This window comes from Mycobacterium genavense ATCC 51234 (assembly GCF_000526915.1).
Taxonomy (GTDB): Bacteria; Actinomycetota; Actinomycetes; order Mycobacteriales; family Mycobacteriaceae; genus Mycobacterium; species Mycobacterium genavense.
In genome coordinates this window covers 230687-288357 of sequence record NZ_JAGZ01000004.1, presented here as the reverse complement: position 1 = coordinate 288357, position 57671 = coordinate 230687, and the positions used below count along the sequence as shown (strand labels likewise).

The following is a 57671-nucleotide window of genomic DNA, read 5'->3' as shown; positions in this document are numbered from 1 at the left end:
TGGACACCACCGGCGTGTTCTAGCTGACGGCGTTGGTGGACACTTGGTGTGCCACCACGGTCGCGCCGACCGATTTCGACACCGATGCCAACTGAAAGACGGTGTCCGCGTCGACCTTGTTACCCGGGCTGTCACCCTTGGTCGCGTCCTTCACACCGAAACCCTTGGCGTACACAGTCTTTCCGCCGCGCACAATGGCTACGGACACGCCCGGGACTCCGGTGTCGCGCATCAGGTCTTTGACCAGGCCGTCGACCTTCGCGATGGCAGCATCGATGCGCCCGGACGGGATGGTTTAGGCCCGACACTTCGTTGGGGGGCGCCTCAGACAACGGCGACAGCGGGCTCTATATGGGATGGCCGCAGCCACATCCGATTAGTGCCAGCAACATCGCGACAGCGGCGCGGGCCGCGCGTTCGTCATGCCCGCAGACTCTAGCGTGCTTGGCCGATGGGAGTATTTCCATGATGCATTATGAATCGGACATCCTGGCCCCGGGTCTCGACATCGTCTTCTGCGGCATGAACCCGGCGACGACCGCTGCGAACGACGGACACAATTTCTCGAATCGCAGCAATCGGTTTTGGTCCGTCTTGCAGCTGGCCGGATTCACCGACATCCGGCTGCGGCCGGACGAGGAGCGCCGATTGCTCGACTACGGCTGCGGCATCACCGCGGTCGTCAGCCGACCGACCCGCCGGGCCAGCGACGTCTCGACCGCAGAGTTCCGCAGCGCCCGGCCCGAGTTCGAGGCCAAGATGCGTCGCTACGCGCCGCGAGCGATCGGTTTTTTCGGCAAGCGGGCCCTGGCGGCGATGACCGGCGCACCGAAGATCGGCTGGGGTCCCTACCCGCCCGGGTTTGCCGGCACCACGGCATGGGTGCTGCCCAACCCCAGCGGACTCAACAGAGGATTCACACTCGACGACCTGGCCCGCTCCTACACCTAATTACGTTGTGCGATAACTAAAGACGCCACCACGGGTTGAACCGCAGCGGCCCGGACGGATCAAGTCGCTGACCGGGTGCGGGAACCGCCACCGCTGCGTCGGCGGCTTCGGCGGCCACCAGCATCCGCTCGACCGGCTCTTCCCACGGGTGCGGCGCCAGCCGGAAGGTGCCCCAGTGGATGGGCACCAACAGCCCGGCCCCGCCGGGTGTGAGGTCCAGGTGCGCCCGGACCGCCTCCTCGGGGTTCATGTGAATGTCCGGCCACCCCGGGTTGTAGGCGCCGATCGGCAACAGCGTCAGGTCGAACGGCCCGTGCTCGGCGCCGATCTGCTCGAAGCTCTTCGTGTAGCCGGTATCCCCGCCGAAATACGCGCGGTGACTGGGACCGACGATCCCCCAGGACGCCCACAACGTAGTGTTGCGCTCGAAGAACCGGCCCGAAAAGTGCCGTGCCGGAAGGCAAATCAGTCTCAGCTCGTCGACGTGGCCGCTTTCGTTCCAGTCGAGTTCGACGATGCGCTGCCCCGGGATGCCCCACGCGCGCAGGTGCGCACCCACGCCGAGCGGGACGAAGAACGGCGCCCGCTGAGTGCGCGCCAGCGCCAGCACGGTGTCGATGTCGAGGTGGTCGTAGTGGTCATGGCTGATCACCACCGCGTCGATGGCCGGCAGCGCCTCGAGCTGCACCGGCGGCGGATGCAAACGCTCGGGTCCGATCACGTCCGACGGGGAACAACGTCGGCTCCACACCGGATCGGTCAGCACCCGGTAGCCGTCGATTTCCAGCAGCGCGGTGGAGTGGCCCAGCCAGCTGACGGCCAACCGCGCCGGGTCGGCGTCGAACGTGCCCGGGGCACCCAGCGGGATCGGTGCCGTGGGGCGGCTGCGGCCGCGTCCCCCCACGAATTCCCACGCGATCAGCGCCAGCTGCTCACGGTCCAGGTTGGCATTGGAGGCGGGGTCAAGGTTGACGAAGACACCGTCGGAGAAATTGGGCGAGTGCTGCGTCACGGCGCGGATCGACGACGGGTCGGCGCCGAGGGCGGCCGGCGCCCCGTGCAGCGCGTGCAACACCCACCCGCCGGCGGCGAGCGTGACCGTACCGGCGGCCAGGCGAAGCGCTGCGGGCACCGTCAGGCCCCCTGGAACCTCGGCGGCCGCTTCTCCACCCGGGCGACCTGCGCCTCGATGACGTCCTGGCTTGCCCAGGCCTTGTCGAACAATTCCTTGTGCACCGGCCAGGCCTCCTCGATCGCACCGTCGTCGTTGAGTACCCGCTTGGCGTGCTGGATCGCCAGCGGCGCCAGCCCGGCGATCTCGGCGCCCCAGGCCTGGGCGTCTTCCAGCGTCCCGATCCGGTTGGCCATCCCCGTCTGCAGCGCCGCCTCGGCGGTCAACTTCTCCGCCGCCAGCAGCATCGCGCGGGCGCGGCCGTAGCCGACCAGCGACGACAGCCGCCGGATGCTCCAGTTGTCCAGGGCCAGACCGTATTTCGAGGTGGGGAATTGGAAGAACGCTTCCGGGGCCACCACCCGCAGATCACACTGCATGGCCAGTTGCAGTCCCGCGCCGATGGCCGGGCCGTTGATGGCGCCGATCACCGGCATCGGTGCGGCGTCCAGCGCCTTGTGCAGCTCGATGAGCCGGTCGGGGTAGTCGGCGGCGAACGCTTCGCCGCTCAGGTCCGCGCCGGCGCAGAACACCGTGCCCTGGCCGGTCAGCACGATCGCGCGGGTGACTCCATCACCGGCCTTCAGCACCGCCTCCCGCAGCTCGTCGACGAGCTCGGAGTTCAGGGCGTTGCGGCGCTCGGGACGCTGCAACTCGATGGTCATTACGGCTTCGACCTGCGTGATACCGATCATGGGCGCCAGCCTATATAGCCTGTGCGCGTGAGTCGCATCACGACCGAACAACTGCAGGACGCGGTGCTCGACGAAGGCTCGTTCGTGAGCTGGGACAGCACCCCGTTACAGATACCGATCAGCGACACCTACGCGCGCGAGCTCGCCGAGGCCCGCTCGGCCACCGGCCGCGACGAAGCGGTGCTCACCGGTGAGGGGCGGATACACGGGCGCCGGGTGGCGATCGTGGTGTGCGAGTTCGGCTTCCTGGGCGGGTCGATCGGGGTGGCGGCGGCCGAGCGGATCACCACCGCGGTGCAGCGCGCCACGGCCGAACGGCTCCCGCTGCTGGCCTCGCCGAGCTCCGGCGGCACCCGCATGCAAGAGGGCACCGTCGCGTTCCTGCAGATGGTGAAGATCGCCGCGGCCGTCCGACTGCACAAGCGGGCGCACCTGCCCTACCTCGTCTACCTGCGCAACCCGACCACCGGCGGGGTGTTCGCGTCGTGGGGCTCGCTGGGCCACATCACCGTCGCCGAGCCGCGCGCGCTGATCGGGTTCCTCGGGCCACGCGTCTACCAGCAGCTCTACGGCGAACCGTTCCCGCCGGGCATCCAAACCGCGGAGAACCTGCAGCGGCACGGCGTGATCGACGGTGTCGTCGAAATCGACGAGCTGCGCCGGACGGTGGATCGCGCGCTGACGGTCATCGCCGACGCGCCAGGGCCGCTGCCCGCCGCACCGCCCGGCGAATCGATACCCGATGTGCCGGCCTGGGATTCGGTGCTGGCGTCGCGGCGGCCGGACCGGCCGGGCGTCCGGCACCTGCTGCGCCACGGAGCCACCGACCTGGTGCTGCTGTCGGGTACCGGCAGCGGGGAGGCGGCGACCACCCTGTTGGCGCTGGCCCGCTTCGCCGGCCAGCCCGCGGTGGTCCTCGGCCAGCAGCGCCTCACCGGTGGACTGGTCGGCCCCGCCTCGTTGGCCGAAGCCCGCCGCGGCATGGCGCTGGCCGCCGAACTGCGGCTGCCGCTGGTGCTGGTGATCGACACCGCCGGCCCCGCACTGTCGGCCGAAGCCGAGCAGGGCGGACTGGCCGGCCAGATCGCCCAATGCGTGGCCGAACTGGTGACACTGGACACCCCGACGGTGTCGGTGCTGCTGGGCCAGGGCAGCGGCGGGCCGGCGCTGGCGATGGTCCCCGCCGACCGGGTGCTGGCCGCGCTGCACGGCTGGCTGGCCCCGCTGCCACCCGAGGGCGCCAGCGCCATCGTCTTCCGCGACACCGTGCATGCCCCCGAACTCGCTGCGGCCCATGGTATTCGGTCGCTCGATCTGATGAAGTCCGGAATCGTGGACGCCATCGTGCCCGAGCATCCCGACGCCGCCGACGAGCCGATCGATTTCTCGCAGCGACTGTCCGGGGCGATTGCCGCGGAGGTGCACGCGCTGCGCGACATCCCCGGCGACGAGCGGATGGCCGCGCGACTGCGGCGCTATCGCAACATCGGATTGACGCCGGAGACTGTTTGACAGTGCTTGCGGGACAACATCTTCACGCTGCCGTTAACGGCCGACCTCGGCGGGCGTCAGCAGCTGCCAGTCGTCGGACAGGCCGCGCGTCTTGGCCGTCTCGCCCTCGGCTTCCAGGTGCACGGTGCTGGAGCCCAAGCGCAAATTGGTCAACGTGATCCGGCCCCACTCGACCGGCAGCCGCGGCGAGATCGACAGGATACGGTGCGGCACGTGCGGGTCGAGCCCCAGGATCGACCGCAACAGCAGCAGCGGGGCGGCGCTGGCCCACGCCTGCGGCGAGCAGGAAGTGGGATAGGGCACCGGCGCGGCGAACTGCGTACGGGGGAAACCGCAGAACAACTCGGGCAGGCGCCCGCCGAAAGCCATTGCGGCATCGAGGAGTTCGTTCGCCAGCCGTTGCGCCAGCTGCACCGCCCCGGGCACGTGGCCATAGCGCAGCAAGCCAACCACCGCGATGGCGGTGTCGTGCGGCCACACCGAGCCGTTGTGGTAGCTCATCGGATTGTACGCCCCCATGCCGGTGGCCAGCGTGCGCAGCCCGAAACCGGAGTCCATCTCCGGACCGGACAACCGCTCCACGATCGCCGCGGCATGTTCGTCGGTCGCAATTCCGGTCCACAGGCAATGGCCGACATTGCTCGTCAACGCGTCCACCGGGCGCTTTTGTCCGTCTAATGCGACCGCGTAGCAACCCTTCTCGGGTATCCAGAACTTCTCAATGAACCGGTCCCGCAGCAGCTGGGCCCGCTCGCGCAGCCGCGCCGCGCGGCCGGAATCGCCCAGCCCCTCGGCGAGTTCAGCCCGCGCCAGCAGGGCGGCGTACACGTAGCCCTGCACTTCGCACAGCGCGATCGGCGGCTCGGCGAGGCGGCCGGTGGCGTCGTTGATGCCGTCGAAGCTGTCCTTCCAGCCCTGGTTGATCAGCCCCCGGTCGGTGGCGCGCTGGTATTCGACGAAGCAGTCGCCGTCCCGGTCGCCGTACTCTTCCGTCCAGGCCAGCGCGGCGTCGGCCGCGGGCAGCAGCGCCCGGATGACCGCCTCGTCGGCGCCCCACCGCCAGCATTCCGCGAGCAGCATGACGAACAGCGGCGTCGCATCGGCCGTCCCGTAATAGACGCCGCCGCCCAGCACGTCGGCACTGTCCGGGCCGTGCCTGAGCTCGTGCATGATGCGGCCGGGCTGTTCCTCGGTGACGGCGTCGACGCGCCGGCCCTGCAGCGCGACCAGCCGTTGCAGGGTGCCGATCGAAAGGCCGACGTCCAGGGGGAGGGCCATCCAGGCGGTCAGCAGGCTGTCCCGGCCGAACAACGTCATGAACCAGGGCGCGCCCGCCGCGACATACGACCGGCGACCGTCGGCGTCGTGAATCAGCAACGCGCCCAAGTCGCTTTCGGTTTGGCTGAGCACCCGGGCCAGCGCGGTGTGGTCGGTATCGACGGTGGTCGCACTGTCACGCCAGGCCTCGATCTTGCGGGCCGGTGCGCTTTTTCGGGCGGTCTCGCCGCGCGGGGCGCGGGTCCAGACCTTGTGGTCCGCCCACGTCGGCTGCACCGTGATCTCGGTCTGCCAGCGCCCCCCGGGCGGCACCACCACCCGCCAGTTCAGCGACCCGGGCACCACCACCGGGTCACCGGTGGCCGATACCGTCAGCCCGCGCAGCCGGTCGCCCCGGCCCCGCAGCACGAGTTCGGATCCGGCCACCGTCTTCTCGGCCCCGCCGACCGGTACCCGTCCCTCCTTGACCGCAAACAGGTCCGCGAAGTCCGCGTCGGCGTGCAGCTCGAGGGACACGACGGTGCTTTCCTTGTCCATGTTCTGCAGCCAGATCGTTTCCCGCAGCCCGTCGGTCACCAGCCGTTCGCGCACCACCAGCAGCGTGCTGTCCGGCCCCGAACGCGGCGGCCGGCGCAGGATGAACTGCGCGGCAAACGCTTCGGTCGATTCCACCGACAGCGCGTCGGCGGTTTCACCGTCGACCCGCAGCTCCCACCGCGACAGGACCCGCGCGTCGCGGAAAAACAATCCGTGGGACCTGCCGGCCAGCACGTTCCCGTAGCGGTCGGACAGGCAGAATGTCGCGCCGTCGACCAGGGTCACCGTGTCGCCACCCGAGCCGATCTTGACCGGCGAGGTGCTGTTGAAGGGTGTCGGACCCGTCACACGGCGGCCTTGTGGACGAACTCATGGGCTCGCCTGCCTGGCCCGAAGGACTCGACCACCGCCTTGCCCCGGCCGCCGCGGTAGGCGTCGGCCGCGCGGCCCAGGACGCCACGGTAGATCTGCTCGTACGCCGAACCGAACTGTGCCACATCGAAATTGGCGGCGACGTGTCGCCGGCACGCATGCGGATCCAACGCTTGCGCCCGGTCGATCGCGGCGGGCAGCTCGGCGGCGTCCTCGCACACGACGCCCGTCACACCGTCGACGATTACTTCCGGTACGGCCCCGCCGCGCAACGCGACGACCGGTGTGCCGCAGGCCATCGCTTCGATCATCACGATCCCGAACGGCTCCTCCCACCCGATGGGGAACAGCAGACAGCGGGCGCGCGACAACAACTTTCGCTTGCTGACCGCGTCGGCCTCGCCGAACACGTGGTCGCTGTCGGTCAGCAGCGGGCGCACGCACTCCTCGAAGTATTCCTTCTCGGCAGGCTCGCTGCATTTGCCGGCGAGCACCAGCGGGATCCCGGCCTCGTGCGCCGCCCGCACCGCCAGATGAGCGCCCTTGTACGGCGCGTAGCGGCCCAGGAACAGCGCGTAATTGTGCTTCTCGGTCTCGAACGGCCATTCGTCGATCCGCAGCGCATTGTGCACGCTGCCAACCCAATTCAGATCGGGGGCCAGCTCTTTCTGCCGGTCGCTGATCGCCACCAGCCCGACATCGCCGCTGAGCTCCCGGTAGTACGGGTACAGATCGTCGTCGATGGGCCCGTGCACCGTGACCACGGTCGGCACCCGTAGCGCGTGATAGGCCGGGGCGTTGATGGGTCCGGCGAAGGTGTGGTCGTGCACGATGTCGACACCGTCGGTTGCGGCGATCCGGGTGACCGCGCTGCGGACTTTCAACGCGTGCATGACTTCCGGATACGGCTGGCCCAGCCGGTCGGGCAGGGTGCGATCCCACAGCGGGACGAAGTCGGCCGCCGTGCCCGGCTTGCCGGCGCCGAGCAGCGTAACGTGATGACCGCGGGCTACCAGCGTGTCGGCCAGGTCGGCGACAACCGCCTCGACACCGCCGTAGCCGCTGGGCGGAACGTCGAAATACGGCGGCGCGACCAGCACGATCCGGATCGGGCGGTGGGAATCCGCCGGGGTGGTCGGTAAGACGAAATCGGCAGCGCGCATTGACGTTCTCCTCCTCACAGCTTCACCACACGCGTTAGCAATCTCATCCGCTGAGTGCTAATTATCGCCGATGTCGGCCCGTCCGCAAACGCCGAGGTGCGCTGCGCCACTGCGGTTTCGCCACAATGAGGCATGCGTTCTCAAGACACGACGGCGGTTTCCCGGCGCGACCGGGTCGCGCTGCAGGCGCTGAATTTCTTCATGGCGGATATGGAAGCCGGCATGGGTCCGTTTCTCGGCGTGTTGCTCGCCGGGCGCGGCTGGACCACCGGTACCATCGGCGCGGTCATCACCCTGGGTGCGATCGTCGGCATGATCACCGTCGGTCCGGCCGGTGCACTGGTCGACGCCACCTCCCGTAAACGGACCTGCGTCATCGTGGTCGGCCTCGGCGCCGTCGCGGCCTCGGCGGTCATCCTGACCTCCGGGCACTTCTGGGTCGTCGCCGCCGCGCAGTCCCTGATGTGCATCTCGGGGGCCACCATCGCTCCGGCCGTCATCGGCATCACCCTCGGCCTGGTGGGACAGGTCGGCTTCAACGCCCAGAACGGGCGAAACCAGGCCTACAACCACACCGGCAACATGGTCGGCGCCGCCGCGTCCGGGCTGGTCGGCTGGATCTTCGGGTATGCCGGCGTGTTCTGGCTGGCCGTGGGATTCGCCGGACTGTCCATCCTGTCCGTCCTGGCAATCCCCGCCGGCCGGATCAACGACCACGTCGCGCGCGGCGAGGCGGCCGCGGGCGCGGGCACCCCGATCTCGAAGATGCGCGTGATGCTCGAATCCAAACCACTGCTGACCCTGGCCGCCGCCCTGGTGCTGTTCCACCTCGGCAACGCGGCAATGCTGCCGCTGTACGGGCTGGCGGTGGTCGCCACCCACACCAACCCGTTCATCACGGTGGCCGAGACGGTCGTCGTCGCGCAGGGCGTGATGATCGTCGCATCGCTGGCGGCCATGCGGATCGCCCAGACCCGCGGTTACTGGCTGGCCATCCTGATCGCGTTCAGCGCGCTGCCGGTGCGCGGGCTGCTCGCCGCGGGCGTCATCACCAGCTGGGGTGTCATCCCGGTGCAGGTGCTCGACGGCGTCGGGGCGGGCATGTTGTCGGTGGCGGTACCGGGCCTGGTGGCACGGATCCTCGACGGCACCGGCCACATCAATGTCGGCCAGGGCGCCATCATGGCGGCACAAGGTCTCGGCGGCGCGCTCAGCCCGGTCCTGGGCGGAGTGGTCGCGCAGCATCTCGGCTACCCGGTCGCCTTCCTGATGCTCGGGGGCCTGTCCGTGGGATCGCTGATCATCTGGCTCAGGTTCGCCGACACGCTGCGCAGGGTCGATACCGGCGCCGCCCGGCTTCCCGCGATCGCCGACACCGCCTGAGCGCGCCGTCCTGGGCGGCCTCCCGCAGCCGACGCCAAGAATCCGGCAAAATGGAATCCGGCAAAATGGGCGGCATGGACTCTGGTCTCAGCTCACCTCGGGTCTTGGTCGTCGACGACGACTCCGATGTGCTCGCCTCACTGGAACGCGGGCTGCGGCTGTCCGGGTTCGAGGTGTCGACCGCCGTCGACGGCGCGGAAGCCTTGCGCAGCGCCACCGAGACCCGGCCGGACGCGATCGTGCTCGACATCAACATGCCGGTGCTGGACGGCGTCAGCGTCGTCACCGCCCTGCGCGCGATGGACAACGACGTGCCGGTCTGTGTGCTCTCGGCACGCAGCTCGGTCGACGACCGCGTCGCCGGCCTGGAGGCCGGTGCCGACGACTACCTCGTCAAACCGTTCGTGCTGGCCGAGCTGGTCGCACGGGTCAAGGCGCTGCTGCGCCGCCGTGGCGCCACCGCGACGTCCTCCTCGGAAACCATCAACGTGGGTCCGCTGGAGGTCGATATTCCCGGCCGCAGGGCCCGGGTCAACGGCGTCGACGTCGACCTGACCAAGCGCGAGTTCGACCTGCTGGCGGTGCTGGCCGAGCACAAGACCGCGGTGCTGTCCCGCGCGCAGCTGCTGGAGCTGGTGTGGGGCTATGACTTCGCCGCCGACACCAACGTCGTCGACGTCTTCATCGGGTACCTGCGGCGCAAGCTGGAGGCCAACGGCGGTCCCAGGTTGCTGCACACCGTCCGCGGCGTGGGGTTCGTGCTGCGGATGCAGTAATGACGCGGTAGGCCAGCACAGCCATGAATTTCCTGTCGCGAATCTTGGCCCGTACGCCCTCGCTGCGGACTCGGGTGGTGCTCGCGACAGCCATCGGTGCCGCGATTCCGGTCCTGATCGTCGGGGCCGTCGTCTGGGTCGGCATCACCAATGACCGCAAGGAGCGGCTGGACCGCCGGCTCGACGAGGCTGCCGGTTTCGCGATCCCGTTCCTGCCGCGCGGCCTCGACGAGATCCCGCGCTCGCCCAACGACCGTGACGCGATCATGACGATGCGGCGCGGCGACCTGGTGACGTCGAACTCCGATGTGACGCTGCCCCGCTCCGACGTCGACTACACCGACACCTACATCAACGGCGTGCGCTACCGGGTGCGCACGGTGGAGATTCCGGGGCCGGAGCCGGCCTCGCTTGCCGTCGGCGCGACCTATGACGCCACGCTGGCCGAGACCAACAACCTCCATCGCAGGGTGTTGCTCATCTGTGGGTTTGCCATCTTCGCGTCGACGGTGTTCGCCTGGCTGCTGGCCTCTTTCGCGGTGCGCCCGTTCAAACAGCTTGCGCAGCAGACCCGATTGATCGACGCCGGCGACGAGGCGCCGCAGGTCGAGGTGCACGGTGCCACCGAGGCCGTCGAGATCGCCGAGGCCATGCGGGGCATGCTGCAACGCATCTGGGACGAGCAGAACCGCACCAAGGAGGCGCTGTCGTCGGCGCGTGACTTCGCCGCGGTGTCCTCTCACGAACTGCGCACACCCCTGACCGCGATGCGCACCAACCTCGAGGTGTTGTCGACCCTCGATCTGCCCGACGACCAGCGCAAGGAGGTGCTCGGCGACGTCATTCGCACGCAGTCCCGGATCGAGGCCACGCTGAGCGCGCTGGAGCGACTGGCGCAGGGCGAACTGTCCACCTCCGACGATCACGTGCCCGTCGACATCACCGAACTGCTGGACCGCGCCGCCCACGACGCCACCAGGGTCTACCCGGACTTGGATGTTTCGCTGGTGCCGTCGCCCACCTGCATCATCGTGGGGATGCCGGCCGGGCTGCGCCTCGCGGTCGACAACGCGATCGCCAACGCCGTCAAACACGGCGGCGCCACCCGGGTTCAGCTGTCGGCGGTCAGCTCCCGGGACGGAGTGGAAATCGCCGTCGACGACAACGGCAGTGGCGTGCCCGAAGGCGAGCGCGAGGTGGTGTTCGAGCGGTTCTCCCGCGGGTCGACGGCCTCACACTCCGGATCCGGCTTGGGGCTGGCCCTGGTGGCCCAGCAGGCGCATCTGCACGGCGGGACGGCATCGCTGCAAGACAGCCCGCTGGGCGGTGCGCGGTTGCTGCTGCGCCTGCCCGCCCCGAGCTAAACCCGGTGCGGTCGAGCGTCGACTTGTCGGGCGAAATCACGTGAAGTTGGCCCAACAACTCCACGTTCGGCGGCGGGGTTGGTTTCGTCGGGCACACTAGAGCAATGGGCAGTAGACCGACCGACAGCGAGACCCTCGAGCACATCCGCACCCTGGTCGCCGAGGAGAAAAAGCTGCGGGCCCAGCTGCAGCATCGCGACATCTCCGAGTCCGAGGACACGAACGGCTCCGCCGGGTCGAGGTCGAGCTCGACCAGTGCTGGGACCTGCTGCGCCAGCGGCGCGCACTGCGCGAAACCGGTGGTGATCCGCGGGAGGCCGCGGTGCGCCCCGGCGACCAGGTCGAGGGCTACCTGGGCTAGACATGTCCCTCGGTGACGCGCCGGATGCCGACCCGGATTCCGACGTCGTCGTCGTGGGTGGCGGCCACAACGGCCTGGTGGCGGCGGGCTACCTGGCCCGCGCCGGCCTCAGGGTGCGGGTGCTCGAGCGGTTGGAGCACATCGGCGGGGCCGCCGTTTCGGCGCAGGCGTTCGACGGCGTCGAGGTCCGGGTGTCGCGGTACTCGTACCTGGTCAGCCTGCTGCCACCACGCATCGTCGCGGACCTGGGCGCCGAGGTACGACTGGCCGGTCGACGGTTCTCGTCGTACACCCCCCAGCCGGCGACGGGCGGGCGCAGCGGCCTGCTGGTCGGATCGCCGGATTCCTTCCGCGCCGTCGGCGGTGCCGACGACGAGCGCGATTTCGCCGAGTTCTATCGGCGTACCCGCCTAGTGACCGACCCGCTGTGGCCGACGCTGACCCAACCACTGCGCACCTGCGAGCAGGCCCGCCGCCACGTCATCGACGCCGGCGAGCCGGATGCGGCCGCAGCGTGGCGGGCGATCGTGGACGAACCGATCGGGCACGCGATCGCCGCCGCGGTGCGCGACGACCTGGTCCGCGGTGTGATCGCCACCGACGCGCTGATCGGCACGTTCGCGCGTCTGGACGAGGCGTCGCTGCGCCAGAACATCTGCTTCCTGTACCACGTGCTCGGCGGAGACTGGGACGTCCCGATCGGCGGGATGGGCGCGGTAACGGCTACCCTGGCCGCCGCCGCTGTCCGTCATGGCGCCGAAATAGTCACGGGCGCAGAGGTTTACGCGGTGGACCCGACGGGCGAGGTGCGCTACCGGCACGACGGCGACGAGCGTGTCAGCCGGGGCCGGTTCGTGTTGTCCGGGGTAACGCCAACGGTTTTGGCTCGCCTGCTCGGTGACCGACCGCCGGCCCCGGACCAGGGTTCACAGTTCAAGGTCAACATGGTGCTGCGGCGCCTGCCCCGATTGCGCGACGACACCGTCACCCCGAACAGGCATTCGCCGGCACATTTCACGTCAACGAGACGTGGAGTCAACTGGACAGCGCGTATGCGCGGGCGACCGCCGGAGCGGTGCCGGATCCGCTGCCGTGCGAGGCGTATTGCCACTCGTTGGCCGACCCGAGCATCCTGTCCAGCGAACTGCGCGACGCCGGCGCGCACACGATGACCGTGTTCGGCCTGCACACCCCGCATTCGCTGTTCGACGGCAACTACTCCGGCGCACTGCGTGACCGGCTGACCGAGTCGGTGCTGGCGTCGCTGAATTCCGTTCTGGCCGAACCGATTCAGGACGTCCTGATGGCCGACGCACACGGCCGGCCGTGCATCGAGACGACCACCACGCTAGACCTGCACCGCAATCTGGCGATGACGGCCGGCAACATCTTCCACGGCGCCCTGTCTTGGCCGTTCGCCGACGACGACGATCCGCTGGACACCCCGGCCCGTCGATGGGGTGTGGCCACCGCCCACGAACGAATCATGTTGTGCGGCTCGGGTGCTCGCCGCGGTGGTGCGGTGTCGGGCATCGGCGGCCACAACGCCGCGATGGCGGTGCTGGCCTCGCTGGGCTCGAGCTGACTAGCGCCCGTCGATGGGTGCGTAGTCGCGCTCGGTGTAGCCGGTGTAGATCTGGCGCGGACGGCCGATCTTGCTGTCGCCCTCGTCGTGCATCTCCCGCCAGTGCGCGATCCAGCCGGGCAGCCGGCCCAACGCGAACAGCACGGTGAACATCCGGACCGGGAACCCGAGGGCCCGGTAGATCAGCCCGGTGTAGAAGTCGACGTTCGGGTACAGCTTGCGCTCGATGAAGTAGTCGTCGGTCAGCGCGGCCTCTTCGAGCTGCTTGGCGATGTCCAGCAGCGAGTCACCGCCGAACTTGGCCAGGATCTTGTCGGCCTGCTCCTTGACGATCCGGGCCCGCGGATCGTAGTTCTTGTAGACCCGGTGGCCGAAGCCCATCAGCTTGACGCCCTCTTCGCGGTTCTTCACCTTGCGGACGAATTCGCCTACGTCGTCGCCGCTTTGGCGGATCTGCTCGAGCATCTCCAGCACGGCCTGGTTGGCACCGCCGTGCAGCGGCCCCCACAGCGCGTTGATGCCACCCGAGATCGAGGTGAACAGGTTGGCCTGCGACGACCCGACCAGCCGAACCGTCGACGTCGAGCAGTTCTGCTCATGGTCGGCGTGCAGGATCAGCAGCATGTCCAGCGCCCGTACCACCTCGGGGTCGGCGTGGTACGGCTCGGCGGGCAACCCGAACGTCATCCGCAGGAAGTTCTCCACCAGCGACATGGAGTTGTCCGGGTAGAGGAACGGCTGTCCGACCGACTTCTTGTAGGCGTAGGCCGCGATCGTCGGAAGCTTGGCCAGCAACCGGATCGTCGACAGCTCGACGTCCTCGTTGTCGCCGGGGTCGGGGGAATCCGGGTAGTACGCGGACAGCGCGTTGACGGCGCTGGACAGCACCGGCATCGGGTGCGCGTTGCGCGGGAAGCCGTCGAAGAACCGCTTGAGGTCCTCGTGCAGCATCGTGTGCAGCTGGATGCGCTTGGTGAAGTCGGCCAGCTGGTCGCTGGTGGGCAGCTCGCCGTAGATCAGCAAGTACGAGACCTCGATGAAGGTCGACTTCTCCGCGAGCTGATCGATCGGGTAGCCGCGGTAGCGCAGGATGCCGGCGTCGCCGTCGATGTAGGTGATCGCGCTCTTGCACGCGGAGGTGTTGACGAAGCCGTTGTCGAACGTCGTGTAGCCGGTCTTGGACAACAGCGGGCCAAGGGCAATCCCGTCGGCGCCTTCGGTGGCGTTGACGATCTGCAGGTCGATCTCACCGCCTGGGTACTTCAGAGTTGCGGTGTCGTCGGTGTCGGCCACGAGAACCCCTTTGCGCTCTGGCTGGTATGGCTGCGCCTTGGCTAGGTGCGTACAGCTGAAGGTAGTCGTTATCGCGGCGACGCGCCTGCCCGGGGTCTGCTCTGCGGCCCTGACGGCTTTCTTTGGGGTAAACCCCGCCTTATCGTGCGGTGTTAGGCCGCATGGGTGTGATCAGGGCTGCAGGCGTTCGACGCGACCGCCGACGACGCGAATGCGGTTATGCAGGCGGTTTTCCCGCCCCTGCCAGAACTCCACCACCTCGGGCGCGATCAGGTATCCGCCCCAGTTCGACGGCACCGGGATGCGTTCGGAATCGGCGAAGCGGGCGGTCACCTCGGCCGCCTGATCGAGCAGCGCCGCACGGGATGCGATCGGCTGCGACTGCTGCGACGCCCACGCGCCCAGCTGTGAGCCGCGCGGCCGCTTCGACCAGTAGTCCTCGGTCGCCTGCGGGTCCACCTTGGTCACCGCGCCCCGGACGTGGACCTGGCGCCCCAGCAGGTACCAGGGAAAGGTCGCCGACGCATACGGCGTCTCGGCCAACTCGATGCCCTTGGCCGAGTCGTAATTGGTGAAAAAGGTGATTCCAGTCTCATCGACGCCCTTGCACAGCACCGAGCGGCTCGCGGGCCTGCCGTCCGCGACCGTCGCCAGCACCATCGCGTTCGGCTCGGAGGCCCCGAAACGTTCGGCGTCGTCGATCCACTTCCGCAGCAACGCCAGCCACCCGTCGTCGAGCCAGGACACGTCCAGGTCCGAGCTGGCGTCGCGCTCCACCGACCCGTACTCCACGCGCATTCGCTGCAGGTGATCTTTGTCGGTTGCGAAGTCTGGTCCGGCCACCGGGATCACGCTACCGGTGGTAGCTACCAGCCGGTAGCGTCGGCAGGAAGCCGAGGTGCAAGAATTTTCCTATGTCTGTGGTCCCGGAAAACTTTGTCCCCGGTCTCGAGGGCGTCGTCGCCTTCACCACCGAGATCGCCGAGCCGGATAAAGACGGCGGCGCGCTGCGCTATCGCGGCGTCGACATCCAAGACCTGGTGAATCAGCAGGTGACATTCGGCGATGTGTGGGCCCTGCTGGTCGACGGTAGGTTCGGCCACGGTTTGCCTCCCGCCGAGCCGTTCCCGCTGCCGATTCACACCGGCGACGTTCGCGTCGACGTGCAGGCGGGCCTGGCGATGCTGGCACCGATCTGGGGCTACCAGCCGCTGCTCGACACCGACGAGGCCGTCGCCCGTGACCAGTTGGCCCGCGCGTCGGTGATGGCGCTGTCCTATGTCGCGCAGTCCGCGCGCGGCATCTACCAGCCGGCCGTGCCGCAGCGGGTTATCGATGAATGCCAAACGGTCACAGCACGTTTCATGACCCGCTGGCAGGGCGAGCCCGACCCGAGGCACGTCGAAGCCATCGACGCCTACTGGGTGTCGGCCGCCGAGCACGGCATGAACGCCTCGACCTTCACCGCGCGGGTGATCGCGTCCACCGGCGCCGACGTCGCCGCGGCGCTGTCCGGCGCGATCGGGGCGATGAGCGGCCCGCTGCACGGTGGGGCGCCGGCGCGGGTGCTGCCGATGATCGAAGAGGTGGAGCGCAACGGCGACGCGCGCGGACTGGTCAAGAAGATCCTGGACAGCGGCGACAAGCTGATGGGATTCGGGCACCGCGTCTACCGCGCCGAAGACCCGCGGGCCCGAGTGCTGCGCGCCACCGCCGAGCGACTCAAAGCGCCGCGCCACGAGGTCGCGGTCGCCCTGGAGCAGGCCGCGCTGGCCGAGCTGCGCGAGCGTCGTCCGGACCGGGCGATCGAGACCAACGTCGAATTCTGGGCCGCGGTCATCCTGGACTTCGCGGAGGTGCCGGCCAACATGATGGCGGCGATGTTCACCTGCGGGCGCACCGCGGGCTGGTGTGCACACATTCTCGAGCAGAAGCGGCTCGGCAAGCTGGTGCGCCCATCGGCCATCTACGTGGGTCCCGGGCCGCGCAGCCCGGAGTCCGTCGAGGGCTGGGACCGGGTCCTCACCCACGCGTAACCCGCTTGTCGGTGACCGGCGTTTGAATGGGTCTCGCCGATGAATTCGAGTCGCGGAGGCAGTCAATAACTCGTGAGCCGGTCCCGCCCGGGGCCGGCCGCGAAACCGACAGCAAGGAGACCACAATGGCGATCAAAATCGAACCCGCAGTTTCTCCGCACCTCGTAGTGGACGACGCCGCCGCAGCGATCGACTTCTACGTCAAGGCTTTTGGCGCCGAGGAGATCGGACGTGTGCCGCGGCCGGACGGCAAGCTGGTCCACGCCGCGCTGCGCATCAACGGTTTCCTGGTCATGCTCAACGACGACTTCCCCGAAATGTGTGGCGGGAAGTCGATGACCCCGACGTCGCTGGGCGGCACGCCGGTGACCATCCACCTCACCGTGACCGACGTCGACGCCAGGTTCCAGCAGGCGTTGGACGCGGGCGCCACCGTGGTCACTCCGCTGGACGACCAGTTCTGGGGCGACCGCTACGGCGTGCTCGCCGACCCGTTCGGCCACCACTGGTCGCTGGGTCAGCCGGTGCGCGAGGTCAGCATGCAGGAGCTGCAGGCGGCGATGGCCGGGCAGAGCAGCTAGCCGAGCAGGCGTGCCAGCAGCCGGCGTTTCGGCGCCTTGGGTGCCGTCGCCGCGGCCGCGAGCATGTCGGCGACGTCGGTGAACTTCTCGCGCGGGCGGCCATCGTCGATGCCCCGCGCGATCTCGGCGGCATCGATGGCGGCCCATCCCGCGGCGTCGACAACGTCGGGTTGGCGGGCGCGCACCAACTGCTGCAGGCCGTCGGGCGTGCTCACCGGGTCGGTCAGCCTGCCGACGTTGTAGTCGGCGACCAGGGCCTGGACGGTTTGGAACGAACACGACTTGTTGGTGCCGATGAATCCCGTCGGGCCACGCTTGATCCACCCCGCGACGTAGGCCCCGGTCACCGGCCGGCCGGAGTCGGGGTCGACGACGCGGCCGCCGTCGTTCGGGACGATCGACGCCGACTCGTCGAACGGGAGGTCGCGAATCGGCTTGCCGCGGTAGCCAATTGACGTCAGCACCAAACCCGCGTCGATGCGGTGCAGCTCTTCGGTGCCGGTGACCGTGAACTCCACGGCGCCGGCACGCTGCTCGCCCAGCACACGCGCGGGCGTGAGCCGATAGGCCAGTCGGATGCGCGGGCGAGCGCCGGCAACCGACGCGTCGCCGAGCTTGCTCAGAATTTCAAGCTTGTTGCGGGTCAACGTATCCGAGGTGGCGGCGAGATCGCGTGCCATCAGCTCGTGGTCGTCGGCGTCGAGCACGACGTCGGATGCGCCGGTCAGCCCGATCAATTCGGGCAGGGTGAACGCCGAGTGGGCCGGGCCACGCCGCGCGGCGATCACCACCTCGCGGACCGCCGAGTTGCGCAGCACCTCCAGCGCGCGGTCGGAAATGTCGGTGCGGGCCAAGTCCTGCGAGTCGGCCGTGAGCACCCGCGCGACGTCGAGCGCGACGTTGCCGTTGCCGATGATCACCACCCGCTCGTGGCCGAGATCGACCGGCAGATCGACGAAGTCGGGATGCCCGTTGATCCACGCGACGAGCTCGGTGGCGGTACCGGTGCCCGGCAGGCCCATGCCGTCGATGTCGAGGCGACGGTCGTGGGGCGCACCCACCGCGTACAGCACGGCGTGGTGGTGGGCCAGCAGCTCGGCATGGCTCAGATGCTTGCCGACCTCGACGTTGAGGTAGAAGCGGAAGTGGCGATGCCGCGACACCCGGTCGAACAGCCGGGTCACCTTCTTGGTGTTCTGGTGATCCGGCGCGACCCCGGCGCGCACCAAACCGTAAGGTGTGGGCAGCTTTTCGAAGACGTTGACCCGCACGCCATGCTGGGTGAGCAGTTCGTCGGCGGCATACATCGCCGCCGGCCCGGACCCGACGATCGCCACGGTCAGCGGCCGGCGGCGGGCATGCACCTGCGCGGCCGGGATCACCGGTGCCAGCTTCGACGTCGGCGGCAGTTTCACGCCGGCGGGTCGCTCCGGGTAGAACGACGCGTTGATCTCGACGAACGGCAGCTGCTGGCTCTCCAGCCGATTGTCGGGCGCGATCGCACCCACCGGGCAGGCGCTCACGCAGGCACCGCAGTCCACGCAGGCGACCGGATCGATGTAGAGCATCTCGGTCGTCGCGAAGCCCGGCTCGTCGGGCGTCGGGTGAATGCAGTTCACCGGACAGGCGAAGACGCAGGACCCGTCGTTACAGCACGACTGGGTAATAACGTGCGGCATAACCGAACTCGCGGGCCTCAGGCGGCCGGAACGGCGGCCAGGTGCTGACGCTGCGGCTCACTGCGGTAGCGCGACGGCTTGCCGTCGATCTTGCAGATCCGCCACATCAGCCGCGCGGAGCGATTTTCCATCAGGCCGGTGTCGTAAGCCAGCATCCGCACGTCGCCGAACATGTCGGACAGCCACTTGCGCGATTCCGGCGACCGGAAGAACAGTTCCTTCTTGACCTCGCGCGGGATGTCGAACTGGCGCCAGAAAGACTTGGGCGGCACCACAATTGCCCGGCACAACAGCCTCATGGTCAGCGGTAGATACAGCGCGGTCCAGAACCGCTGCCGCCTGGTCAGCTCCGGCAAGCGCTTACGTAGGAACTCATGCGCGAACGAGATGTGGCGGGCTTCCTCGGCCACGTGAATCGCCATCACCCGCTCCATGATCGGATGCAGCGACTTGCCTTCGCGCAGAACATTTTTCTGCGTGTGATCGATGGGCTCCTCGCCGGCCAGCACACCGATGAAGAACGCCACCGGCAACGGCCCGGCCACCAGCGGCACCGCCGGCGAGAGCCACTTGAGCAGCCGCGGCATGCCCGGCACGTCGGCGCCGATGTGGTTGACCATCTCCTGGAACATCATCGTGTGGTTGCACTCTTCGACTGACTCGTGCAGGCAATACCGGTACTCCGGCGAACCGTTGGGCACCCAGAACGTGTAGTTCATCAGACCGCGGATCAGGATCGACTCGAAGTGCAGGCCGACCTTGGCCACGTTCGCCTGGCGCCACATGCCGATCTCGATCTGACGCTCTTGCGACTGCGCCTGATACCAGGGGTGGCGGCCCAACGGGTCGGTCGCCGGGAGAATCCACCGCGGGTCGTTCTCGGTGACGGCGAACTCCGGTGAGTCCCAATCGATGTCGGTGTACGGGTTGAAATGCCGCCGCACCGACCCCTCAGACAGTGTGGCGAGCATCTTCACGTACTCGGCGTCGTCGCGCACTTCCATCTTCTTGCGCCACCGCCGGACTATCCGTGTCCTAGCCATATCCAAGCCCTCCCCAACGGGGTTTACATTAGGACGTCGTATGTCCAAACAGTACCGCAGGTACCGGGAACTGACCAGGGGCTTGGCAACCACTGTTGCCAAGCCCCTGGTCAGCGCGAACCTGTGGTCCGCATCACACCGAACGATCGTTGTCATCTGTAAGTAGCCGCCGGCGGGGCCGAACAAACGGCCCGCCCCGGCGCCGTCACCGGTCGGCTCACTACCCTGATGAGCATGGCTGACCAGCTCCAGATTCCCGCTGACCTCAAACCCCGTGACGGCCGCTTCGGCTGCGGCCCCTCCAAGGTCCGAACCGAGCAACTGCAGGCGCTGACCACCACCGCGGCCGCGCTGTTCGGCACCTCGCACCGGCAGGCGCCGGTCAAGAATCTGGTGGGCCGGGTGCGCAAGGGGGTGGCGGAGCTTTTCTCGGTGCCCGACGGGTACGAAGTCATCTTGGGCAACGGGGGTGCGACGGCGTTCTGGGATGCGGCCGCGTTCGGGCTGATCGACAAGCGCTCGCTGCACCTGACCTATGGCGAGTTCAGCTCGAAGTTCGCCTCGGCGGTCGCCAACAACCCGTTCGTCGGGGATCCGATCGTCGTCACGGTTGACGCCGGCAGCGCACCCGAGCCGCAGACCGACCCGTCGGTCGATCTGATCGCGTGGGCGCACAACGAGACGTCGACCGGCGTTGCCGTCCCGATCCGGCGCCCGGCCGGCTCGGGCGATGCGCTGGTCGCCATCGACGCGACGTCCGGGGCCGGCGGGCTCCCGGTCGACATCACCGACACCGATGCCTATTACTTCTCGCCGCAGAAGAACTTCGCCAGCGACGGCGGGCTGTGGCTGGCCGTCATGAGCCCCGCGGCGCTGGCCCGCGTCGAGGCCATCGCCGCCTCCGGCCGCTGGGTTCCCGACTTCCTGTCGCTGCCGATCGCGATCGAGAACAGCCTCAAGGACCAGACCTACAACACCCCCGCGATCGGCACTCTGGCGCTGATGGCCGAACAGCTGGACTGGATGCTGGGCAACGGCGGACTGGACTGGGCGGTCAAGCGAACCGCCGACTCGTCGCAGCGGCTGTACTCGTGGGCCCAGGAGCGCTCATACACCACACCGTTCGTCACCGACCCGGCGCTGCGCTCGCAGGTGGTGGGCACGATCGATTTCGTCGACGAAGTCGACGCCGCGGCGGTCGCCAAGATTTTGCGGGCGAACGGGATCGTCGACACCGAGCCGTACCGCAAGCTCGGCCGCAACCAGTTGAGGATCGCGATGTTCCCGGCGGTCGACCCCGACGACGTCAGCGCATTGACGCAATGCGTCGACTGGGTCGTCGAACGGCTTTAACGCCGGCCGTCGGCGCGAAAACCGCCCAGCGTGTCAGCACAGGTTGTGGGCGTTAGCTGGACTAGAGTGCGGCACAGTGACGGGTCGTCGCTGACCTGCACAAAGCCTGCGAGGAGAAGCCATGCGGGAACTCAAATTGGTTGGGCTCGACGCCGACAGCAAATACGTTATCTGCGAGGGCGACGGCCCCGACGACCGGTTCAAGCTGGCGGCCGACGAGCGGCTGCGTGACCTGCTGCGTGGCGAGGTGGCGCCGCCCGAGCAACCGCACCTCGACATGGAAGTCACCAACATGCTGAGCCCCAAGGAGATTCAGGCGAAGATCCGGGCCGGCGCATCCGTCGAGCAGGTGGCCGCGGCGTCGGGCTCGGACCTGTCCCGGGTTCGCCGGTTCGCCCACCCGGTATTGCTGGAGCGCTTCCGCGCCGCCGAGCTGGCAACCGCCGCGCATCCGATGCTCGCCGACGGCCCCGCGGTGATGACCCTGCTCGAGACCGTGTCCGCGGCGATGGTCACCCGCGGCCTGAACCCCAGCGGCCTCAGCTGGGACGCGTGGCGCAACGAAGACAACCGCTGGACTGTGCAGCTGGCTTGGAAGGTCGGTCGCTCCGACAACCTGGCGCATTTCTTCTTCATTCCGGGAGCCCACGGCGGAACGGTCACCGCGGCCGACGATGCGGCCAGCGAGCTGATCGACCCGGACTTCGAGCGTCCGCTGCGACCGCTCGCGCCGGTGGCCCACGTCGCGTTCGACGAGCCCGCGCCGACGGCGGCCGTCGAGCCGGTCGCCCCCGCTCCGACCCCGCACCCGCCGGTGCACAGCCGCCGCGGCAAGCCGGTCATTCCGACCTGGGAGGACGTGTTGCTCGGGGTGCGGTCGGGCGGGCAGCGCTGACTAGGAGAGCGTGAGCGCGAGCAGCGCCAGCCACGCGATCGTCACACCCACTCCAGCGCCGAGCACGAACCAGCGCAGCACCGGGGTGCGCCGCCAGCCCCACAGCGTCGGCGCCAGTCCGCCGGCGGCCACCACATTGAGCCCGACGGCCAACAGTGGATGCACCCGGACCAGCCCGAGGCTTAGCACCACAATCGCGACGCCGGTCACCGCGGCGACAAACCCAGCGACCGTCAAACCCGTTGCCCAGGGCACAGATTGGGTGCGCGGCCCGAGTTTGTCGCTCATTCACCGAGCCTAACGCGCTCGTCGAACGCCAACGCCGCGGCGGTCGCGACGTTGAGCGAGTCCGTGCCGCGTGACATCGGGATGCGTACGCGCACGTCGCTTAGTCTCAGGGTGGCCGGTGTCAGGCCAGGGCCCTCGGCGCCGACCAGCACGGCGATCCGGTCGTCGCGCGCGGCCGCCATCACCTCGGCCAGCGGGCGGGCCTCGCCGTCCGGGGTCATCGCCAGCAGCCGGAATCCGCGTGCCTTCAGCATGCCGAGATAGGCGGGCCAGTTCGCCGAGCGGGCATACGGCACCAGCAGCGCGTGCCCCATCGACACCCGCACGGCGCGGCGGTAGAGCGGATCGGCGCAACCGCTGCCGAACACGACCGCGTCGACACCCAGGCCCGCCGCGTTGCGGAAGATCGAGCCCAGGTTCTCGTGGTCGTTGACCCCTTCGAGCACGGCGATGGTCCGCGCGCCCTCGACGAGCTGTTCGACGGACGGCTCGGGCACCCGGCGCGCGGCGGCCAGCACCCCACGGTTGAAATGGAAGCCGACCACCCGGGCCATTACCTCGGCGGTGTTCGGTAGTACGGGGCCCCGGCGCCTCTCAAATCGTCTTTGAGTTCGTCGAGGCGTCGCTCGGTGCCCAGCAGCGCGTGCGGGGTGAAGCGGGACGCCAGCATGCGCTGGACGACCAGCACACCCTCGGCGATCACCAGGCCCTTGCCGGTGGGCAGGTCCGGGCGCCGGTCGATGCTGTTGAGATCGCGGAAATCGTCGAGCCGCGGGTCGTCGGGATCGTTGACGTCCTGGACATCCAGGCCCGGGCTCACGGGCTTTCGTCGACCAGCGCCAGCATCAAGTCGGCGGCCTCGCGAAGGGTGGCCCGCTTGTCCTGGTCCATCGTCGCGAGCTGCTCGGCCAGCCATTCCTGGCGAGCGCGCCGGGCCGCTTTGACCAATTCGGCGCCCGACTCGGAGACCGAGACCAAGACCTGCCGGCCGTCGACGGGGTGTGGGGTGCGGTCCACGAAGCCCTCGTCGGCGAGCGAGGCGATCACCCGCGTCATCGACGGAGGCCGGACGCGTTCGCGAATCGCCAGGGCGCCGGGTGTCATCGCGCCCTCGTTGGCCAGGGTCGTCAATGCCGACAGCTGCGAAAGCGACACCGGAGAGGACGGATTCCGGAATCGCAGTTGGCGCGCCAACCGCATAACCGCCAACGACAGGTCGGCCGCCAGCCGCGCATCGCTGTCAGGCATGGCGCGAGGTTACATCGGAACCGCAGAATTCGAGCCGAGAAACGTCGAACGGTGGCCTATCACCCATTCGCTGGGACGGCCACCGCGGCCCGCGCCGCGACCACTGCGGTTCCGGGATAGATTGATCGCGATGAGCGCCGAGCCTAATCGGAGTCCCGAGCCGCCACCGCTGCCACCCGTGCTGCTGCAGGTGTGGCCGTTCATCACCATCGGCGCCGTGGGCTGGCTGATCGCCGTAGCCGTCGCGTTTCTCGTTCCCGCCCTGGAGAGTTGGCGTCCAATTGCGCTGGCCGGATTGGGCACCGGTGTCCTCGGCACGACCATCTTTTTGCTGCAACTCGCCGGTGCCCGCCGAGGCGAGCGAGGCGCGCAGACGGGCCTGGAAACCTTTCTCGATCCTAAATAGCTTCCGTCCGGAGGAAACGATGGTAGCCCCGCTACTCCAAGCGCAGATCGACATCGACGCGCCGCCCGCGACGGTCTGGGCGTTGATCTCCGATTTCCGGCGGATGCCCCAGTGGAGTCCGCAGTGTCGCTGGATGAAGTCGTTCGGACCGCTGCGTCCCGGCACCCGCACGCTGAACCTGAACCGGCGCTCGGGCCTGTGGTGGCCGACCACGGCCACGGTCGTCGAGGTCATCCTGGAGCGGAAGCTGGCGTTCCGGGTCGACACCAACCGCACGATCTGGACCTATGAGCTCGAGCCCCACGGGAATGGGACCCGCATGGTCGAGAGCCGGCATGCCGAAAACGGCGTCAGCGCGTACTCGAGCTTGTCGATCAACGCGTTCCTGGGTGGGACGACGAACTTCGAACGCAAGTTGCTCGAGGGCATGAACGCCTCGCTGGCGAGGATCAAGTCCGCCGCCGAGAACAGCTAATCGGGCGAGTCCATCGCGGATTCCGGTGAGTCCGAAGCGGTTTCGGGCGGCTGTGGCGTGTCGGCCGCGTCGTTCGTTTCCGCCGTTTCGTTCGTGTCGACCGTTTCCGCCGTTTCGGCCGTTTCGGTTACAGTCTCCGGCACCCCCGGCGCCTCCGCCACAGCCTCGGGCGGTTCGGGCACCTCTTCGGGCGCCCCGGCCGTCTCAATCGGGGGGGGGCGGGCGGCTCCATGACGTCGAGGACGCCGTCGTCGTAGGGCTCGAACGCCGGCGAGCCGCTGCCCGCGGGGCGGGTGTGTCGGAATGTGCGCCGCAGCCGTATTGCTTGTCGACGACGTGCCCGTCGGCGGACAGCTCGTTGCCGCACACCCCGAACATCGCGCCCAGCGATCCGGCCAGTGGCAAAAAGAAGCCGCAGTCGCAGCACACCCGCTTGGTGGACCGCGCCATCGCCGAGTCGGGACCGTAGTCCCCGGTGTGCCACCGCTCGGCGGCGTCGGCCCGGCCCCACACACTCATCACCCAACGCCGGCCCAGCCCGACTTCGGCGGCGGTCTCGTCGACTTGCGGGTCGCCGCTGGACATGAAACCGGGAACCAGCCGCTCGTCGTTGGCCGCCGGCGGCAGCAGATCGCCGGGGCTCAAATCGCCCTGCCGCACCCGCTGGTCCCAGGGCACCCACTCGGGCGCCAGCAGCGATGTCGGCCCGGGGACCAGCACGACCTCGCTGATCGTTGCGTGGTCGGCGCCGGGGTAGGCCGCGACGACGACGGCCCACTGCCACCCGCTGTAGCCGGGCAGGTGAGCCAGGAAGCGGTGGGTGGCGGCGTTCGGATCTTCGTAACTGACGCCCAGGTAATCCCCGACCGCGTCGGGGCCGCTGAACTCCTCGACGGCCGCCCGGGCCCGGTCGACGGCGCCCCGAAGCACCGCCGCCAACCCTTCGGGCCACTCGGCCACGGTTGCCACGGCGGATTGCTCGGTGAGCCCGGTCACGCTGTCTTCTCCATGCATCGCGTCCCCAATACTAGGTTGGCGAGATGCACCGGGTTGCTTCTCGGTATAAGTTGGCGAGCCACGCCCGGTTGCCCCCCGGCATAAGACAGAATTGATTTGTGTCTGGACGGCGGCGTGATGATCCGGGCCGAGCGGCCCGCAACCCTGGCCGCCGGACCCGCAATGAGTCGGCGAATCAGCACCCGGGCATGGCCAATTACCCCACCAACGACGCGGACTATCGGCGCTCGCGCCGCCCACCACCGCCGCCCAGCGCCAACCGCTACCTGCCGCCGCTGGGCCGGCGGCAAGAACCGACCCGCAACGACCCGCCGCCGCGCCGCTCCTCCCCCGGCGAACGGATCACCGTCACCCGCGCCGCCGCCATGCGCAGCCGCGAAATGGGCTCCCGAATGTATTGGATGGTCCAGCGCGCGGCCACCGCCGACGGTGCCGACAAGTCCGGCCTCACGGCCCTGACGTGGCCGGTGGTGGCGAACTCTGCGGTCGACTCGGCGATGGCCGTTGCGCTGGCGAATACGCTGTTCTTTGCCGCGGCCAGCGGCGAAAGCAAGTCCAAAGTCGCGCTGTACCTGTTGATTACGATCGCGCCCTTCGCGGTGATCGCACCGCTCATCGGTCCCGCGCTGGACCGCTTGCAGCACGGCCGCCGCGTCGCGCTGGCGCTGTCGTTCGCGCTGCGCACCGCGCTGGCGGTGCTGCTGATCATGAACTACGACGGCGCCAGCGGCAGTTTCCCGTCGTGGGTGCTGTATCCGTGCGCGCTGGCGATGATGGTGTTCTCGAAATCGTTCAGTGTGCTGCGCAGCGCGGTGACACCGCGGGTCATGCCGCCGACCATCGACCTGGTGCGGGTCAACGCCCGGCTGACGATGTTCGGTCTGCTCGGTGGCACGATCGTGGGAGGTGCGATCGCCGGAGGCGTCGAGTACGCCGGATCGCACCTGCTGCAGCTGCCCGGTGCGCTGTTCGTCGTCGTCGCGGTCACGATCGCCGGCGCGATGCTGTCGATGCGGATACCGCGCTGGGTCGAGGTGACCGCCGGTGAGGTTCCCGCCACGCTGAGCTACCGCCAGGACAGCGAGCCGCTGCGCCGCAGCTGGCACAAAGAATTCAGCGGGGCCTTGCGACAGCCGTTGGGTCGCAACATCATCACCTCGCTATGGGGAAATTGCACGATCAAGGTGATGGTCGGGTTCCTCTTTCTGTATCCCGCTTTCGTCGCGAAGTCGCATCAAGCCAACGGGTGGGAACAGCTGGCGATGCTGGGCATCATCGGCGCCGCGGCCGGGATCGGCAACTTTGTCGGCAACTTCACCAGCGCGCGGCTGAAGCTGGGCAGGCCTGCCGTGCTGGTGGTGCGCTGCACCGTGGCGGTGTGCGCGGTCGCCCTGGCCGCCGCGGTGGCCGGCACCCTGATGGCAGCCGCCATCGCCACGCTGATCACCTCGGCCGCCAGCGCCATCGGCAAGTCGTCGCTGGACGCATCCCTGCAAGACGACTTGCCCGAAGAATCCCGGGCGTCGGGATTCGGGCGCTCGGAGTCGACGCTGCAGCTGGCCTGGGTGCTGGGGGGCGCGGTGGGGGTGATGGTCTACACCGAGCTGTGGGTAGGGTTCACGGCCATCAGTGCGATCTTGATCCTGGGGCTGGCGCAGACGATCGTCAGCTTCCGCGGCAGCTCGCTGATTCCGGGCCTCGGGGGTAACCGGCCGGTGATGGTCGAGCAGGAAGGCGCGCCCCGCGACAGCGGCATGACCTCGGCGGTGCCGAAGTGAAACGTGGTGTGACCGTTGCGCTTGCGGTCGTGGTCGTGCTGTTGGCCGGGGGCGCCGGGGTCGGCACCTGGTGGCTGCTGCGCGATTCCGGCCCGCAGCGCCTGGAGATCAGCGCATATTCGCACGGGCACTCGGTCCGGGTGGGGCCCTACCTCTATTGCAACCCGCTCAACCTCGATGACTGTCAGCAACCGCAGGCGCAGGGCGAGCTGCGAGTCAGCGGCAGCCATCCGGTGCAACTGTCTGTGCCCGAAGCGATTTCGCGCGCACCCTGGCGGCTGTTGCAGGTTTACCAAGATCCCGACAACACCGCGACCAGCATGTTCCGGCCCGGCACCCGGCTGGCGGTCACGGTCCCCACCGTCGACCCGCAACGCGGGCAGCTGACCGGAATAGTCGTCCAGCTACTGACTTTGGTGGTCGACCCGTCGGGCGAGCTGCGCGACCTCCCACACGCGGAATGGTCGGTACGGCTGACCTATTAACCTTCCGGCCCAACGTCGAATTGTTGTGGAAAACCAGGCCGTTTGAGCCCGACAACTCGACGTTGGGCGTTAGGACAGAGCCGGCACTCGCTCACCATCGACCGGCGGCCCGGGCGGCATGCCGTCGCCGAAAGGCCTGCCCCCCAAGGCTTCCCGGCCGTGGTCGGTAAGCCAGCCGCTCAAATCCGGGCCTTTGGGCACGATACGGGTCGGGTTGATGTCGGCATGCACGATGTAGTAGTGCTGCTTGATTTGGACGAAGTCGACCGTGTCACCGAAGCCGGGCGTCTGGAACGGATCCCGCGCGTAGGCCCACAGCACAGGCATCTCGCACAGTCTGCTTCGGTTGCATTTGAAGTGACCGTGGTACACCGGGTCGAACCGGGCCAGCGTGGTGAACAGCCGCACGTCGGCCTCAGTGATGGTGTCGCCCACCAGATATCGCTGGCCCGTTAGCCGATCACCCACCCAGTCCAGCGCGGTGAACAGTCGGTCGTAGGCGGCATCGCAGGCATCCTGCGAGCCCGCGAAACCGCAGCGGTACACCCCGTTGTTGATCTCGGTGTAGATCCGCTTACTCACGTCGTCGATCTCGTCCCGCAGCCGCTCGGGGTACAGCTCGGGCGCACCTTCGCGGTGATACGTGGTCCACTCGGTGGACAGGTCCAGGGTCATCTGCGCGAAGTCGTCGGTGACGCCGGCCCCGGTCGGAACGTCGACGATCGCCGGGACGGTGATCCCCTTGGGGTAGTCCGGGAAGCGCTTGAAGTAGGCATCTTGTAGCCGCGGGATCTTCAGGACCGGGTCCACGCCACCCGGGTCGAGATCGAACGTCCAGCTGCGCTCATCGTGGGTTGGTCCGCAAAACCCAATGGAGAGAGCATCTTCCAGGCCCAGCAAGCGCCGGACGATGATGGCGCGGTTTGCCCATGGGCAGGCCCGTGCGACGATCAGCCGGTACCGGCCTGCTTCGACGGGATAGCCGTCTCGGCCGTCGGCGGTGATGCGGGTACTGATGTAGTTGGTGTCGCGGGTGAACTCACCGGCCCCGGCAACGTAGGTGGCCACGGCAGGCAATTCTGCTACTTGGCAATCGGGCCGGTCGACGCAGACGCCGTCAGAAACCGTCGGGCCAGGTTGGCCTCGGTCGACTCGCCCGCTTCCCAGTGCGCGATCCACGGCCCGGTGCCCTCCGACTGGTCGACGATCCCGTCCTCCAGCCAGCGGTACTGCCCCTGCAGCACCTCGTGGGTGAGCTGCACATCGCTGGTGTCGGTGTTGGTCCACAGCCCGTCGAACAGCGCGTCGACCCGCAACGTCGCTTGCTGGCAGAAGGCTTCGGCCAGCTCGTAAGCCTGTTGTCCCAGTTGGGGATCCGCGACGCGTTGCCCTTCGGCGCGCACGCACGCCGCAGACATCGCGAGCAGCTCGGCGCAGATGTCGACGATGCGCCCCAAGAACCCCTGCTTTTGCTCGAGCTTGGCCTGCCCGCGCGCCATCCCGTAGAAGGTGTTGCGGGCCAGCTTGCGGGTGGAGCATTCGACGAACCGCAGGTGCGACGCCAGCGGACCGAATTCGCTGTACGACCTGGGCCGTTGCCCTTCACCAAAAACCAGCTGCTGCAACCACTTTGCATAGAAGCCGCTGGCCCCCACCGCCGCGGCGGCCTTCTGTCGCAACCCCGTGTCGGGTTTGGCGAGGTCACCGGCCGCACTCAAGTGCGCGTCGACGGCCTCGCGGGCGATCAGCAGCCGCATGATCTCGCTGGACCCTTCGAAGATGCGGTTGATCCGCAGATCGCGCACGGCCTGCTCGGCCGGCACCGCGCGCTCCCCGCGCGCGGCCAGCGACTCCGAAGTTTCATAGCCGCGGCCGCCGCGGATCTGCACGAGCTCATCCGCGATGAGGCACGCCATTTCGCTGGACCACAGTTTGGCCAGCGCGGCCTCGATGCGAATATCGTTGCGCCCTTCGTCGGCCATCTGTCCGGACAGTTCGAGCACGGCATCCAGCGCGTGGTTGGTGGCGGCGATGAAAGAGATCTTGCCGGCCACCGCTTCGTGTTTGGCCAGCGGCTTGCCCCACTGCACTCGCTCGCCGGACCATTCGCGGGCGATCTTCAACGCCCACTTCGACGATCCCGTCGCATTCGCGGGAATCGACAACCGTCCGGCGTTCAGCGTGGTCAATGCGATCTTGAGGCCGTCGCCTTCGCGCCCGATCAAGTTCTCGCTGGGCACCCGGAGGGCGTGCAGCCGCGTCACACCGTTCTCGATGCCGCGCAGGCCCATGAACTTGTTGCGTCGCTCCACGGTGATGCCGGGCGAATCCGCCTCGACCACGAAGGCGCTGATGCCGCCGCGGTGGCCGTCGCCCTTGGGTACCCGGGCCATCACCACGAGCAGTTCGGCGACCACGCCGTTGGTGGTCCACAACTTCACCCCCTCGAGCTCGTAGGCCCGCCCGCCGTCGACCGGCGTCGCGGTGCAGGCCAGCCGGGCGGGGTCCGAACCGACGTCCGGCTCGGTGAGCAGAAAGGCCGATATCGCACCGGCGGCACAGCGCGGCAAGAACTTCCGCTTCTGCTCGTCGGTGCCGGCAAGCTTCAGCGGCTCGGGCACCCCGATCGATTGATGCGCCGACAACAGCGCGCCCAGGCTGGGATAAACCGAAGAGATCATCATCAGCGCCCGGTTGTAGGCGACTTGCGACATGTTCAGCCCGCCGTATTCGGAAGGAATCTTCATGCCGAAACAGCCCAATTCGGCTAACCCCTTGACGTATTCGTCGGGAATTAGCGCATCGCGTTCGATCAACCCACCGTCGACGGTCTCGAGGAATTCGCGTAACCGGGCGAGAAACTCCCGGGTACGTGCCTCGTCGGCATCCGACGGTTTGGGGAACGGGTGTATCAGCTCCAACGGGAAATGACCGAGGAACAACTCCTTGGCGAAGGACGGTTTATCCCAACCACTTTCGCGGGACTCTTCGGCGAGCGCTCTCGCTTGCTCCTCGGTGACCTGCGCCTGCTGTGCCATCGCAGCCTCCTCGCTACACGACTGTCGCGAGGGGTGAGTACCCAAACTGGGACGCGGTACTCGGGGGTCAGGCGTCGAGCTCCCGGGCCACCGCCTTGACCACCTCGGAGACGCGACGGGCGACCTTGCGGTCGGGGTAGCGGCCCTTGCGCAGCTCGGGCTGCACCGTGCTCTCCAGCAGCGTGATCATGTCCTCGACCATGCCGTGCAGCTCGTCGGGGTTGTGCTTGTGCTCGACAGATGCCTCGCGCCGCGTCTTGGCAAGGCTAGGCGGTGGGTCGATCAGCTTGAGACTCAACGCCTGCGGTCCGCGCCGGCCGGAAGCCAAGCCGAATTCCACCTTCTGCCCTGTCTTCAGCCCCTCAACGCCCTCGGGCAACGCCGACGCACGGACGTAGACGTCCTCGCCGTCTTCCTGCGATAGGAAGCCGAACCCCTTTTCGGCGTCATACCACTTAACCTTGCCGGTCGGCACTGGTCTCACCTGCTTGTCTGACGGAAACAACTAGGAATGGACAACATAAGAAGCGTCCCGCCTGTGCAGGACGCGATGCGGATCAGATCCTACTCGGGTGGTTGCCCGGCCAGCACCCCTGTTTCGTTGTCACTCGCTAGGCTGGCAGTACTGCTGAAGGTGATATGCGCCTGGTTCTGAACATAATCTGGCTGATATTCGGCGGCCTCTGGATGGCCGTCGGATATCTTGCTGCGGCGCTCATCAGCTTCTTGCTCGTCATTACGATTCCGTTCGGATTTGCCTCGCTGCGCATCGCCTCGTACGCGTTGTGGCCATTCGGCCGGACGATCGTCGACAAACCGACCGCGGGAACCGGTGCCCTGATGGGAAACGTCATCTGGGTGCTGCTGTTCGGCATCTGGCTGGCGATCGGTCACCTGGTGAGCGCGGCGGCCATGGCGGTGACGATCATCGGGCTCCCGCTGGCGCTGGCCAACCTCAAACTGATCCCGGTGTCGCTGATGCCGCTGGGCAAGGAGATCGTCCCGGTCGCGTCGGCGGCCCCGTTGGCGCGGGTGCCCGCATGACGCTGACGGCGCTGGGCGTGCCGACGGTGCCGAGCCTGACGAGCGGCGCAGATCTCGTCGCCGGAATGCCAACGGACGGCCCGCTGCTCGACACCTACGGCCGGGCCGCGACCGACCTGCGCGTGTCACTCACCGACCGCTGCAACCTGCGGTGCAGTTACTGCATGCCGGCCGAGGGCCTGGATTGGCTGCCCGGCGAGCAACTTCTGAGGCCCGAGGAGCTGGCCCGGCTGATGCGCATCGCCGTGACCCGGCTCGGCGTGACCAGCGTGCGGTTCACCGGCGGTGAGCCACTGTTGTCCCGCCACCTCGAAGAGGTGGTCGCGGCGGCCGTCGGATTGCGTCCGCGCCCGGAGATCTCGCTGACCACCAACGCTGTCGGGCTGGCGCGACGGGCGGCCAAGCTGGCCGCGGCGGGGCTGGACCGGGTCAACATTTCGCTGGACAGCGTGAACCGGGATCGCTTCGCCGCCATCACCCGCCGCGACCGGCTCGCCGACGTGGTGGCCGGTCTGGCCGCCGCCAAGGCAGCCGGGCTGGTACCGGTCAAAGTGAACGCGGTGCTGGACCCCGCTACCGGTCGTGAGGATGTCGTTGAGCTGCTGGGGTTCTGCCTCGAACACGGCTACCAGTTGCGCGTCATCGAGCAGATGCCGCTGGACGCCGGGCACCAATGGCGCCGGGAGGCCGCGTTGACGGCAGACGACGTGCTGGCGGCGCTGCGGCCGCACTTCCGGCTGCGCCCGGACCCGACGCCGCGCGGGTCCGCGCCCGCCGAGCTGTGGCTGGTGGACACCGGCCCGAACACTCCGGCCGGAAAGTTCGGCGTCATCGCCTCGGTGTCGCACGCCTTCTGCGGGACGTGTGACCGCACCCGACTGACCGCCGACGGCCAGATCCGCAGCTGCCTGTTCTCCGCCGACGAGACCGACCTGCGCGGCCTGCTGCGTGGCGGCGCGACCGACGACGCGATCGAGGCGGCCTGGCGCGCCGCGATGTGGGCCAAGCCCGCCGGCCACGGGATCAACGATCCAAACTTCATCCAGCCCGACCGCCCGATGAGCGCGATCGGTGGCTGAGCTTTCCGCCGACCCCGACGGCATCCAGGTGACGGTCCGCTACTTCGCCGCCGCGCGCGCCGCGGCCGGATCCGAATCGGAAACCGTGGTGCTGCGGGCCGGCGCCACGGTGGCCGAGCTGGTGTCACGGCTCGCCGCTCCGGACACTCACCTCGCAGCCGTGCTGGACCGCTGTTCCTATCTCTGCGATGGCGTCGCGGTGCGCGACGAAACCAAAGCGTTGCGCTCGGGTAACACGATCGACGTGTTGCCCCCTTTCGCCGGCGGCTGATTTTGTGAGATAAATCACGTAACGGAATGATAACGGCCCGGACACGCCGCGATATCGGGGTGGGGTGACCTGGGCAAATCTCAGGTGCTCCTGCGTCTTTCAAAGATGTCCGCGGGGGAAACGCCGAGTTTCGTAGAAAGTGACGGGGCCAACAGAACCGGCTACGGTCTCCGGAGGCTCGCCAAGTTGAACGGATGGCGTCCCTCCCTCACCCGTAGCGCCGAGCTCCATCCAATGGGCGAGGGACACCGAATCGGGATGGAGGCGGGGGACCCATCGGTCCGCCGGACTGGGGTCGCGTGCGACTCCTTGGGGTGAAGCCGACTCGGCTCTCGCGAGACGGCTCGAGACGACAACGGCCGGGTGACCTCTTGAACCCGAACCCGACAGCTGACCTCGCAGGCGCGTTACGAGAGGAATATTTCGGCGCGTATGAGTGGACGTCATCGCAAGCCCACGACATCCAACATCAGCGTCGCCAAGATCGCCTTCACCGGGGCGGTCCTTGGTGGCGGCAGCATCGCCATGGCCGGCCGAGCGGCCGCGGCCACGGATGGTGAATGGGATCAGGTAGCCCGTTGCGAATCGGGCGGCAACTGGGGAATCAACACCGGCAACGGCTACTACGGCGGCGTTCAGTTCAACGCCAGCACGTGGGCCTCGCACGGCGGCGGCGAATACGCCCCGTCGGCGCAGCTGGCCACCAGGGAGCAGCAGATCGCCGTCGCCGAGCGCGTTCTCGCGACACAGGGGCGCGGAGCCTGGCCGGTGTGTGGCGGACCGTTGTCCGGTCCGACCCCACGCGAGGTGGTTCCGGCCCCGGCCGGCTTGGGCCTGCCGGGGCTCAACGGTCCGCTAGCTCCGCCGCCGGCAGACGCGCCGCCGCCGCCCCCGCCTCCCGCGGATGCGCCCACGCCGGTGCAGCTGGCCTCCTTCGACCAGCCGGCGCCCGCGGATCTGCCGCCCGCGGCTCCTGCGGACGCCGTACCCCCGCCCCCGGACGCTCCGCCGCCGCCGGCCGACATGCCCCCGTCCGCGGACGCCGTACCCCCGCCCGCGGACGCTCCGGCGCCGCCTGCGCAAGCCGTGCAGCAGGCCACCGGGGTCGGCTACACCCAGAAACTGTGGGAAGCGATCCGCGGCGAAGACGTCAACGGAAACGACGCGCTGGACGCGCTGGCGCAGCCTGCCCCGGTCAACTGACTTGGGCGGCCGAGTCAATGCGCTAGGCCGAACCCACCCATTCGTCGGTTCCGTCGTCGAAGAACTGGTGCTTCCACACCGGCAGCCGCGCCTTGATGGTGTCCACCAGCCGGGCGCAGGTGGCGAATGCTTCCTGCCGGTGATCGGCGGCAACCGCGGCCACCAGTGCCGCCTCGCCGATGTGCAGCACACCGATCCGGTGGCTGGCGGCCACCGCGCGCACGCCGGTGGCCGTCTCGCTGACCTCGGCCACCACGTCCGCCATCACCTGCGCGGCCGACGGATGCTCGGAGTACTCCAGCCGCACCACCCGGCGGCCTTCGTCGTGATCGCGAATCATGCCGACGAACCCGACGATGGCCCCGGCCGAGCGGTGGCCGACCAGCTCTTCATACTCGGCCAGCGAGATCGGCTGATCGGTCATGGCCGCGCGCAGGACGACCGTCATCGCTCGTGGTCTTTGCCCGCGATCTGGTCCAAGGCATGATCGAGCACGTCGGCTAGTACTCCCAGCCCGTCGCGTACACCGCCGGGCGAACCTGGCAGGTTGACGATCAAGGTTCGGCCGGCCACCCCGCACACGCCGCGCGACAGCACCGAAGTTGGCACCTTGGGCAGCCCCGATGCGCGAATGGCCGCGGCCAGGCCCGGGATCATGTAGTCGACGACCGCGACGGTCTGGTCCGGGGTGCTGTCCGTCGGCGAGATGCCGGTGCCACCGGTGGTGAGGATGACGTCGACGTCGTCGTCAAGTGCATCGCGCAGCGCCTCGCCGACCGGATTCCCGTCGGCGACCACTTGCGGATCCGCAATCGAAAACCCATGCTGCTCAAGCCATTCGGCGATGACGGGCCCGCATTTGTCGGTGTACACACCGGCTGAGGCCCGCGTCGACGCGACGATGATGCGGGCGGACCGGGTGCCCATCAGCGCGCCCAGCTTCCGGTCTTGCCGCCCTCCTTGCGGAGCACGCGGACATCATCGATACGAGCCGCCGGGTCGACCGCCTTGATCATGTCGTAAAGCGTAAGCGCGGCGACGCTCACCGCGGTCAGCGCCTCCATCTCCACGCCGGTACGGTCGGTGCTGCGTACCGTCGCCACGATCTCGATATCCGACTCGCGCACGGTGAAATCGACGTTTACCCCGGTGAGCGCGAGCTGGTGGCACAGCGGGATCAGGTCGCTGGTGCGCTTGGCCGCCAGAATGCCCGCCACCCGGGCAGTGGCCAACGCGTCACCCTTGGGCAGCCCGCCGCTGGAGATCAGCGCGACGACGTGAGCAGAGGTCCGTAGCGCACCCGCGGCAACGGCGATGCGCTTAGTGACTCCCTTTTCGGTGACGTCGACCATGTGCGCGGCGCCCCGCTCGTCGAGGTGCGACAGGACGTCCGGGCGGGGTTCCTGCGAGTGCCCGGCCTGCTCGGGTCCGGGCCCCCCGGACGCCCCAGCCATCGGCGGCAATACCTACCGGTTTATGACCGTGACCGGGTGAATGTAGGGCAGATGGTCGGATTCCACCGGGAACACCAGGTCACCGAACGGCGACAGCGCTCCGGTGCGATCGGTCACCAGCTCGCTTACCGCATGGTCGTCGGGGTCGGTCGTCGGCCAGCCGTTGTCGACGTACCTGGGTTTGCCCGCCTTGCGCTCAGCAATGTCAGCCACGCCATCCATTCTGACAGGTCGCGCACGCGCGCGTGACACGAGTCGCGACGCTGAGTTCTTCCCCACAATCGCCGGGCGGGAACATTCGGCGGGTGTCGCGCGACTATACGAACGTGGATTGCGTGGTAGCTCGCGAAGCACTGTCGGCCAGACTCGACGGCGAGCGAGAGCCGGTACCTTCGGCACGAGTCGATGAGCACCTTGATGCGTGCCCAACCTGTGGCGCATGGTTTGAGCAGGCGGCCGGTCAAGCCCGGCGGCTGCGTCGGCTCGTCGATTCCCGACCGCCCCTCGCCTCAGTTGGTTACCTCGACTCCGCGCACCCCGCGGCATGTCCGCGGTCGCCGCTTGGCTGGCAACGATGGACGCTGCTTGGCGTGGGCCTCGGGCAGATCGTCGTTGCGTGCGTACAGGTGTTTGGTGTCGGCATCGTGCTGAACCAAGCACATCTGCTCAGCGAGTCCGCGGCGTGGTCTATCGCACTTGGCCTGACTATGGTGGGCACGGCGTTGCGACCGGTGGCGGCAACCGGGCTCGCGGGAGTCATGACCGCGTTCATCGGTGTGTTTGCCGTCATCCTGGCCATCGACATGTGGTCCGGCACCTTCACTGCCGTGCGGGTGCTCATCCTGCTACCGGTGGTGGCGGGGACGGCGCTAGCGACCATTGTGTCGCTGAACGCGCGCAGCCCGCGACCCGGATCGCGGGACGATGCCGCCGAGCTGGATCTCGACTTGCCCGAGAAGGCATCGCGTGGACGACGCCGCGGTCACTTGTGGCCCAGCGACGGGTCCGCGGCCTAGCGGACACAGCGCCCGCCCCCCGCTACGACGGCTGGTCGTAGACTTCGTCGGGTCGGATATCCCGAAAGGTCGCGGCGCCAGTGCAGTCGAGGAAGACACCCCCGTCGGAAACGACCAGCCGCTCGCGCTTGCTTCTAGTCGCGGGTGTGGCGGGGTTGGCGGGTCTGGCGTGGTTCGGGCTCACCTCGAGCAGGCGCGCCTATGAAGCGTCGGGCGAAGCGTATCCGGGAACCATGACCGCCGTGGCCGAGCCGGTTGGCTATTTCATCGCGACATTGGCCGGCGCTATCTGCTTGGGCGGGCTGCTTTACATCGTTATCGTTGCGTGCCCCGACCCGGACGGCGTGATCGACGAGCGAGCGTTCCGGGCACAGCTGCTGGTGGGGCGAACCTCGGTGATGTGGACGCTCAGCGCGGGAGCCATGGTCGGCATACAGGCTGCTAGCAGTGCGGGAGTGCCGGCGACCCGGCTGCTGGGCAGCGCGGTCGTCGAGGACGCGATCGCGGCTTCCGAGACGTCGCGCGCCTGGACCCTGGTTGCCCTGGTTGCCGCGATTACGGCAGTCGGGTTGCGGCTATCGGTGCGCTGGGTGACGCAGGTCGTCCTCCTGATACCCGTGCTCATCGGGGTAGTCGCCCTGCCGGTCAGCGGTAATGCGGGGCAAGGACCCGATCACGACTACGGGACAAGCACGGCCATTGTGTGCGCGGTTGCGCTCGCGTCCTTGACCGGTCTAAAGGCGGCTTCGGTAATCAGTCCCCCCGCCAAACGGCTGGCGCGCCGTGTGCTGATCGCCGAAATAGTGTGTGGGGCAGTGGCAGTCGTTTACGGGGCGATGCTGCTGTCGATGTTGGCGGGACCGGAAGCTATAGCCGGGACGGCTTTCGGGCGCGCAGGCACAGCGGCTACAGCGGTGTTGGTGTTTGTGTGGTTGGCCGACGTCGCGGCGCTTAGGCGGTCGCAGACCGCGGCCGTCCACAACACACTCGGCGCACCGGCGATGATCGCGGTGGTCGCGCTGGCCTCATCGATGGCGACGCAGACCGCGCCGCGGCTTCTGGCGCATCGGTTCACCACGTGGGACGTCTTCCTCGGGTACGTATTGCCTTATCCACCAAGCGTTTTCGCGATTCTGACCGTGTGGAGGTTCGATACGTTCATAGGCGTCGGTGCACTGACGATGGCTGCGGCTTACACGCTCGGATTTGTCCGTTTGCGCCGCCGCGGTGATAGCTGGCCGCTGGGACGCCTCGTGGCGTGGCTGACCGGCTGCCTGGTGTTGGTATTCGTCAGCAGTTCCGGTGCGAAGGCCTACGGGTCGGCGATGTTCAGCGTTCACATGGCCGAGCACATGGTGCTGAACATGTTCATCCCGGTCCTGCTCGTGCTGGGAGGCCCCGTGACCTTAGCGTTGCGCGCGTTGAAGCCGGCAGCCGACGGCCAACCACCTGGTCCGAGGGAATGGCTGCTGCGGCTGGTCCACTCGAAGGTGACCGCGTTCCTTGCCCACCCCATCATCGCGTTCGTCCTGTTTGTCGCCTCGCTGTATATCGTCTATTTCACCCCGCTCTTCAATAGCTTGGTCCGATACCACTGGGGCCACGAACTGATGAGCGTGCACTTCCTGCTGGTCGGATACCTGTTTTTCTGGAGCATTATCGGCATCGATCCCGGACCACGGAAGTTACCGTTTCTGGGTCGGCTGGGGCTGCTTTTCGCGGTGATGCCGTTCCATGCGTTCTTCGGAATCGCGATCATGACGACGACCTCGGTCATCGGCGAAAAGTTCTACCGCTCCGTCGGATTACCCTGGCTGGCCAGTCTCAACGGTGACCAGCATCTGGGCGGAGCGATCGCGTGGGGGTCTAGCGAGCTGCCGGTGGTGTTGGTGGTCGTTGCCCTGGTGGCGCAGTGGGCGCGCGAAGATCGTCGGGCCGCGTCCCGGTCGGATCGGCATGTCGATTCCGGCTACGTTGACGACGATCTCGAGGCCTACAACGCGATGCTGCGCGAGCTGTTGTCCCGCGGCCGGCGACAGTAGACGGACTGCCGCAGATTGCTAGCCGACTCCGCGGGAGGCCGGTGCAGCGAATTGGGTATGGAGTACGGTCCGCACCGACTGCGGTTTCGCGACGAGCTCGGCGACGGATTCGACACCGACTGCGATGGTCGGGTAAGCCGCGAGATAGTCCGCGTAACTGCGGTTGCCGAGTCGTGTCCCCAGGGTGATCCAGGCGTCGATCACCGCCCACCGCCGTGGATTTCGCTTAGCCCAGTCGCTTTGATCCAGCCGCTGCTTCCACTCAAAGGGATCGAGTTGGTCGCGGGCGTACTCGCCGAGAAGCTCAGCATACGGCACCGCCTCACCACGCACCACGGTGATCCCGCGTCCCAGACCGGCCGATCCCGACGACTCGGGCAGCAGGCCCAGGATGGCCTCCGCAACAGCCTGACCGGTGGTGACCTCTTCAATCAGAGCCACGGAAGGAAAGGCCCCCAATGCTTTACAGGCATCAGCGACCGAAACCAGGATGTCTGAGGAAGCACGCATCTGGTGGGCGTGGCCAAGCACACGGGGCAGGCGCGCGATCGTGAAGTCGAGTTCGCCCGGCGCGGCGGCCACGACTAGTTCCGCAAGCGCTTTGGATGCCACATAAGGGTAGGGCGCCTCACGAGGATCGGTAACCCGCGGTACGGCTGCGTCCGCATTGACGACAAACGTGGACAAATGCACCAACCTCGTCGCCCGGCTCGTGCACACCTCGGCGATTGTCGAAGCGAGTTCGAGGTTGGCGGGCCGGAGTTCACGGTAAGGCACGAGCACGTTGGTATTGCCGACGCAGTTGACGACGGTTCGCGCACCCGTGACGCGGATCATCTTTTCCAGTTCCGCAGGTCCGAGACGGGAGAGTTGTTCGATCCGAACACCATGGATACTCGCGAGGTCAACCCACGGATTGTGTTCAGGGAGAGGTGATCTCGTGACCAGAACTACTTCAGGCCGCAATGCTCCGGACTTTTTCAGGTCCAGGACCGCCTGCGCGAATCCCGTTCCGAGGATTCCCGAAGCACCCAGCACGACGATCGAGCCTTCACCTGCCGGTTGGAGACGCGAGGCCGCAGCCGAGCGTGCATGTCGGATCGAACCAAGATCGCGGTCTATCTCGGCCACTGCGCCGACGTCCATCCAGCAGTCGCCCGTCGGCCCGGTGTCGGCCAGATCAGAGACCAGGTTGGCGGCGGTGTCTGCACTGATCAAATCCAGTAGCGAGATTTGCCGACCGAGATAGTCGCGGGTATCGGGAAGGATCCTGATCAGATCCAGCGATCCGGTCCCCTCGGCGAGAAGCGATGAGTCTGGCCTGATCTCGCTCGCGAGGTGTCGACTCCAAATTGCGGCGAGCCCGGCCGCTTGCTGGCCCGCCTCCGCATCGCTTCCGACTGCATCCACACGTTGCGGGATCGTCGGCAGCTTGTCACTGTCGATGTTTCCGTTCGACTTCCTTGGGATATGCGGCACGCCGACAACGAAAAACGAGGACACACCCAGACTTTTAAGGATGTGTTTGATCCGTGCGACTGCGCCCGCATCCTCAGCGGCCGCACGGGTCAGTCGGGTTTCGAACCACACCCCGAGGCTCCCGTTGTGCAACTCGACGGCAACATCGGCTACCGCAGGTCCCGCGGCGATACGCGCCGTCACCTCAGCCGTGTCGACACGCTTACCGGAGACCTTGACGATGGCGTCTTTGCGTCCAGCAAAGACTGGAAACCCTTCGGCGTCAAGGGCTGTGCGGTCGGAAGTGGCGAAGGCACGGTGTCGTGCGCCGTCCCGGGTGGTCACGGTGCCGAAGCCACGGTCGTCGCTACCGAGGTAGCCGGAAGAGACCAGTTCCCCGACGATCACGACTTCTCCGAACGCGATGAAGACAGAGCCCGGGACGACAGGCCGGCCGAGCCGAAGCCGAGTGCCGTCGCTAACGGTCACCCCGTCGCGGGCGATCGGCAGATAGGTGACGACGACCGTGGTCTCGGTCGGACCGTAGGTTGAAATCAGCGAGATACCTTGTGCAGCACCCGAATCAACCCACTTGTCCACCGCGCTGGAACGGATGGCCTCACCGCCGATCACGATCTGCCGGAGACGGGAGCCGCGGATCGCCTCAATCGCGTCGCGGTCCTCGCACAACAGGTGCCAAACGGCGGTCGGCAGGTCGACGACCGTCGCCCTGGTGGCGACGAGGTCTCCGGCGAGCGCGTCAAGGGCGCCGGTTTTCATGGAAGTCGTTCGGACCAGCTCCGAACCACCGAGCGCACTCACGAAGATCTCCTCGACGCTGATGTCCGAAGTCAGCGGTGCGCATTGCAGAACGATGTCCTTTCTCCCCCACCCATAAGCTTGCCTGGCCGCAGCACAGAACAGTGCTAATGATGCATGAGAGATGCGGACTAACTTGGGATTACCGGTCGATCCCGAGGTCGGCATGATGTAGGCCGTCTTGGTGCCGAGCTGGTTGTCGCGCATCACCTGCTCGATGCGAGCACCCACGAGCCTTGCGAGCGCGTCGTCGAGCTGCCCCCCGATGCGGGCACCGGCCACATCGACCGAGTGCGCCGAATATCGTCCATCGTGACCCGCGATGGCTTCGGCCCGCGCGGCAACGCCGTCGACGCGATCGCAGACGCTATAGCCGCAGCCCGCCAGGTGACATGCGATCAGCAAATCGATGGTCTTGTCCGTGTTGTCGTCGGCGAACACCAATACGTCGCCGGGCATGGCACCGCTCTGCACCAACCAGCCGAGCCAGGGATAGACGTAGCTGCGTTTGGCCAGAAACTCGTCGACGTCTCCTTCGCGGTCCACGAACCACGCCGGCGCCGGCCGCCGCCGCATTTCAGATTCCGACTCGGCTGGAGAGCAATCGCCTTCCGGGCTGACCTCAAGCCACTCGTCGACTGTCATGGCGATCGGGTGGTGCCACATCGTCGGAATGGCCTCCAGTGCCGCAGCGATCCGTTCGGCGACGCGCGAGGGTGTCTTTCGCGCGGGTAGATCTGCTCTGTGCCAGACGGCCAACTCGAGTGTGCGCAACTGTTCGTCTTGGACACACGCCACGGTCATGCCTTCGACCGGACCAATAGCCGTCGCAACAGGTGTTTCCGACAAGAAGGGGCGAAGTTGGGGAGCATAGGCCTCGCGGATGAAATTGAGCGTCAGAGCGTCGGCGTGAGACGTCCGGTTGATGGCCAAATACATTCTGCGGTGGTGTTCCTCGCGCAGCCACCGACGCCGCACCGCCCTCACATAACCCCGGTCCAGCGTTCGAACGACGTCTTGGACCGACGCGAATGCCGCAAACCGGACCGCGTGAGCAACCGAATTGACCAGGCAAGTAGCGACGTTGAGATCAGGATCACCGAACCGGTTATCCACTGCGTGAACCAGCAAGCTCTCCGTGCTCTGCCGAAGACTGGCGTCCACCGCCACCGCCGCGGCGGCCACCAGCACGTTGACCGGAACCTGCTCGGTCTCCGAAAGGCCGAGGAGCGCGTCGTACGCGCTACCGGAGATCCGGACCGACCCGCGCAGGACGCCTTTCACCGCAACACCGGGCGCGCCGTTCGGGCCCTGACCGGACCCGCCGTCGCGCGCCTCTTCCGCGAGCTCGCGCTGCACGGCGCCGGAGAGACGCTGGAGCGCTTCTGCCACCCGGGTCGCCTCACGGCGGTGCGCCTCGGCCAATTTGGTCAATCCCGCAGTGATACATGGATTCTCATCCGGCAGCCCGTCCCTGAGGTACCGGGCGAGATCAGCCTCGACGAGTCCCGTCGCGCCGCCGTCCAGCAGGATGTGATGGGTGTGGACGTCCAGGCCCGACACGTACCCCATCGCGTCAGTCCGCACCGTGTAGCGCACGAGCGGCTTACCGAGGATTCCAGCAGACCACGTTGCCGAGAGTTCATCGTGGCCAATCTGGGATTCATCCTCGGCCCGCACCCGCACCAGGTCGTCGCTACGCAAGCGCGGCACCAGATCCGGGTAGTCGACGTCGGTCGGTGGCGCCTCGAGGACACAGAGCTGCACGGGGTTGTTGAGTATCGTCGCTTGCAGGGCCGCTAGGAAACGCGACAATTCCAGCTGACAGAACCGATAGCTCTTGCCGACGAGATACAACGTGGGCTCGCCGTCCTGCACCACCCCGTGGTAGAGGTTCTGTTGAGACCTGCTCAACGGAACTCGAAACGCGCACCCCTCTTCAGGCGTGATCACGCGGGCCCTCGAGTTCGCGCACCCAGCCCCCGATCGAAAGGTTCTGCGCCAACCGGGATTGCAATGCGGATTCCGGGCTCACACCGAGCCGCTTCATCAGAAGAACGAACCGGACGGAATCCAGCCCTAAATCCCTGAGATCGGTCGAGTCGCCGTCGATCAGATCCGATTCGGCGATGTACAACACGTCACACACGGCGGCGAGGACTTGCTCCCTGAACGACTCAACCACGAACGGCCGCTTCAGCTGTCGCCATCGCCGCCGCCAATGAGGCCCGCATCACCTTGCCGGACTGCGTCCGCGGAATGCCCTCAGCGATCACAATTGTCGATGGCCGCGCGACCGACTCCGATTCGCGCCGGTACCGCGCTGCGATCCGTTGCTTGAGCTCGACCGACGCCGACTCGTCGAGCTCTGTCGTGGGAACCACCGCCAATCCCACGAGCGCCCCGAACTGCGCATCGGGTATCTCGTAACACGCGGCCTCACGCACGCCGGGCACGTCCTCCGCGATGCGGTCGACCTCGTTGGGCACGACGTTGACGCCACCGGAGATGATCATCTCCGAGGACCTTCCCTTGATGTAGAAGAAGCCGTCTTCCTGGCGCTCCAGCAAATCGCCGGTGTTCACCCATCCGTCGACCAGAACTTCCTGGGTGCGTTCGGGGTTGTCCCAATACCCCAACATGTTTGCCGGCGATTTGATCCATAGTGTGCCGAACGTCGCGGTAGCGGCAGCGCTCGGCACCGTCGGCCCACCGGCATTGCCGTCCGCCAGGTAGACCTCCACACCCGGATACGGGCGACCTACCGCGCCCGCCTCAATCTTGGCGATCGAGCCCGCATCGGTCGGCAAACACAAGGCGGTGCAACCTGTCTCGCTCAACCCATAAACCTGTATGGTGCGGACACCCGCCTCCTCGATGAACTGGATATCGGTGGCGACCGCCCGAGAACCCCCGTATCCCATGAGTTGTAGCGATGGAATTGTCGCGTTCGTGGCCTTCATTTCGGAGACGAGTTTCGAAATGAGAAACGGTACAAGGCATGTCGTTTCGACCGCATTCGTGTTGAGAATCTCCAACAGGGACGGTGAGTTCTCTCCGCCCGTGATACACAACCCGCCGTGCATCAAACAGGTGAGAATCCACCACAGCCCGCCGATGTGTGTTGCGGGCAGCGGCGAATAGGTGGTTTCGCCGGCGACCCAACGAATCCAGGTCAAACCCGACTTCCGCAACAAATCCGGAATCCCGGAAAAGGTGCGATTGGCCAGCAGCACACCCTTGGGTTCGCCCGTCGTACCGCTGGTGAAGACCATCGCCAGCGGATCGTCAGCGCCCAATTGCGGTGTGCCGGACAGCCAGTCGGCATCCAGAGGTCTAACCGTGTCGCCGACACCCGCCGCGATATCGACGGTGGTCGCCGGTATCGAGTGCAGAGCTTCGGGCAGATCCTCGAAACCGACTCGGCTCACAGGTGCGATGAGGATCGCACCCGGGTCCGTCAGCTCGCTGAAACGGCCGATGGTTGCTGGCGGAAGATTGCCGTCGGCCATGACCGCAATTGCCCCGAGCCGTGCACAGGCCAGCACCGAGAGGTAAGTCTCCGGGCCGTTGTCGGCAACGACGAGTACTCGGGAGCCCTGAGAAATAGACTGCCCGCGAAGAATCGCGGCGAACCTATCCACCTCCTCAACAACATCCGCGTATCGCAGCGCGCTGGTGCCATCACAGCGACGCAAGGCAATTGCCTCGGGCCGCTGCCGCGCTTGCTCGAACACCCGCTGCAGCACGGTGGGCGGTAACAAAGACATGGCTGTAAATCCTTTCTGCTGCAACGGGTTACGGGATGTTAAGGGCGGCCAGTTCGACCTCGCCGGATGCCGACCCACCGTCGTCGTCCCAAAACTCGATGGCGCACGGAATCAGCAAATAGCGCAGCGTTCGCTCGATGATCCGAAAGTCTTGGCACACCAACCGTGCGGAAAACTTCTGGGCATTGATCATCTTCTTGAATCGCGATGATTGGCTCTTGATCAACATGGCCGGCAGCTGGTTGTTAAAGAAGTTGGTCATCGAATAGCCGTCGACGATCGGGAGCTCCTGGTTGAGGACCACCGGGGCGAACGCGCTGTAGGCGAGCTGGTTAAAGCAGATCATCAGCTCGACCGCGTTGAAGTGTCCGGTGCTTCGGATGTAGGCCGAGTCATCGATCCTGAAATTTCCATGCGCAACAACGGCATCGCCGGTCGACGCGTACTCGGCGTCGAGGAGATAGCGGCATCCTTTGCAGGAGTAGGGCTCAAGGACCTGCCTGAGCAGTTCCTCCGCGATCGGAGTGGTGTTCGCGAGATCCGGGAATTCCCGCACCCTTCGCACGGTGGGTGTCAGGTCGGCGGGGCTCATGCGGCGTACCCCGGTGTCTTGAGGCCGTCCAGCATGGTCAGACGGTAGGTGGTCAGCGTCCCCTGTTGGGTGCCGTGCTTAGCCCGGTGCACAAGAACGCGGTTGTCCCACAGAATGATGTCGCCCACCTCGTAGTGCTGGGTATGTATGGTCGGCGCGAGGAAGTCGGGATCGGTTTGTCCCGTTGCATCCAGCAGGTCCTGCAGCACCGATGGGTCGAGCCGATTCCCGTCTTTGTCCTCGATGAAGGTGGTGCCGGTGACGCAGACGTAGAGGCTCTCTTTTCCGGTCTTCGGGTGTCTGATCACGGTCGGCCATTGAATCGGAGGCGTGGTCCGGGTGAATTCGGCCCAGACCTCACCAATGGGCTTGTGAACGTCGCTGGGGCGAATTTTGATGTACGGCCGAGGGTCGTGGGTGCTGAATGTTCCCCGAACCTGGTCCTGTTTGGCCACCGGAAGCGACTCCCACACCTTGTTGAGGTCGATGAAGTAGGTCCCGCGGCCGGGTCCTGGAACCGCAAGGGGGACAACCATACTGAACGCGATCGGTTCAGGCATGAACCCGTAGTCGATATGCCAGAACGCTCCGGTTCTCGGCACTCCATGGCCTTCCTCGGTGGAGGAAACAAAGATCTCTCGATGGTCCTTGTGGTGATACATGGGTTCGTAGTACGGCACGATGTCGCCGATGATATTTCCGAGTTCGATGAACTCTTCCGGCGTCGGATGAACATCCTTCAGAATCACGAGTTTATTCGTATAAACTACTTCTCGGATCTCATCTCTGGTTATGACATCGAGATTTTTAGGGTCCACTCCAATGACTTGCGCACCGAGGCCCTCGCCTTTCACGTTGAGCGTCATCGCGTTCTCTTTTCCTTTGACTCGCATTAATCGGCATTTCGGTCGGTCGTCAAACTGCTTGATTTCTGTCAGTTTCAGGTGCTCGGCATTGCCGGGCATTCCCGTCCACCTCGCGGTGACGAGAGGCGGAGCGCAACTAGCCCGTTTTTAGAGCGTCATTCAGGAGTAGTCGAACGGGTGACTAAAGGTTCCTCCTATTCGCCCCCGGTGGCTTGTCGGTGTCGGTTACCCAAGTGGCGGGAAGCAGCGGAATGGAAACGGTGTCGCTCGTGGTGCCGGAAGTGAGTCGGACGAGTCCCGTTGCGCCGTTCCCGGGCGACGGGATGGTGCCGGCAAAGCCGAAAAGTCCCGCGCCCTGCCCACTTGCGGGGTGGACGATGGGGTCGGTCGCGGCCGGCACGAGGTCGGCGCCGTCCATGGTCGCCTCGAGGAATTCGTCTCGGTACCCCCGCGCCCCGGCTCTGGCTGTGCTACGTCGTTTGCGAGGGGCTCGGGCGACCGAGGCGATTCCCGCCGCCGCCAGGGCTTCAGCCGGATCGGTTGCGACGTCGGGCGATTTCGCACCGGCCTTCGGACCGAAGCTGGCCCCGGGTGGCGCGAAGCCGGGCACCACGTACTCGACGCTGGGTGCGGCTGCGGGATTGCTTGCCGGAGCCGACGTTTCAGTCGCGAGATTGGTGGCAGGCGGGCCGGTGGCGGTGACGGATCCGACTGGCGCCGCCGCCGCTACCAAGTTCGGCTCGACCTGGTGGGGCCGCGGTTCGGCCGATGCCGGCTCGGCCGACGGCTCGTCGAGGCCCCAGTCGAAGTCGAAAAGGTCCTTCAGCAGCACCAGGGCACTCAGTGCGCTCAGGGCGGGAAGGAAAAATGGAAGCAGCAGGAGCGCATAGGAGGCGTAATACGGGTACCAAAGAACGTCATACAACAACAATGCAATGAAGGCTAGCAGAAGCGTCGTGATGGGATTGAAGCCGAGTCGTTGGAAGAACTCTTGAAAATATTTCAATGGATTGGCGATGAAATCCAGTATGTCCCTGAAGAGTTGAGCAATCGAATTCCATATGCTCTGCGGGCCACTTTGGATTTCGCGAGCCTGCGCGAAAAGAATGTCCGGCGCTGGCTGGCTGACCGGTATTGCGAGCGTCGATGCCTCGGCGATCGCCTGATATGCCGCCATTGTGTCGGCCGCCTGAACCCACATGCGGACGTAATCGGCCTCGTTGACGGCGATCGGGATGGTGTTGATCCCGAAGAAGTTCGTGGCGGTCAGAACGCCATGGGTCAGGTGGTTGGTTGCCAGCTCGGCCAGAGTGGGCATGGCGGCCAGCGCGCCGTCGTAGGCAGCGGCCGCAGTCTGGTGCAGTGCGGCGGTGATCGCGCTATCGACCGCGTTTTGCTCGAGCCACGCGAGGTAAGGGCCATGCGCCTCGACGTACTCGGCGGCGCTGGGCCCCTGCCAACTACCGGCCTCCACCGCGGCCAGCAGTTGAGTCAACTCGGCGGCCGCATCGGTGTAGTGAACGCTAAGCTCTTGCCACTGCGCGGCAGCGGCAAGCAACGACCCCGGACCATCCCCGGCGCTCAACAGAGCCGAGTACACCTCCGGCGGCATGGCCATTCATATCGGGGCGGTCACGATTGCCCTTTCGTCGCGTGCACAACAGCAACGATGTAGTCGGCGGGGGTGGGCGGAAAGTTCCCGCCGGGTCGAAAGATATGTGGTGAACAGTGGTTTGCTATGAAAACGACCAACTTCCGGCGCACTCTGTTCTGCGCAAACACGCAGCGGCGGGTGTTCCGTAGTGCACGGAAACCAGCGGAGTGGCGTGAAATGTGCGACGGCCGCTCGAGTCCTCAATGCCATCCGCCGCTGGGAGCTGCTATCGACTCTGCAGTATCATCCTGAATCCATGCCAGTCATCGATGCCCGTCATCTAGACGGCATATCCGAAACCGCGCTTCTCACACTGCATCAGCGAGCAACCGAGGCCGGCCGACCCGATGCGATCATCGCCGACCCGATGGCCATCGCGCTGCATCGGAGCCTCGACTACGAATACCGGCACTTCGGCCGCACCCACCAAGCAACTGCCTGGCGGGCTTTGGCATTCGACAGCGCCTCTCGTCAGTATCTGGACAGCTTCCCGCGGGCCACCGTGGTCGCGCTGGCAGAGGGCCTGCAGACCAGCTTCTGGCGACTCGACAATGGCGAGCTGACCTGGCTTTCGGTGGATCTGCCGGCGATCGTGCAGCTGCGCGAGCAGTTGCTTCCGGCTTCGAAACGGTTGCGCCACTGCGCCCAGTCGGCGTTGGACTACTCATGGATGGACCAAGTCGACGACACCAATGGCGTACTGATCACCGCCGAAGGACTACTGCAGTACCTGGAGCGTGACGTGGTATTCGACCTGATTGCGGCCTGCGCCAAGCGCTTTCCCGGCGGACAGCTGGTCTTCGACAGCGTCCCCTGGTTCGTGAGCGCGTTCTCGCAACGATTCGGCCTCAAGGTCAGCAAGCACTACACGGCGCCCCCGATGCCGTTCTGGTTTACCGCCAAGCAATATGGCGAGCTGCGCGCGATTCCCGGCATCAGCACGGTGCGGGAGCTGCCGGCGCCGCCCGGGCGCGGCACCTTGTTGTCGTGGGCTACTCAGAAGTTCTATCGCACACCTTGGCTCGCCGGGCTCCGGGCACCCACGACACTCGTCGAATTCGGCTGATCAGCGGGCAGTCAACTGACCCGCAAAACCGGCCGGATGCGATCGCTTCCTGCTGTCGGGCGCGGCAAACTTTCCGACGGCCCGAGGACACCGGACGGCCGCGATCCCTAATTTTGCCGGCCGGGGAACTATTCAGCCATCCTTGACGACTACTACGGCGGACAGCACGGCACAGAACAGGGACAGGAAGGACCGGCGTTGACGGAATTGGGTGTACCCGAGGCCGAGATCTCGGCTAACCGAAGGATTGAACTCGACGTCGACGGCATGTCGTGTGGAGCGTGCGCGCGTCGCGTCGAGGGCAAACTCAACAAGATCGACGGGGTGCACGCATCGGTCGATTTCGTCAGCCGGGTGGCAACCATCGAAGCGGACCGCGCGGTCGGCGTTTCCGAGTTCCGCGATGCGGTGCACAGCGCCGGCTATCGGGCCGAACTGCGCACCGAAAGCGGCGATCGCGTCGTCCACCAGAAACCCGGCCCGCTGCGCGGCGTCGTCGCGTTCATCGCACTGTTGACCCGCTGGCTGATCTCGCCGCTACATCGCTAACCGCGGTTTTCTGCTCCCACCAGAGGGTGGTGGGTGTGAGATTTCGCCCTGGTTCCAGTGCTGACTTCGGATCGCTCTGCGTTACCCCGACAAGGAAATCGAGATGAAAAATTTCATGTCCCGATGCATTGGGGAGGGCATCTGGGGAGCGCAAGGGCGGTCCGTTTGGTCGGGCCAGAACGACGAATTATTAACGGGGATAACAGCTTTACCGTTCGGTATGGTGACTTAAGCGTGCGTTCCACGACTCCCGGTCCGAACGCGTCACCCGAATGCGAACGGCCCTTCATCGCACGGTTGCTCCATACCCGGGCGGTGCCGGTCATCCTGTTCTGGCTGGCCGTCGTCGTCATTCTGAGCGTGTTCGTGCCTGCACTGGAGATCGTCGGACAAGAGCGGTCGGTCGCGCTGAGCCCGAAGGACGCGCCGTCACTGGTGGCCCTCAAACGAATGGATCGTGTCTTCGGCGAGGGCGAAACCGACAGCGTGGCGCTCGTCGTTCTGGAGGGTGACCGACCCCTTGGCGATGACGCCCATAAGTTCTATGACGTCTTGGTCCGAAAGCTGCGTGCCAACAAGAAATACGTGCTCAGCGTCCAGGACCTGTGGAGTGATCCACTCACGGCGGCGGGCTCGCAAAGCAACGACGGTAAATCCGTTTATGTTCAAGTCAATCTAGCCGGCAACCAAGGCGAGCAACTCGCCAACGACTCGGTCGACGCCGTCCGCAACATCGTGGATACCACACCGGCCCCGCCGGGATTCAAGACCTACGTCACCGGGGCGTCGGCGCTGGCCGCCGATCTGCACCGCAGCGGCGACAAATCGATGATCAAGATCACCCTGACGTCGGTCGCGGTGATCCTGATCATGTTGCTCTTCGTCTACCGCTCGCTGACGACGGTGGTCCTGCTCCTGCTCACGGTCGGCGTTGAATTGTCCACGGCGCGAGGAGCTGTCGCGCTACTCGGGCACAGCGGGTTGATCGGACTTTCCACCTTTGGCGTCACCCTGCTCACCTCGCTGGCGATCGCGGCCGGAACGGACTACGGGATCTTCATCGTCGGCCGCTACCAAGAGGCGCGCCAGGCCGGCGAAGACAGAGAGTCGGCCTTTTACACGATGTACCGGGGGACCGCGCACGTCATCTTGGGCTCTGGCGTGACGATCGCGGCGGCCACGTTTTGCCTGAGCTTCGCCCGAATGCCCTATTTTCAAACCTTGGGCGTCCCTTGCTCGGTCGGGATGCTGGTGGCCGTTGTCGTGGCGCTGACCCTGGGGCCGGCCGTTCTCACCGTCGGCAGCCGATTCGGCATATTCGATCCCAAGCGCCGACTCGAGGTACAGGGCTGGCGGCGCATCGGCACGATGGTGGTGCGCTGGCCGTTGCCCATTCTCGCAACAACTTTCGCGATCGCGCTCGTCGGCCTGATAAGCCTGCTCGGCTACCGGCCCAGCTATGATGACCGGGCGTATCTTCCCGCGGCTATCCCCGCTAATCAAGGCTTTGCCGCCGCGGACCGTCACTTTCCCCAGGCGCGGATGAAGCCCGAGGCGTTGCTGATCGAATCGGACCATGATCTGCGCAATCCGACGGACTTCCTGATCCTGGATCGGTTGGCCAAAGGCGTCTTTCGTGTCCCCGGCATCTCCCGCGTTCAGGCCGTAACCCGGCCCGATGGTTCGACGATGGATCACTCATCGATCCCGTTTCAAATCAGCATTCAAAATGCCGGTCAGGTACAGAACATGAGATACGCGCGCAGCCGCATGAACGACATGCTGAAGATGGCCGACGAGATGAGCCAGACCATCGCCACGATGCAACGGATGTCGGACTTGATGAGCAAGCTTGCCGCCACCACCCACCATATGGTCCGCGACACCGAACAGATTCAACAGATCACCGATGAGCTGCGCGACCGCATCGCCGACTTCGAGGACACCTGGCGGCCCGTCCGGTCTTATTTCTACTGGGAGAAGCACTGCAGCGAGATCCCGGTGTGCTGGTCGTTCCGGTCGGTATTCGATGCGGTCGACGGCTTGGACCAGATCGACGAAAAGCTGGATTATCTCCTCGGCGATGTCAAAGAGATCGATCAATTTACCCCGCAGATGGTCGCGCAGTTCGCCCCGATGATCGAGACCATGGTGACCATGCGCACGATGCTGCTGACCATGCACAGCACGATGTCCGGAATTTTCGATCAGATGGACGAGATCACCAACGACGCCACGGCGATGGGGCATGCGTTCGACGGTGCCAAGAACGACGATTCGTTCTATCTGCCGCCGCAGGTTTTCAAAAACCCAGAGTTCAAGCGCGCCATGAAGAGTTTCGTGTCGGCCGACGGGCGCGCAGCACGCTTCATTATCTTGCACCGCGGCGATCCCGCATCGGCAGAAGGAATCGCGAGCGTCGATGCGATCCGCACCGCGGCCGAGGAGTCACTCAAGGGAACTCCGTTGGAAGGCTCCAAGATCTACGTGGCCGGCATCGGTGCGGTCTTCAAGGACATCTCCGAGGGTGCCAAGTGGGATCTGGTGATCGCGGGAGTCTCCTCGCTCTGCCTCATTTTCATCATCATGCTGATTCTCACCCGTGCCCTGGTACCCGCGGGTGTCATCGTCGGGACCGTCGCGATGTCACTGGGCGCTTCGTTCGGGTTATCCGTGTTGCTATGGCAATACATCCTCGGTACACCGTTGCACTGGCTGGTGCTGGCGATGTCGGTCATCGTGTTGCTCGCCGTGGGATCGGACTATAACCTGCTGCTGGTCTCCCGGTTCAAGCAGGAGATTCACGCGGGCCTCAACACCGGCATCATCCGATCCATCGGCGGCACAGGCAAAGTCGTGACGAACGCCGGCTTGGTATTCGCGTTCACGATGGCGTCCATGGTGGTCAGCGACGTGCGCATGATCGGCCAGGTGGGTACCACCATAGGTCTGGGCTTACTCTTCGACACATTGATTGTGCGCGCATTCATGACGCCAGCGATCGCCGCCTTGCTGGGGCGTTGGTTCTGGTGGCCGATCAAGGTGCGCTCACGACCTGCCCGGACCCCGGCGGTGCGGGTCCAACCCGATCCGCAAGATCAGTCGCTCGTTTACAGCGACTAACCAGATCTGGGAACCATGGCGGACGCTTGCCCGACAACTAGGGGAACGGGCGTAGACGGCATATGTAGCTAGGGAGACTCGAGTTGACCGATCAGCGAAATCTCGACGGCCACCGGCGCGCACTCCAGACCATCGAGAAGCGGGTGCTCGAGGAGGTGAACAGACCTTGCTTCGCCGTCGCGAACGTGTCCTGCGGTGTCTGGCGCGTTGCATCAGCGCCGTCTCGAATCACCCGAAGTTCCGCAGCCGCAGGCTATTTGACACGACAAGGAACGATGATAACGCCATCGCCGCTCCGGCCACCAGGGGGTTGAGCAGTCCGAAGGCCGCGATGGGAATGGCGGCGATGTTGTAGCCGAACACCCAGACCAGGTTCATCCGAACGGTGCGCATCGTCGCGTTGGCCAGTTCCAGCGCGAGAGGTACGACGTCGAGGTTGTCCCGGACGAGGATAACCTCGGCGGCGCCGATCGCGACGTCGGTGCCGCGGCCGATAGCCATGCCCAGGTCGGCACAGGCGAGGGCGGGTGCGTCGTTGATGCCGTCACCGACCATCGCGACCACCCGTCCGCGATCACGCAGCTGCTCGATGACGTCGACTTTGCCTTCCGGCAGCACATCGGCGACCACCTCATCGATACCGACGCGGACGCCCACGGCGGCGGCCGCCGCCGGGTTGTCGCCGGTCAACAACATGGTTTTCAGACCGCGGTCGTGCAACGCCCGCACCGCATCAGCGGCTGACTCCTTCACCGCATCGGCCACCGCGATCACGCCACACAGCTCACCGTCGATCTCCACGAAAACCACTGTTTCACCGCGTGATTCGGCGCCACGCCGAGCACTGATCATCGCCGATGAGCCGGACCGCGGCGCGACCCACGACGGCTTGCCGACCCGCACAATCCGGCCGGCAACGGTGCCGCTCACCCCGCGGCCGGCTACCGCACGGAAGTCGGTGACCGTTTCTCGACGGGTCGTCGCGCCAGCAATCGCGAGCCCGACCGCGTGCTCGGACGCTGCTTCCACTGTCGCCGCCAACGCGAGCACCTCGTCGTTGTCCCAGCCGGCTGCGGCCGTCACGGCGCTGACCTTCAACTGGCCCGTCGTCAATGTGCCGGTCTTGTCGAACACGACGGTGTCGACGGCGCGGGTGGCCTCCAACGACTGGTAGCCCTTGAGGAAAATGCCGAGCTGGGCGCCGCGGCCGGAGGCCACCATCATGGCGGTCGGCGTCGCCAGTCCCAGCGCGCACGGGCAGGCGATGACGAGCACGGCGAGGGCGGCCGAGAACGCCCGATCAGGTTGTCCCCCGGCGATCAGCCATCCGGCGGCGGTCATCGCGGCCAAGGCGAACACGCAAGGAACAAACACCGAGGCGATGCGGTCGGCGAGTCGCTGCGCGTCGGCCTTCTGCGTCTGCGCCTGCTCGACCAGACGAACCATGCCCGCGAATTGGGTGTCCCCACCCACCGCGGCGGCCTCCACGATCAGCCTGCCGTCGAGCACGGTCGTGCCGCCGATGACCTTTGCACCAGAACTCACCCGGACCGGCTTGGCCTCGCCGGTCATCGCGCTCATATCCACGGCGGCGGATCCCTCGACAACGAGGCCGTCGGCAGCGATCGTCTGGCCTGGCCGGATCACAAAGCGGTGTTGTTCTTTGAGCTCATCCACCGGGATGACCATCTCCGACCCGTCGGGCTGCAACACCGCGACGTCCTTTGCGCTCAGCGCCGCCAGGGCCCGCATGGCGCCGCCCGCCCTGGATTTCGCGCGAGCCTCGAAATACCGCCCCGCCAATACGAATACGGTGACACCCGCGGCCACCTCGAAGTAGATGGCGTCGCTACCCAGCAGTGCCTGCCAGATACCCCTGCGCTGGGTGGATTGGTGTCCCAGGAAGACGGTGTAAAGCGACCAGAGGGTGGCGGCCGTGATACCTACCGAGATCAACGTCTCCATCGACGCGCTGCGGTGGCGCGCATTGCGTACCGCCACTCGGTGGAATGGCCACGCGGCCCAACCCACGACCGGGATGGCCAACGCCGTCAGCACCCACTGCCAGCCGGTAAATCGGGTGCTGGGCACGACGGCGACCATCACCGATAAGTCGGCCAACGGGACGAACAGCACAGCGGCGACCGCTAACCGCAGCAGCAAGTACCGGGAGTGGTCGGCATCGGGATCGCTACCATCCTTGCCGCCCGGCTTGCGCAGCACGGCGTCAAAGCCGGCGTTGTGGATGGCCTCGCACAGCGCGTCGGGTTGGGCCCCCTCACCGGCGTCTATGGTGGCGACCCGGGTGGCGAAGTTGACCGAGGCCCGGACCCCCGGCAGCTTGTTGAGCGCCAACTCGACTCGGTTGGCGCAGGCGGCACAGGACATCCCGCTGACCTCGAGTTGTATCCGCCGGACCCGCAGACGATGCTCGTCGCCCGCTGTGGTCGTCATTGACATCGTGGCCCTTCACCTCCTGGCGGACCCGGTGTCCACGCAGATACAAGTCGTCGCAGCCTATCGATCAGTTCCCGCTACTTTAGAATTCCCGCCGCCTCCGCTGCGTTGCGTGTGGGCCGACCGCGACGACGAGCGCCAAGTCCAGGGCGGGGTGACCGGGCCGCACTTTCGGACTTCTTCCCCACAACCGCCGGGCAGCAGCTGGTGCGCGCTCGCCGCGCCGGAGCAACCGCAGGCTGCTTTACCCTGGTCAGCAATGACCGACAACACCCCGGATATCCCGCTGGGGTCCTGGCTGGCCGACTTGCCCGACGAGCGGCTGATCCAACTGCTGGAACTGCGTCCGGACCTGGCCCAGCCGCCACCCGGCAACATCGCGGCCCTGGCCGCGCGTGCCGGGGCCCGGCAGTCGGTCAAGGCTGCCACCGACGAACTCGACTTTCTGCGGCTGGCGGTGCTGGACGCGTTGCTGGTGCTGCACGCCGACACCGCGCCGGTGCCGATCGCGAAGCTGCTGGCGCTGATCGGCGACCGGGCGCCGGAGGCCGACGTGCTCGACGCGCTCGACGACCTGCGGCGGCGGGCCCTGGTGTGGGGCGATGCCGCGACCCGGCTGGCCGCCGATACCGGCATGGCACTGCCTTGGCACCCGGGACAGGTGACGCTCGAGGACACGTCCCGCAGCGGTGCACAGCTTGCGGAGTTGATCGACGGCCTGAGCCAGGCGCAGCGCGACGTGCTGGACAAGCTGCTGGAAGGCTCCCCGATGGGACGCACCCGCGACGCCGCACCCGGTGCCCCGGCGGATCGGCCGGTGCCGCAGCTGCTGGGCATGGGACTGCTGCGGCGGGTCGATGCCGAGACGGTGATCTTGCCCCGCCACGTCGCGCAGGTGCTGCGCGGCGAGCAGCCCGGCCCGATGCAGCTGAAGGCCCCCGACCCGGTGGTGTCGACCACCACATCCGCCGACGTGGACGCCGCGGCGGCCGGAGCCGTCATCGACCTGCTGCGGGAATTCGACGTGCTGCTGGAAAACCTTGGCACCACACCGGTTTCCGAACTGCGCAGCGGCGGTCTGGGAGTCCGCGAAGTCAAGCGGCTGGCCAAGGTGACCGGCATCGACGAGGCCCGGCTCGGCCTGGCGCTCGAGGTCGCGGCCGCGGCCGGGCTGATCGCCAACGGCACCCCCGATCCGGAACCCGAGAACGCGGACGGCCTGTACTGGGCGCCGACGGCGGCCGCCGACCGGTTCGCCGCGATGGCCGCGGCCCAGCGGTGGCACCTGCTGGCCAGCGCCTGGCTTGACCTTCCGGGCCGCCCGGCGCTGATCGGCGGCCGCGGCCCGGACGGCAAACCCTATGCGGCCCTGTCGGATTCGCTGTACTCGACGGCAGCTCCACTGGACCGGCGGTTGCTGCTGGACCTGCTTGCCGACCTGCCCGTCGGCGCGGGCGTCGATGCCGCCACGGCGTCGGCGGCGCTCATCTGGCGGCGCCCGCGCTGGACCCGGCGGCTGCAACCCGGACCGGTCGCCGATCTGCTGGCCGAAGGCCATGCGCTGGGCCTCGTGGGCCGCGGGGCGATCAGCACGCCCGGCCGCGCGCTGCTGGCAGAAGGCGTCGACTTCTCCGCCACCGTCGACGCGATGGCGCGGGCACTGCCCAAACCGATCGACCACTTCCTGATGCAGGCCGACCTGACGGTCGTGGTGCCCGGGCCGCTGCAGCGCGACCTCGCCGACGAGCTGGCGACGGTGGCCAACGTCGAGTCGGCCGGAGCGGCGATGGTGTACCGCATCAGCGAGCAGTCGATCCGCCACGCACTCGATGTCGGCAAGACCCGCGACTGGATGCACGCCTTTTTTGCCGACCACTCCAAAACGCCGGTGCCGCAAGGACTCACGTACCTCATCGACGACGTAGCACGCCGGCACGGCCAACTTCGCATCGGTATGGCCGCATCGTTCGTGCGCTGCGAGGACCCGGCGCTGCTGGCCCAGGCCGTCGCGGCGGGCGAGGACCTGCAGCTGCGGGCCCTGGCACCGACGGTGGCGGTATCCTCCGCGCCGATCGCCGAGATGCTCGCCACACTTCGGGCCGCGGGTTTCGCCCCGGCCGCCGAGGACTCCACCGGGGCCATCGTCGACGTCCGCCCGCTGCGAGCCCGGGTGCCCACGCCGCAGCAGCGCCGGCCCTACCGTCCGGCCCCGCGGCCCAACACCGAGACGCTCAACGCGGTGGTCTCGGTGCTGCGGAAGGTGACCACCGCGCCGTTCGGCAACAGCCGCGTCGACCCGGCGCTGGCGATGTCGCTGCTGGCCGACGCCGCCGCGAATCAGGACACGCTGGTGATCGGCTACCTGGACGCCGCGGGTGTGGCCAGCCAGCGGATGGTGTCGCCGATCGCCGTGCGGGGCGGTCAGCTGGTGGCGTTCGATTCGGC

The 57671-nt window shown here is 66.8% G+C and carries 47 protein-coding genes, 6 pseudogenes and 1 riboswitch (2 of these 54 running past the window's edge); of the genes and pseudogenes, 26 read left to right on the top strand and 27 right to left on the bottom strand.

The window, feature by feature from the left end; all coding sequences use genetic code 11:
* A pseudogene (locus T428_RS27420) lies at nucleotides 1–467 on the bottom strand (serine hydrolase) (it extends 1157 nt beyond the left edge of the window).
* On the opposite strand from T428_RS27420, the gene mug reads away from it, so the two are divergent.
* Nucleotides 466–951 carry a G/U mismatch-specific DNA glycosylase gene (mug, locus tag T428_RS0111680; protein ID WP_025736629.1) on the top strand — a complete coding sequence of 162 codons (486 nt, stop codon included), beginning with the start codon at nucleotides 466–468 and terminating at the stop codon, nucleotides 949–951. The pseudogene T428_RS27420 and the gene mug overlap by 2 nt on opposite strands.
* Before the next feature lie 16 nt (nucleotides 952–967).
* On the opposite strand, the gene T428_RS0111675 is transcribed toward mug, so the two are convergent.
* The gene (locus T428_RS0111675) at nucleotides 968–2083 is read right to left on the bottom strand and encodes an MBL fold metallo-hydrolase (RefSeq protein WP_036467819.1); all 1116 of its coding nucleotides are present in this window, start codon (nucleotides 2081–2083) and stop codon (nucleotides 968–970) included.
* 2 nt (nucleotides 2084–2085) lie between these two features.
* Complete coding sequence (locus T428_RS0111670) at nucleotides 2086–2817, bottom strand: enoyl-CoA hydratase (protein ID WP_025736627.1); 732 nt, start codon at nucleotides 2815–2817, stop codon at nucleotides 2086–2088.
* 27 nt (nucleotides 2818–2844) lie between these two features.
* Here T428_RS0111670 and T428_RS0111665 point away from each other — a divergent pair, with 27 nt between their 5' ends.
* Entirely contained in the window at nucleotides 2845–4329 is a 1485-nt protein-coding gene (locus tag T428_RS0111665; RefSeq protein WP_025736626.1) for a carboxyl transferase domain-containing protein, read from the top strand.
* Between the two features lie 33 nt (nucleotides 4330–4362).
* On the opposite strand, the gene T428_RS0111660 is transcribed toward T428_RS0111665, so the two are convergent.
* Nucleotides 4363–6492, bottom strand: a complete 2130-nt coding sequence (locus T428_RS0111660) for an amylo-alpha-1,6-glucosidase (protein WP_025736625.1) — start codon at nucleotides 6490–6492, stop codon at nucleotides 4363–4365.
* A complete protein-coding gene (locus tag T428_RS0111655) occupies nucleotides 6489–7679 on the bottom strand; it encodes a glycosyltransferase family 4 protein (protein ID WP_025736624.1) in 1191 nt (396 codons plus the stop codon). The genes T428_RS0111660 and T428_RS0111655 overlap by 4 nt, the downstream gene beginning before the upstream one ends.
* Before the next feature lie 132 nt (nucleotides 7680–7811).
* On the opposite strand from T428_RS0111655, the gene T428_RS0111650 reads away from it, so the two are divergent.
* The 5 genes and pseudogenes from T428_RS0111650 to T428_RS27410 all read left to right on the top strand — a co-directional run bounded on the left by T428_RS0111650 (nucleotide 7812) and on the right by T428_RS27410 (nucleotide 13148).
* Nucleotides 7812–9062: an MFS transporter gene (locus T428_RS0111650; RefSeq protein ID WP_025736623.1), complete on the top strand. Its 1251-nt coding sequence runs from the start codon at nucleotides 7812–7814 to the stop codon at nucleotides 9060–9062.
* Between the two features lie 65 nt (nucleotides 9063–9127).
* A complete protein-coding gene (gene prrA / locus T428_RS0111645) occupies nucleotides 9128–9838 on the top strand; it encodes a two-component system response regulator PrrA (RefSeq protein WP_025736622.1) in 711 nt (236 codons plus the stop codon).
* Between the two features lie 23 nt (nucleotides 9839–9861).
* Nucleotides 9862–11202 carry a sensor histidine kinase gene (locus T428_RS0111640; protein WP_025736621.1) on the top strand — a complete coding sequence of 447 codons (1341 nt, stop codon included), beginning with the start codon at nucleotides 9862–9864 and terminating at the stop codon, nucleotides 11200–11202.
* A gap of 104 nt (nucleotides 11203–11306) precedes the next feature.
* A pseudogene (locus tag T428_RS27415) lies at nucleotides 11307–11563 on the top strand (DUF2630 family protein).
* A 2-nt stretch (nucleotides 11564–11565) separates the two neighbouring features.
* Nucleotides 11566–13148: pseudogene (locus T428_RS27410) on the top strand (phytoene desaturase family protein).
* On the opposite strand, the gene T428_RS0111625 reads toward T428_RS27410, so the two are convergent.
* Nucleotides 13149–14441 (bottom strand): citrate synthase, encoded by a 1293-nt coding sequence (locus T428_RS0111625; protein ID WP_025736620.1) that lies wholly within the window; start codon nucleotides 14439–14441, stop codon nucleotides 13149–13151.
* A gap of 171 nt (nucleotides 14442–14612) precedes the next feature.
* On the bottom strand, nucleotides 14613–15239 hold the full coding sequence (pdxH, locus tag T428_RS0111620; protein WP_036467888.1) for a pyridoxamine 5'-phosphate oxidase: 627 nt from the start codon (nucleotides 15237–15239) through the stop codon (nucleotides 14613–14615).
* A gap of 116 nt (nucleotides 15240–15355) precedes the next feature.
* On the opposite strand from pdxH, the gene T428_RS0111615 reads away from it, so the two are divergent.
* The gene (locus T428_RS0111615; protein ID WP_025736617.1) at nucleotides 15356–16477 is read left to right on the top strand and encodes a citrate synthase 2; all 1122 of its coding nucleotides are present in this window, start codon (nucleotides 15356–15358) and stop codon (nucleotides 16475–16477) included.
* A gap of 125 nt (nucleotides 16478–16602) precedes the next feature.
* Nucleotides 16603–17058, top strand: a complete 456-nt coding sequence (locus tag T428_RS0111610; RefSeq protein WP_025736616.1) for a VOC family protein — start codon at nucleotides 16603–16605, stop codon at nucleotides 17056–17058.
* Here T428_RS0111610 and T428_RS0111605 read toward each other — a convergent pair.
* Both T428_RS0111605 and T428_RS0111600 read right to left on the bottom strand, forming a co-directional pair.
* Nucleotides 17055–18737, bottom strand: a complete 1683-nt coding sequence (locus T428_RS0111605) for an FAD-dependent oxidoreductase (RefSeq protein WP_025736615.1) — start codon at nucleotides 18735–18737, stop codon at nucleotides 17055–17057. The two genes, T428_RS0111610 and T428_RS0111605, sit on opposite strands and share 4 nt — an antisense overlap.
* 17 nt (nucleotides 18738–18754) lie before the next feature.
* On the bottom strand, nucleotides 18755–19780 hold the full coding sequence (locus tag T428_RS0111600) for an AurF N-oxygenase family protein (RefSeq protein ID WP_025736614.1): 1026 nt from the start codon (nucleotides 19778–19780) through the stop codon (nucleotides 18755–18757).
* A 228-nt stretch (nucleotides 19781–20008) separates the two neighbouring features.
* On the opposite strand from T428_RS0111600, the gene serC reads away from it, so the two are divergent.
* Both serC and sepH read left to right on the top strand, forming a co-directional pair.
* The gene (gene serC, locus T428_RS0111595) at nucleotides 20009–21133 is read left to right on the top strand and encodes a phosphoserine transaminase (RefSeq protein WP_084298711.1); all 1125 of its coding nucleotides are present in this window, start codon (nucleotides 20009–20011) and stop codon (nucleotides 21131–21133) included.
* Nucleotides 21134–21254: 121 nt separating this feature from the next.
* A complete protein-coding gene (gene sepH / locus T428_RS0111590) occupies nucleotides 21255–22028 on the top strand; it encodes a septation protein SepH (protein WP_025736612.1) in 774 nt (257 codons plus the stop codon).
* On the opposite strand, the gene T428_RS0111585 is transcribed toward sepH, so the two are convergent.
* The 3 genes and pseudogenes from T428_RS0111585 to T428_RS0111575 form a co-directional block, all read right to left on the bottom strand.
* Nucleotides 22029–22316 carry a DUF2537 domain-containing protein gene (locus T428_RS0111585; RefSeq protein WP_025736611.1) on the bottom strand — a complete coding sequence of 96 codons (288 nt, stop codon included), beginning with the start codon at nucleotides 22314–22316 and terminating at the stop codon, nucleotides 22029–22031.
* A pseudogene (locus T428_RS27405) lies at nucleotides 22313–23136 on the bottom strand (TrmH family RNA methyltransferase). Before T428_RS27405 ends, T428_RS0111585 begins: the two are co-directional and overlap by 4 nt.
* A complete protein-coding gene (locus T428_RS0111575) occupies nucleotides 23133–23564 on the bottom strand; it encodes an Rv0880 family HTH-type transcriptional regulator (RefSeq protein WP_025736610.1) in 432 nt (143 codons plus the stop codon). The pseudogene T428_RS27405 and the gene T428_RS0111575 overlap by 4 nt, the downstream one beginning before the upstream one ends.
* A gap of 130 nt (nucleotides 23565–23694) precedes the next feature.
* Here T428_RS0111575 and T428_RS0111570 point away from each other — a divergent pair, with 130 nt between their 5' ends.
* Both T428_RS0111570 and T428_RS0111565 read left to right on the top strand, forming a co-directional pair.
* Complete coding sequence (locus tag T428_RS0111570) at nucleotides 23695–23970, top strand: DUF2530 domain-containing protein (RefSeq protein WP_025736609.1); 276 nt, start codon at nucleotides 23695–23697, stop codon at nucleotides 23968–23970.
* 19 nt (nucleotides 23971–23989) lie between these two features.
* Complete coding sequence (locus T428_RS0111565; protein WP_025736608.1) at nucleotides 23990–24445, top strand: SRPBCC family protein; 456 nt, start codon at nucleotides 23990–23992, stop codon at nucleotides 24443–24445.
* 217 nt (nucleotides 24446–24662) lie between these two features.
* Here T428_RS0111565 and T428_RS27400 read toward each other — a convergent pair.
* A pseudogene (locus T428_RS27400) lies at nucleotides 24663–25441 on the bottom strand (DUF3027 domain-containing protein); the annotation flags it as partial.
* Nucleotides 25442–25650: 209 nt separating this feature from the next.
* Between T428_RS27400 and T428_RS0111550 the strand changes: the two are divergent.
* Together T428_RS0111550 and T428_RS0111545 are read left to right on the top strand one after the other, a co-directional pair.
* Nucleotides 25651–27240 (top strand): MFS transporter, encoded by a 1590-nt coding sequence (locus T428_RS0111550; protein ID WP_036467816.1) that lies wholly within the window; start codon nucleotides 25651–25653, stop codon nucleotides 27238–27240.
* On the top strand, nucleotides 27237–27725 hold the full coding sequence (locus T428_RS0111545) for a DUF2771 domain-containing protein (RefSeq protein ID WP_025736606.1): 489 nt from the start codon (nucleotides 27237–27239) through the stop codon (nucleotides 27723–27725). Before T428_RS0111550 ends, T428_RS0111545 begins: the two co-directional genes overlap by 4 nt.
* 69 nt (nucleotides 27726–27794) lie before the next feature.
* Here T428_RS0111545 and T428_RS0111540 read toward each other — a convergent pair whose 3' ends face one another.
* The 3 genes from T428_RS0111540 to T428_RS0111530 form a co-directional block, all read right to left on the bottom strand.
* Nucleotides 27795–28793: a glutathione S-transferase family protein gene (locus T428_RS0111540; RefSeq protein WP_025736605.1), complete on the bottom strand. Its 999-nt coding sequence runs from the start codon at nucleotides 28791–28793 to the stop codon at nucleotides 27795–27797.
* A gap of 14 nt (nucleotides 28794–28807) precedes the next feature.
* Nucleotides 28808–30763 (bottom strand): acyl-CoA dehydrogenase family protein, encoded by a 1956-nt coding sequence (locus T428_RS0111535; protein ID WP_025736604.1) that lies wholly within the window; start codon nucleotides 30761–30763, stop codon nucleotides 28808–28810.
* 67 nt (nucleotides 30764–30830) lie between these two features.
* Entirely contained in the window at nucleotides 30831–31238 is a 408-nt protein-coding gene (locus tag T428_RS0111530; protein ID WP_025736603.1) for a cold-shock protein, read from the bottom strand.
* Nucleotides 31239–31402: 164 nt separating this feature from the next.
* Here T428_RS0111530 and T428_RS0111525 point away from each other — a divergent pair, with 164 nt between their 5' ends.
* From T428_RS0111525 to T428_RS0111510, 4 genes are all read left to right on the top strand, one after another.
* Nucleotides 31403–31807: a YccF domain-containing protein gene (locus tag T428_RS0111525; protein WP_025736602.1), complete on the top strand. Its 405-nt coding sequence runs from the start codon at nucleotides 31403–31405 to the stop codon at nucleotides 31805–31807.
* Nucleotides 31804–32886 carry a GTP 3',8-cyclase MoaA gene (gene moaA, locus T428_RS0111520; RefSeq protein WP_025736601.1) on the top strand — a complete coding sequence of 361 codons (1083 nt, stop codon included), beginning with the start codon at nucleotides 31804–31806 and terminating at the stop codon, nucleotides 32884–32886. The genes T428_RS0111525 and moaA overlap by 4 nt, the downstream gene beginning before the upstream one ends.
* Nucleotides 32879–33157, top strand: coding sequence for a MoaD/ThiS family protein (locus T428_RS0111515; protein ID WP_025736600.1), 279 nt, complete (start codon nucleotides 32879–32881; stop codon nucleotides 33155–33157). The genes moaA and T428_RS0111515 overlap by 8 nt, the downstream gene beginning before the upstream one ends.
* A gap of 236 nt (nucleotides 33158–33393) precedes the next feature.
* Nucleotides 33394–33578, top strand: a riboswitch (cyclic di-AMP (ydaO/yuaA leader).
* 11 nt (nucleotides 33579–33589) lie between these two features.
* Nucleotides 33590–34360 (top strand): transglycosylase family protein, encoded by a 771-nt coding sequence (locus tag T428_RS0111510; protein ID WP_025736599.1) that lies wholly within the window; start codon nucleotides 33590–33592, stop codon nucleotides 34358–34360.
* Nucleotides 34361–34382: 22 nt separating this feature from the next.
* On the opposite strand, the gene T428_RS0111505 is transcribed toward T428_RS0111510, so the two are convergent.
* Genes T428_RS0111505 through T428_RS0111490 form a run of 4 tightly spaced genes read right to left on the bottom strand, consistent with a single transcriptional unit; the run spans nucleotide 34383 to nucleotide 36027 of the window.
* Entirely contained in the window at nucleotides 34383–34808 is a 426-nt protein-coding gene (locus T428_RS0111505) for a molybdenum cofactor biosynthesis protein MoaE (RefSeq protein ID WP_025736598.1), read from the bottom strand.
* Nucleotides 34805–35287 carry a MogA/MoaB family molybdenum cofactor biosynthesis protein gene (locus T428_RS0111500; protein ID WP_025736597.1) on the bottom strand — a complete coding sequence of 161 codons (483 nt, stop codon included), beginning with the start codon at nucleotides 35285–35287 and terminating at the stop codon, nucleotides 34805–34807. Before T428_RS0111500 ends, T428_RS0111505 begins: the two co-directional genes overlap by 4 nt.
* On the bottom strand, nucleotides 35287–35814 hold the full coding sequence (gene moaC / locus T428_RS0111495) for a cyclic pyranopterin monophosphate synthase MoaC (protein ID WP_025736596.1): 528 nt from the start codon (nucleotides 35812–35814) through the stop codon (nucleotides 35287–35289). The genes T428_RS0111500 and moaC overlap by 1 nt, the downstream gene beginning before the upstream one ends.
* 12 nt (nucleotides 35815–35826) lie before the next feature.
* Nucleotides 35827–36027, bottom strand: coding sequence for a hypothetical protein (locus T428_RS0111490; RefSeq protein ID WP_169733650.1), 201 nt, complete (start codon nucleotides 36025–36027; stop codon nucleotides 35827–35829).
* A gap of 32 nt (nucleotides 36028–36059) precedes the next feature.
* Between T428_RS0111490 and T428_RS35730 the strand changes: the two are divergent.
* From T428_RS35730 to T428_RS0111480, 3 genes and pseudogenes are all read left to right on the top strand, one after another.
* A pseudogene (locus T428_RS35730) lies at nucleotides 36060–36236 on the top strand (zf-HC2 domain-containing protein); the annotation flags it as partial.
* Between the two features lie 168 nt (nucleotides 36237–36404).
* A complete protein-coding gene (locus tag T428_RS34450) occupies nucleotides 36405–36830 on the top strand; it encodes a hypothetical protein (protein ID WP_245604891.1) in 426 nt (141 codons plus the stop codon).
* Nucleotides 36831–37063: 233 nt separating this feature from the next.
* A complete protein-coding gene (locus T428_RS0111480; protein ID WP_425412030.1) occupies nucleotides 37064–38872 on the top strand; it encodes a cytochrome c oxidase assembly protein in 1809 nt (602 codons plus the stop codon).
* An 18-nt stretch (nucleotides 38873–38890) separates the two neighbouring features.
* Here the strand turns inward: T428_RS0111480 and T428_RS0111475 are convergent, their stop codons facing one another.
* The 6 genes from T428_RS0111475 to T428_RS0111450 all read right to left on the bottom strand — a co-directional run bounded on the left by T428_RS0111475 (nucleotide 38891) and on the right by T428_RS0111450 (nucleotide 47995).
* Nucleotides 38891–43102, bottom strand: coding sequence for an AMP-binding protein (locus T428_RS0111475; protein WP_025736592.1), 4212 nt, complete (start codon nucleotides 43100–43102; stop codon nucleotides 38891–38893).
* Entirely contained in the window at nucleotides 43089–43334 is a 246-nt protein-coding gene (locus tag T428_RS0111470; protein ID WP_025736591.1) for an acyl carrier protein, read from the bottom strand. The genes T428_RS0111475 and T428_RS0111470 overlap by 14 nt, the downstream gene beginning before the upstream one ends.
* Nucleotides 43327–44919, bottom strand: coding sequence for a fatty acid--CoA ligase FadD10 (fadD10, locus tag T428_RS0111465; RefSeq protein ID WP_025736590.1), 1593 nt, complete (start codon nucleotides 44917–44919; stop codon nucleotides 43327–43329). The genes T428_RS0111470 and fadD10 overlap by 8 nt, the downstream gene beginning before the upstream one ends.
* 28 nt (nucleotides 44920–44947) lie before the next feature.
* Nucleotides 44948–45511 carry an FcoT family thioesterase gene (locus tag T428_RS0111460; RefSeq protein WP_025736589.1) on the bottom strand — a complete coding sequence of 188 codons (564 nt, stop codon included), beginning with the start codon at nucleotides 45509–45511 and terminating at the stop codon, nucleotides 44948–44950.
* On the bottom strand, nucleotides 45508–46377 hold the full coding sequence (gene scoE / locus T428_RS0111455; RefSeq protein ID WP_025736588.1) for a (3R)-3-[(carboxymethyl)amino]fatty acid oxygenase/decarboxylase: 870 nt from the start codon (nucleotides 46375–46377) through the stop codon (nucleotides 45508–45510). The genes T428_RS0111460 and scoE overlap by 4 nt, the downstream gene beginning before the upstream one ends.
* A gap of 181 nt (nucleotides 46378–46558) precedes the next feature.
* Nucleotides 46559–47995 carry a PPE family protein gene (locus tag T428_RS0111450; RefSeq protein WP_025736587.1) on the bottom strand — a complete coding sequence of 479 codons (1437 nt, stop codon included), beginning with the start codon at nucleotides 47993–47995 and terminating at the stop codon, nucleotides 46559–46561.
* A gap of 292 nt (nucleotides 47996–48287) precedes the next feature.
* Here T428_RS0111450 and T428_RS0111445 point away from each other — a divergent pair, with 292 nt between their 5' ends.
* The 3 genes from T428_RS0111445 to T428_RS0111435 all read left to right on the top strand — a co-directional run bounded on the left by T428_RS0111445 (nucleotide 48288) and on the right by T428_RS0111435 (nucleotide 52769).
* The gene (locus T428_RS0111445; RefSeq protein WP_025736586.1) at nucleotides 48288–49097 is read left to right on the top strand and encodes a class I SAM-dependent methyltransferase; all 810 of its coding nucleotides are present in this window, start codon (nucleotides 48288–48290) and stop codon (nucleotides 49095–49097) included.
* Nucleotides 49098–49295: 198 nt separating this feature from the next.
* On the top strand, nucleotides 49296–49646 hold the full coding sequence (locus T428_RS34445; protein WP_425412024.1) for a heavy-metal-associated domain-containing protein: 351 nt from the start codon (nucleotides 49296–49298) through the stop codon (nucleotides 49644–49646).
* A gap of 234 nt (nucleotides 49647–49880) precedes the next feature.
* Nucleotides 49881–52769: an MMPL/RND family transporter gene (locus tag T428_RS0111435; RefSeq protein ID WP_025736584.1), complete on the top strand. Its 2889-nt coding sequence runs from the start codon at nucleotides 49881–49883 to the stop codon at nucleotides 52767–52769.
* Between the two features lie 228 nt (nucleotides 52770–52997).
* Here the strand turns inward: T428_RS0111435 and T428_RS27390 are convergent, their stop codons facing one another.
* Complete coding sequence (locus T428_RS27390; RefSeq protein ID WP_156942930.1) at nucleotides 52998–55223, bottom strand: heavy metal translocating P-type ATPase; 2226 nt, start codon at nucleotides 55221–55223, stop codon at nucleotides 52998–53000.
* Between the two features lie 262 nt (nucleotides 55224–55485).
* On the opposite strand from T428_RS27390, the gene T428_RS0111425 reads away from it, so the two are divergent.
* Nucleotides 55486–57671, top strand: the 5' portion of a protein-coding gene (locus T428_RS0111425) for a helicase-associated domain-containing protein (protein ID WP_025736583.1). The gene runs 67 nt beyond the window's last position; only the first 2186 of its 2253 coding nucleotides appear in the window; its start codon is at nucleotides 55486–55488; its stop codon lies off the right edge, out of view.

Bases quoted from the DNA above. Each gene is read 5' to 3' on its own strand.
- mug (WP_025736629.1), top strand. From the start codon at position 466: ATGATGCATTATGAATCGGACATCCTGGCCCCGGGTCTCGACATCGTC.
- T428_RS0111670 (WP_025736627.1), bottom strand. From the start codon at position 2,817: ATGATCGGTATCACGCAGGTCGAAGCCGTAATGACCATCGAGTTGCAG.
- T428_RS0111655 (WP_025736624.1), bottom strand. From the start codon at position 7,679: ATGCGCGCTGCCGATTTCGTCTTACCGACCACCCCGGCGGATTCCCAC.
- T428_RS0111650 (WP_025736623.1), top strand. From the start codon at position 7,812: ATGCGTTCTCAAGACACGACGGCGGTTTCCCGGCGCGACCGGGTCGCG.
- prrA (WP_025736622.1), top strand. From the start codon at position 9,128: ATGGGCGGCATGGACTCTGGTCTCAGCTCACCTCGGGTCTTGGTCGTC.
- T428_RS0111640 (WP_025736621.1), top strand. From the start codon at position 9,862: ATGAATTTCCTGTCGCGAATCTTGGCCCGTACGCCCTCGCTGCGGACT.
- pdxH (WP_036467888.1), bottom strand. From the start codon at position 15,239: ATGCGCGTGGAGTACGGGTCGGTGGAGCGCGACGCCAGCTCGGACCTG.
- T428_RS0111615 (WP_025736617.1), top strand. From the start codon at position 15,356: ATGTCTGTGGTCCCGGAAAACTTTGTCCCCGGTCTCGAGGGCGTCGTC.
- T428_RS0111610 (WP_025736616.1), top strand. From the start codon at position 16,603: ATGGCGATCAAAATCGAACCCGCAGTTTCTCCGCACCTCGTAGTGGAC.
- T428_RS0111605 (WP_025736615.1), bottom strand. From the start codon at position 18,737: ATGCCGCACGTTATTACCCAGTCGTGCTGTAACGACGGGTCCTGCGTC.
- T428_RS0111600 (WP_025736614.1), bottom strand. From the start codon at position 19,780: ATGGCTAGGACACGGATAGTCCGGCGGTGGCGCAAGAAGATGGAAGTG.
- serC (WP_084298711.1), top strand. From the start codon at position 20,009: ATGAGCATGGCTGACCAGCTCCAGATTCCCGCTGACCTCAAACCCCGT.
- sepH (WP_025736612.1), top strand. From the start codon at position 21,255: ATGCGGGAACTCAAATTGGTTGGGCTCGACGCCGACAGCAAATACGTT.
- T428_RS0111585 (WP_025736611.1), bottom strand. From the start codon at position 22,316: ATGAGCGACAAACTCGGGCCGCGCACCCAATCTGTGCCCTGGGCAACG.
- T428_RS0111575 (WP_025736610.1), bottom strand. From the start codon at position 23,564: ATGCCTGACAGCGATGCGCGGCTGGCGGCCGACCTGTCGTTGGCGGTT.
- T428_RS0111570 (WP_025736609.1), top strand. From the start codon at position 23,695: ATGAGCGCCGAGCCTAATCGGAGTCCCGAGCCGCCACCGCTGCCACCC.
- T428_RS0111565 (WP_025736608.1), top strand. From the start codon at position 23,990: ATGGTAGCCCCGCTACTCCAAGCGCAGATCGACATCGACGCGCCGCCC.
- T428_RS0111550 (WP_036467816.1), top strand. From the start codon at position 25,651: ATGGCCAATTACCCCACCAACGACGCGGACTATCGGCGCTCGCGCCGC.
- T428_RS0111535 (WP_025736604.1), bottom strand. From the start codon at position 30,763: ATGGCACAGCAGGCGCAGGTCACCGAGGAGCAAGCGAGAGCGCTCGCC.
- T428_RS0111525 (WP_025736602.1), top strand. From the start codon at position 31,403: ATGCGCCTGGTTCTGAACATAATCTGGCTGATATTCGGCGGCCTCTGG.
- moaA (WP_025736601.1), top strand. From the start codon at position 31,804: ATGACGCTGACGGCGCTGGGCGTGCCGACGGTGCCGAGCCTGACGAGC.
- T428_RS0111510 (WP_025736599.1), top strand. From the start codon at position 33,590: ATGAGTGGACGTCATCGCAAGCCCACGACATCCAACATCAGCGTCGCC.
- T428_RS0111505 (WP_025736598.1), bottom strand. From the start codon at position 34,808: ATGACGGTCGTCCTGCGCGCGGCCATGACCGATCAGCCGATCTCGCTG.
- T428_RS0111500 (WP_025736597.1), bottom strand. From the start codon at position 35,287: ATGGGCACCCGGTCCGCCCGCATCATCGTCGCGTCGACGCGGGCCTCA.
- moaC (WP_025736596.1), bottom strand. From the start codon at position 35,814: ATGGCTGGGGCGTCCGGGGGGCCCGGACCCGAGCAGGCCGGGCACTCG.
- T428_RS0111480 (WP_425412030.1), top strand. From the start codon at position 37,064: ATGACCGCCGTGGCCGAGCCGGTTGGCTATTTCATCGCGACATTGGCC.
- fadD10 (WP_025736590.1), bottom strand. From the start codon at position 44,919: ATGTCTTTGTTACCGCCCACCGTGCTGCAGCGGGTGTTCGAGCAAGCG.
- T428_RS0111460 (WP_025736589.1), bottom strand. From the start codon at position 45,511: ATGAGCCCCGCCGACCTGACACCCACCGTGCGAAGGGTGCGGGAATTC.
- scoE (WP_025736588.1), bottom strand. From the start codon at position 46,377: ATGACGCTCAACGTGAAAGGCGAGGGCCTCGGTGCGCAAGTCATTGGA.
- T428_RS0111450 (WP_025736587.1), bottom strand. From the start codon at position 47,995: ATGGCCATGCCGCCGGAGGTGTACTCGGCTCTGTTGAGCGCCGGGGAT.
- T428_RS0111445 (WP_025736586.1), top strand. From the start codon at position 48,288: ATGCCAGTCATCGATGCCCGTCATCTAGACGGCATATCCGAAACCGCG.
- T428_RS27390 (WP_156942930.1), bottom strand. From the start codon at position 55,223: ATGACGACCACAGCGGGCGACGAGCATCGTCTGCGGGTCCGGCGGATA.